General features: G+C 27.3%; 66 protein-coding genes and 7 tRNA genes (2 of these 73 only partly in view). 39 read left to right on the forward strand and 34 right to left on the reverse strand.

Annotated elements, in window-relative coordinates; genetic code table 11:
- From KO488_RS06700 to KO488_RS06740, 9 genes are all read right to left on the reverse strand, one after another.
- On the reverse strand, positions 1-81 hold the beginning of the coding sequence (locus tag KO488_RS06700; RefSeq protein ID WP_216058021.1) for an ATP-binding protein. 1,296 nt of this gene lie to the left of the window's left edge; the window shows 81 of its 1,377 coding nt (coding positions 1-81); the start codon lies at positions 79-81; its stop codon lies off the left edge, out of view.
- The gene (locus tag KO488_RS06705; protein ID WP_216058022.1) at positions 75-749 is read right to left on the reverse strand and encodes a response regulator transcription factor; all 675 of its coding nucleotides are present in this window, start codon (positions 747-749) and stop codon (positions 75-77) included. Before KO488_RS06705 ends, KO488_RS06700 begins: the two co-directional genes overlap by 7 nt.
- Positions 739-1,191 (reverse strand): phosphate-starvation-inducible PsiE family protein, encoded by a 453-nt coding sequence (locus tag KO488_RS06710; protein ID WP_216058023.1) that lies wholly within the window; start codon positions 1,189-1,191, stop codon positions 739-741. The genes KO488_RS06705 and KO488_RS06710 overlap by 11 nt, the downstream gene beginning before the upstream one ends.
- Before the next feature lie 20 nt (positions 1,192-1,211).
- Entirely contained in the window at positions 1,212-1,880 is a 669-nt protein-coding gene (locus KO488_RS06715; protein ID WP_216058024.1) for a phosphate signaling complex PhoU family protein, read from the reverse strand.
- On the reverse strand, positions 1,880-2,650 hold the full coding sequence (gene pstB, locus KO488_RS06720; RefSeq protein WP_216058025.1) for a phosphate ABC transporter ATP-binding protein PstB: 771 nt from the start codon (positions 2,648-2,650) through the stop codon (positions 1,880-1,882). Before pstB ends, KO488_RS06715 begins: the two co-directional genes overlap by 1 nt.
- A 14-nt stretch (positions 2,651-2,664) precedes the next feature.
- Positions 2,665-3,843 (reverse strand): phosphate ABC transporter permease PstA, encoded by a 1,179-nt coding sequence (pstA, locus tag KO488_RS06725; RefSeq protein ID WP_216058026.1) that lies wholly within the window; start codon positions 3,841-3,843, stop codon positions 2,665-2,667.
- Positions 3,840-4,721: a phosphate ABC transporter permease subunit PstC gene (pstC, locus tag KO488_RS06730; protein ID WP_216058211.1), complete on the reverse strand. Its 882-nt coding sequence runs from the start codon at positions 4,719-4,721 to the stop codon at positions 3,840-3,842. Before pstC ends, pstA begins: the two co-directional genes overlap by 4 nt.
- A 113-nt stretch (positions 4,722-4,834) precedes the next feature.
- Positions 4,835-6,574 carry an EAL domain-containing protein gene (locus KO488_RS06735; protein WP_216058027.1) on the reverse strand — a complete coding sequence of 580 codons (1,740 nt, stop codon included), beginning with the start codon at positions 6,572-6,574 and terminating at the stop codon, positions 4,835-4,837.
- A 92-nt stretch (positions 6,575-6,666) separates the two neighbouring features.
- The gene (locus KO488_RS06740; protein WP_216058028.1) at positions 6,667-7,725 is read right to left on the reverse strand and encodes a PstS family phosphate ABC transporter substrate-binding protein; all 1,059 of its coding nucleotides are present in this window, start codon (positions 7,723-7,725) and stop codon (positions 6,667-6,669) included.
- 127 nt (positions 7,726-7,852) lie between these two features.
- Between KO488_RS06740 and KO488_RS06745 the strand changes: the two genes are divergently transcribed.
- Positions 7,853-8,407, forward strand: coding sequence for an outer membrane protein (locus KO488_RS06745; protein ID WP_216058029.1), 555 nt, complete (start codon positions 7,853-7,855; stop codon positions 8,405-8,407).
- A gap of 18 nt (positions 8,408-8,425) precedes the next feature.
- On the opposite strand, the gene KO488_RS06750 is transcribed toward KO488_RS06745, so the two are convergent.
- From KO488_RS06750 to rpsT, 3 genes are read right to left on the reverse strand one after another with little or no spacing between them, the layout of a single operon-like run.
- Positions 8,426-8,611 carry a DUF1653 domain-containing protein gene (locus KO488_RS06750; protein WP_216058030.1) on the reverse strand — a complete coding sequence of 62 codons (186 nt, stop codon included), beginning with the start codon at positions 8,609-8,611 and terminating at the stop codon, positions 8,426-8,428.
- A gap of 33 nt (positions 8,612-8,644) precedes the next feature.
- Positions 8,645-9,712 (reverse strand): peptide chain release factor 1, encoded by a 1,068-nt coding sequence (gene prfA, locus KO488_RS06755; RefSeq protein WP_216058031.1) that lies wholly within the window; start codon positions 9,710-9,712, stop codon positions 8,645-8,647.
- A gap of 15 nt (positions 9,713-9,727) precedes the next feature.
- Positions 9,728-9,988 (reverse strand): 30S ribosomal protein S20, encoded by a 261-nt coding sequence (gene rpsT, locus KO488_RS06760; protein WP_216058032.1) that lies wholly within the window; start codon positions 9,986-9,988, stop codon positions 9,728-9,730.
- Between the two features lie 83 nt (positions 9,989-10,071).
- Here rpsT and glmM point away from each other — a divergent pair, with 83 nt between their 5' ends.
- The 5 genes from glmM (at position 10,072) to KO488_RS06785 (ending at position 15,386) form a co-directional block, all read left to right on the forward strand.
- Positions 10,072-11,406 carry a phosphoglucosamine mutase gene (glmM, locus tag KO488_RS06765; protein ID WP_216058033.1) on the forward strand — a complete coding sequence of 445 codons (1,335 nt, stop codon included), beginning with the start codon at positions 10,072-10,074 and terminating at the stop codon, positions 11,404-11,406.
- The gene (gene lspA / locus KO488_RS06770; protein WP_216058034.1) at positions 11,403-11,870 is read left to right on the forward strand and encodes a signal peptidase II; all 468 of its coding nucleotides are present in this window, start codon (positions 11,403-11,405) and stop codon (positions 11,868-11,870) included. The genes glmM and lspA overlap by 4 nt, the downstream gene beginning before the upstream one ends.
- Before the next feature lie 75 nt (positions 11,871-11,945).
- On the forward strand, positions 11,946-13,226 hold the full coding sequence (locus tag KO488_RS06775; RefSeq protein ID WP_216058035.1) for a 3-isopropylmalate dehydratase large subunit: 1,281 nt from the start codon (positions 11,946-11,948) through the stop codon (positions 13,224-13,226).
- On the forward strand, positions 13,226-13,828 hold the full coding sequence (gene mobA / locus KO488_RS06780; RefSeq protein ID WP_216058036.1) for a molybdenum cofactor guanylyltransferase MobA: 603 nt from the start codon (positions 13,226-13,228) through the stop codon (positions 13,826-13,828). The genes KO488_RS06775 and mobA overlap by 1 nt, the downstream gene beginning before the upstream one ends.
- An 88-nt stretch (positions 13,829-13,916) precedes the next feature.
- Positions 13,917-15,386, forward strand: a complete 1,470-nt coding sequence (locus KO488_RS06785; RefSeq protein ID WP_216058037.1) for an NAD(P)/FAD-dependent oxidoreductase — start codon at positions 13,917-13,919, stop codon at positions 15,384-15,386.
- 83 nt (positions 15,387-15,469) lie between these two features.
- On the opposite strand, the gene rplT is transcribed toward KO488_RS06785, so the two are convergent.
- The 4 genes from rplT to thrS form a co-directional block, all read right to left on the reverse strand.
- Positions 15,470-15,826: a 50S ribosomal protein L20 gene (gene rplT / locus KO488_RS06790; protein ID WP_216058038.1), complete on the reverse strand. Its 357-nt coding sequence runs from the start codon at positions 15,824-15,826 to the stop codon at positions 15,470-15,472.
- Between the two features lie 106 nt (positions 15,827-15,932).
- Positions 15,933-16,130, reverse strand: a complete 198-nt coding sequence (rpmI, locus tag KO488_RS06795) for a 50S ribosomal protein L35 (RefSeq protein WP_121627594.1) — start codon at positions 16,128-16,130, stop codon at positions 15,933-15,935.
- Between the two features lie 132 nt (positions 16,131-16,262).
- Entirely contained in the window at positions 16,263-16,799 is a 537-nt protein-coding gene (gene infC, locus KO488_RS06800) for a translation initiation factor IF-3 (protein ID WP_216058039.1), read from the reverse strand.
- Positions 16,796-18,604 (reverse strand): threonine--tRNA ligase, encoded by a 1,809-nt coding sequence (gene thrS / locus KO488_RS06805; RefSeq protein WP_216058040.1) that lies wholly within the window; start codon positions 18,602-18,604, stop codon positions 16,796-16,798. The genes infC and thrS overlap by 4 nt, the downstream gene beginning before the upstream one ends.
- Positions 18,605-18,716: 112 nt before the next feature.
- Between thrS and KO488_RS06810 the strand changes: the two genes are divergently transcribed.
- Positions 18,717-19,232 (forward strand): hypothetical protein, encoded by a 516-nt coding sequence (locus KO488_RS06810; protein WP_216058041.1) that lies wholly within the window; start codon positions 18,717-18,719, stop codon positions 19,230-19,232.
- Positions 19,233-19,260: 28 nt separating this feature from the next.
- Here KO488_RS06810 and KO488_RS06815 read toward each other — a convergent pair whose 3' ends face one another.
- The gene (locus KO488_RS06815; protein ID WP_216058042.1) at positions 19,261-20,835 is read right to left on the reverse strand and encodes a DUF3373 family protein; all 1,575 of its coding nucleotides are present in this window, start codon (positions 20,833-20,835) and stop codon (positions 19,261-19,263) included.
- 163 nt (positions 20,836-20,998) lie between these two features.
- Complete coding sequence (locus KO488_RS06820; RefSeq protein WP_216058043.1) at positions 20,999-21,319, reverse strand: cytochrome C; 321 nt, start codon at positions 21,317-21,319, stop codon at positions 20,999-21,001.
- Positions 21,320-21,450: 131 nt separating this feature from the next.
- Between KO488_RS06820 and KO488_RS15335 the strand changes: the two genes are divergently transcribed.
- The 6 genes from KO488_RS15335 to KO488_RS06850 are packed head-to-tail and all read left to right on the forward strand — an operon-like array spanning position 21,451 to position 26,667.
- Entirely contained in the window at positions 21,451-22,740 is a 1,290-nt protein-coding gene (locus KO488_RS15335; RefSeq protein WP_303572118.1) for an NFACT RNA binding domain-containing protein, read from the forward strand.
- Between the two features lie 59 nt (positions 22,741-22,799).
- On the forward strand, positions 22,800-23,195 hold the full coding sequence (locus KO488_RS06830; RefSeq protein ID WP_216058045.1) for a hypothetical protein: 396 nt from the start codon (positions 22,800-22,802) through the stop codon (positions 23,193-23,195).
- 12 nt (positions 23,196-23,207) lie between these two features.
- Positions 23,208-24,155, forward strand: coding sequence for a dialkylrecorsinol condensing enzyme (locus KO488_RS06835; protein WP_216058046.1), 948 nt, complete (start codon positions 23,208-23,210; stop codon positions 24,153-24,155).
- The gene (locus KO488_RS06840; RefSeq protein WP_216058047.1) at positions 24,148-25,287 is read left to right on the forward strand and encodes a beta-ketoacyl-ACP synthase III; all 1,140 of its coding nucleotides are present in this window, start codon (positions 24,148-24,150) and stop codon (positions 25,285-25,287) included. Before KO488_RS06835 ends, KO488_RS06840 begins: the two co-directional genes overlap by 8 nt.
- A complete protein-coding gene (locus tag KO488_RS06845) occupies positions 25,287-25,688 on the forward strand; it encodes a hypothetical protein (protein ID WP_216058048.1) in 402 nt (133 codons plus the stop codon). The genes KO488_RS06840 and KO488_RS06845 overlap by 1 nt, the downstream gene beginning before the upstream one ends.
- A complete protein-coding gene (locus KO488_RS06850) occupies positions 25,678-26,667 on the forward strand; it encodes a BtrH N-terminal domain-containing protein (protein WP_216058049.1) in 990 nt (329 codons plus the stop codon). Before KO488_RS06845 ends, KO488_RS06850 begins: the two co-directional genes overlap by 11 nt.
- 3 nt (positions 26,668-26,670) lie before the next feature.
- On the opposite strand, the gene KO488_RS06855 is transcribed toward KO488_RS06850, so the two are convergent.
- From KO488_RS06855 to KO488_RS06920, 14 genes are read right to left on the reverse strand one after another with little or no spacing between them, the layout of a single operon-like run.
- Entirely contained in the window at positions 26,671-27,489 is an 819-nt protein-coding gene (locus KO488_RS06855) for a hypothetical protein (protein WP_216058050.1), read from the reverse strand.
- Positions 27,476-28,639 carry a beta-ketoacyl synthase N-terminal-like domain-containing protein gene (locus KO488_RS06860; protein WP_216058051.1) on the reverse strand — a complete coding sequence of 388 codons (1,164 nt, stop codon included), beginning with the start codon at positions 28,637-28,639 and terminating at the stop codon, positions 27,476-27,478. The genes KO488_RS06855 and KO488_RS06860 overlap by 14 nt, the downstream gene beginning before the upstream one ends.
- A 2-nt stretch (positions 28,640-28,641) precedes the next feature.
- Positions 28,642-28,908 (reverse strand): phosphopantetheine-binding protein, encoded by a 267-nt coding sequence (locus KO488_RS06865; RefSeq protein WP_216058052.1) that lies wholly within the window; start codon positions 28,906-28,908, stop codon positions 28,642-28,644.
- The gene (locus KO488_RS06870) at positions 28,905-30,065 is read right to left on the reverse strand and encodes an ABC transporter permease (protein WP_216058053.1); all 1,161 of its coding nucleotides are present in this window, start codon (positions 30,063-30,065) and stop codon (positions 28,905-28,907) included. Before KO488_RS06870 ends, KO488_RS06865 begins: the two co-directional genes overlap by 4 nt.
- Entirely contained in the window at positions 30,065-30,925 is an 861-nt protein-coding gene (locus tag KO488_RS06875) for an ABC transporter ATP-binding protein (RefSeq protein ID WP_216058054.1), read from the reverse strand. Before KO488_RS06875 ends, KO488_RS06870 begins: the two co-directional genes overlap by 1 nt.
- The gene (locus KO488_RS06880) at positions 30,925-32,142 is read right to left on the reverse strand and encodes an AMP-binding protein (protein WP_216058055.1); all 1,218 of its coding nucleotides are present in this window, start codon (positions 32,140-32,142) and stop codon (positions 30,925-30,927) included. The genes KO488_RS06875 and KO488_RS06880 overlap by 1 nt, the downstream gene beginning before the upstream one ends.
- Positions 32,123-34,225 (reverse strand): hypothetical protein, encoded by a 2,103-nt coding sequence (locus KO488_RS06885; RefSeq protein WP_216058056.1) that lies wholly within the window; start codon positions 34,223-34,225, stop codon positions 32,123-32,125. Before KO488_RS06885 ends, KO488_RS06880 begins: the two co-directional genes overlap by 20 nt.
- Positions 34,218-34,697, reverse strand: coding sequence for a hypothetical protein (locus tag KO488_RS06890; protein ID WP_216058057.1), 480 nt, complete (start codon positions 34,695-34,697; stop codon positions 34,218-34,220). Before KO488_RS06890 ends, KO488_RS06885 begins: the two co-directional genes overlap by 8 nt.
- Positions 34,690-35,229, reverse strand: coding sequence for a hypothetical protein (locus KO488_RS06895; protein ID WP_216058058.1), 540 nt, complete (start codon positions 35,227-35,229; stop codon positions 34,690-34,692). The genes KO488_RS06890 and KO488_RS06895 overlap by 8 nt, the downstream gene beginning before the upstream one ends.
- A gap of 3 nt (positions 35,230-35,232) precedes the next feature.
- The gene (locus tag KO488_RS06900; RefSeq protein WP_216058059.1) at positions 35,233-35,946 is read right to left on the reverse strand and encodes an SDR family NAD(P)-dependent oxidoreductase; all 714 of its coding nucleotides are present in this window, start codon (positions 35,944-35,946) and stop codon (positions 35,233-35,235) included.
- A gap of 9 nt (positions 35,947-35,955) precedes the next feature.
- Positions 35,956-37,476, reverse strand: coding sequence for an HAL/PAL/TAL family ammonia-lyase (locus KO488_RS06905; RefSeq protein ID WP_216058060.1), 1,521 nt, complete (start codon positions 37,474-37,476; stop codon positions 35,956-35,958).
- Entirely contained in the window at positions 37,476-38,333 is an 858-nt protein-coding gene (locus KO488_RS06910; protein ID WP_216058061.1) for a lipid A biosynthesis acyltransferase, read from the reverse strand. The genes KO488_RS06905 and KO488_RS06910 overlap by 1 nt, the downstream gene beginning before the upstream one ends.
- Entirely contained in the window at positions 38,334-39,038 is a 705-nt protein-coding gene (locus KO488_RS06915; protein ID WP_216058062.1) for a glycosyltransferase family 2 protein, read from the reverse strand.
- Complete coding sequence (locus KO488_RS06920; RefSeq protein ID WP_216058063.1) at positions 39,025-39,345, reverse strand: hypothetical protein; 321 nt, start codon at positions 39,343-39,345, stop codon at positions 39,025-39,027. Before KO488_RS06920 ends, KO488_RS06915 begins: the two co-directional genes overlap by 14 nt.
- 133 nt (positions 39,346-39,478) lie before the next feature.
- Here KO488_RS06920 and KO488_RS06925 point away from each other — a divergent pair, with 133 nt between their 5' ends.
- The 25 genes from KO488_RS06925 to KO488_RS07045 all read left to right on the forward strand — a co-directional run bounded on the left by KO488_RS06925 (position 39,479) and on the right by KO488_RS07045 (position 55,817).
- On the forward strand, positions 39,479-39,730 hold the full coding sequence (locus KO488_RS06925; RefSeq protein ID WP_216058064.1) for a phosphopantetheine-binding protein: 252 nt from the start codon (positions 39,479-39,481) through the stop codon (positions 39,728-39,730).
- Positions 39,717-40,832: a beta-ketoacyl-[acyl-carrier-protein] synthase family protein gene (locus KO488_RS06930; RefSeq protein ID WP_216058065.1), complete on the forward strand. Its 1,116-nt coding sequence runs from the start codon at positions 39,717-39,719 to the stop codon at positions 40,830-40,832. Before KO488_RS06925 ends, KO488_RS06930 begins: the two co-directional genes overlap by 14 nt.
- A complete protein-coding gene (locus tag KO488_RS06935; RefSeq protein WP_216058066.1) occupies positions 40,829-41,473 on the forward strand; it encodes a beta-ketoacyl synthase chain length factor in 645 nt (214 codons plus the stop codon). Before KO488_RS06930 ends, KO488_RS06935 begins: the two co-directional genes overlap by 4 nt.
- Entirely contained in the window at positions 41,473-41,835 is a 363-nt protein-coding gene (locus tag KO488_RS06940; protein WP_216058067.1) for a hypothetical protein, read from the forward strand. The genes KO488_RS06935 and KO488_RS06940 overlap by 1 nt, the downstream gene beginning before the upstream one ends.
- Positions 41,819-43,165 carry an alpha/beta hydrolase gene (locus KO488_RS06945; protein WP_216058068.1) on the forward strand — a complete coding sequence of 449 codons (1,347 nt, stop codon included), beginning with the start codon at positions 41,819-41,821 and terminating at the stop codon, positions 43,163-43,165. Before KO488_RS06940 ends, KO488_RS06945 begins: the two co-directional genes overlap by 17 nt.
- A 9-nt stretch (positions 43,166-43,174) precedes the next feature.
- Positions 43,175-44,239: a class I SAM-dependent methyltransferase gene (locus KO488_RS06950; protein ID WP_216058069.1), complete on the forward strand. Its 1,065-nt coding sequence runs from the start codon at positions 43,175-43,177 to the stop codon at positions 44,237-44,239.
- Complete coding sequence (locus tag KO488_RS06955) at positions 44,239-45,009, forward strand: MipA/OmpV family protein (protein ID WP_216058070.1); 771 nt, start codon at positions 44,239-44,241, stop codon at positions 45,007-45,009. The genes KO488_RS06950 and KO488_RS06955 overlap by 1 nt, the downstream gene beginning before the upstream one ends.
- 79 nt (positions 45,010-45,088) lie before the next feature.
- Positions 45,089-45,850, forward strand: a complete 762-nt coding sequence (locus KO488_RS06960; protein ID WP_216058071.1) for a phosphatidate cytidylyltransferase — start codon at positions 45,089-45,091, stop codon at positions 45,848-45,850.
- Positions 45,847-46,914 carry a 1-deoxy-D-xylulose-5-phosphate reductoisomerase gene (gene dxr, locus KO488_RS06965; RefSeq protein WP_216058072.1) on the forward strand — a complete coding sequence of 356 codons (1,068 nt, stop codon included), beginning with the start codon at positions 45,847-45,849 and terminating at the stop codon, positions 46,912-46,914. The genes KO488_RS06960 and dxr overlap by 4 nt, the downstream gene beginning before the upstream one ends.
- Positions 46,904-47,191, forward strand: coding sequence for a hypothetical protein (locus tag KO488_RS06970; protein WP_216058073.1), 288 nt, complete (start codon positions 46,904-46,906; stop codon positions 47,189-47,191). The genes dxr and KO488_RS06970 overlap by 11 nt, the downstream gene beginning before the upstream one ends.
- Positions 47,191-47,613 (forward strand): DUF1566 domain-containing protein, encoded by a 423-nt coding sequence (locus tag KO488_RS06975; RefSeq protein ID WP_216058074.1) that lies wholly within the window; start codon positions 47,191-47,193, stop codon positions 47,611-47,613. The genes KO488_RS06970 and KO488_RS06975 overlap by 1 nt, the downstream gene beginning before the upstream one ends.
- Before the next feature lie 14 nt (positions 47,614-47,627).
- Positions 47,628-48,158, forward strand: a complete 531-nt coding sequence (locus KO488_RS06980; RefSeq protein ID WP_216058075.1) for an RBBP9/YdeN family alpha/beta hydrolase — start codon at positions 47,628-47,630, stop codon at positions 48,156-48,158.
- Positions 48,155-49,156 carry a tRNA (adenosine(37)-N6)-threonylcarbamoyltransferase complex transferase subunit TsaD gene (gene tsaD / locus KO488_RS06985; RefSeq protein ID WP_216058076.1) on the forward strand — a complete coding sequence of 334 codons (1,002 nt, stop codon included), beginning with the start codon at positions 48,155-48,157 and terminating at the stop codon, positions 49,154-49,156. The genes KO488_RS06980 and tsaD overlap by 4 nt, the downstream gene beginning before the upstream one ends.
- Positions 49,157-49,537, forward strand: a complete 381-nt coding sequence (locus KO488_RS06990; protein ID WP_216058077.1) for a translation initiation factor — start codon at positions 49,157-49,159, stop codon at positions 49,535-49,537.
- A 15-nt stretch (positions 49,538-49,552) separates the two neighbouring features.
- The gene (locus KO488_RS06995) at positions 49,553-50,938 is read left to right on the forward strand and encodes an NAD(P)H-hydrate dehydratase (RefSeq protein WP_216058078.1); all 1,386 of its coding nucleotides are present in this window, start codon (positions 49,553-49,555) and stop codon (positions 50,936-50,938) included.
- A complete protein-coding gene (gene cutA, locus KO488_RS07000; RefSeq protein ID WP_216058079.1) occupies positions 50,935-51,246 on the forward strand; it encodes a divalent-cation tolerance protein CutA in 312 nt (103 codons plus the stop codon). Before KO488_RS06995 ends, cutA begins: the two co-directional genes overlap by 4 nt.
- 100 nt (positions 51,247-51,346) lie before the next feature.
- Positions 51,347-51,423, forward strand: a tRNA-Pro gene (locus tag KO488_RS07005).
- Between the two features lie 9 nt (positions 51,424-51,432).
- Positions 51,433-51,509: transfer RNA gene (locus tag KO488_RS07010), tRNA-His, on the forward strand.
- Between the two features lie 11 nt (positions 51,510-51,520).
- A tRNA-Arg gene (locus KO488_RS07015) sits at positions 51,521-51,597 on the forward strand.
- Positions 51,598-51,626: 29 nt separating this feature from the next.
- Positions 51,627-51,711 (forward strand) — tRNA-Leu (locus KO488_RS07020).
- Between the two features lie 42 nt (positions 51,712-51,753).
- Positions 51,754-51,830 (forward strand) — tRNA-Gly (locus tag KO488_RS07025).
- A 72-nt stretch (positions 51,831-51,902) separates the two neighbouring features.
- A tRNA-Arg gene (locus tag KO488_RS07030) sits at positions 51,903-51,979 on the forward strand.
- A gap of 42 nt (positions 51,980-52,021) precedes the next feature.
- Positions 52,022-52,098: transfer RNA gene (locus KO488_RS07035), tRNA-Met, on the forward strand.
- Between the two features lie 147 nt (positions 52,099-52,245).
- Complete coding sequence (locus KO488_RS07040) at positions 52,246-55,185, forward strand: EAL domain-containing protein (protein WP_216058080.1); 2,940 nt, start codon at positions 52,246-52,248, stop codon at positions 55,183-55,185.
- Positions 55,186-55,256: 71 nt separating this feature from the next.
- Entirely contained in the window at positions 55,257-55,817 is a 561-nt protein-coding gene (locus KO488_RS07045; protein WP_216058081.1) for a TetR/AcrR family transcriptional regulator, read from the forward strand.
- Positions 55,818-55,824: 7 nt separating this feature from the next.
- Here KO488_RS07045 and KO488_RS07050 read toward each other — a convergent pair whose 3' ends face one another.
- The gene (locus KO488_RS07050) at positions 55,825-56,172 is read right to left on the reverse strand and encodes a DCC1-like thiol-disulfide oxidoreductase family protein (RefSeq protein WP_216058082.1); all 348 of its coding nucleotides are present in this window, start codon (positions 56,170-56,172) and stop codon (positions 55,825-55,827) included.
- An 18-nt stretch (positions 56,173-56,190) separates the two neighbouring features.
- Entirely contained in the window at positions 56,191-56,907 is a 717-nt protein-coding gene (locus tag KO488_RS07055; protein ID WP_216058083.1) for a hypothetical protein, read from the reverse strand.
- A 74-nt stretch (positions 56,908-56,981) separates the two neighbouring features.
- Here KO488_RS07055 and KO488_RS07060 point away from each other — a divergent pair, with 74 nt between their 5' ends.
- On the forward strand, positions 56,982-57,036 hold the 5' portion of the coding sequence (locus tag KO488_RS07060) for a DEAD/DEAH box helicase (RefSeq protein WP_216058084.1). Its footprint extends 2,747 nt past the window's final position; only the first 55 of its 2,802 coding nucleotides appear in the window; its start codon is at positions 56,982-56,984; its stop codon lies off the right edge, out of view.

The raw sequence follows: 57,036 nt of genomic DNA on the forward strand, positions 1-57,036 counted from the left end.
TGTAATAACTGTCAGGGAAAAAAGTATTCCTATGAATACTAATACAAAAGTTCTAAGAAAAAGTTGATGTATTTTTAGCAAAATATGTAACCTTCTCCTCTTACTGATTTAATATAATTTTTTGTTGAATCTGGATCAATTTTAGCTTTTAGTCTTTTAATTGCAACATTTACAGTCTTAACTTTTTTATCAAAAGAATCCTCCCATACAGTTTCTAGCAAGTGCTCTCTTGACATTAAAATATCTTTATTTTTTATGAATTCTAAAAATAAATCATGTTCTAAATGTGTTAATTCTATTTCTTTTTCTTCTATGTAAAACTTTTTATTACTTGCTTTATATATGATGTCTCTTATTTTTAAAATATTAACTTCTTTCGATGTTCTTTTAATAACAGCTTTTACCCGTGCAGTTAATTCTTTTAAATTAAAAGGTTTAGTAATATAATCATCTGCATGGGAGTCAAAACCTTCTAATATATCTTCATCTTTATCTTTTGCCGTTACATAAATTACAGGATTATTATATCCCTCTTTTTTAATTTGATTAATAAAAGTAGTTCCTTCACTTCCAGGAAGGTTTCTATCCATTAAAATAAGACTTATATCTTCTTCCTCTAAAACTTTTTTTAGAGTTTTATCAATATTTAAAAAACCAATTGTTTCAAAGCCTTCTTTTTGTAAATTATATTCTAGAAGTTCTAAGATATCTTCTTCATCTTCTACTATTAAAATAAGTTTATTTTTCATTTTTCATTAGCTTCTTTTCGTCTTTAACTTTTTTATCTTCTCTATCATCTTCGTATTCAATAATAGTATCTTTTGATACTTTAATAACACCTGGAGAAAATTTAATAGAAAGAATTCTAAATATAAAAAATATAAATATAACTACTAATAAAAAAGATATATCAAAGTAGTCTTTATGGAGATTTGTCGTTAATATTATTACATCTCTAATTAAAAAGATAATAAAAATATCTATTACAAATCTTAGTCTTAGTTTCTGTTTTTTTATAAAATCAGAAATCATTTTTACAACTTCCATAATAACAATAAATTCTAACATGAGAATTATTGCTTTATAAAAATCTAAGCCTGTAGCAATAATGATTATAAATATAATTGCTGCTGCTAGTACTTCAAAATTTGAAGAAAAATATGTTTTTATTTTGTGTATGGCTTTTTTCATATAGTAATTATATCATAAAATTATGATCTAATTATATCTCCTCCAACTTGTGCAAATATTGCTAGATTCGCAATTGATGATGCTCTATCTGCTGTTCTATCTAGTTTTCTAAGACTACTTAAGATATCAAAATACTCTTTTGAAAGTTCAAGGTTTTTAGAAATTAATTTTAAAATGTTTTTTTCAACCATTGCATATAAATCATCTGACTTAGTCTCTTCAACTATAATTCTATGATACTTATCTTCCATATCTGAATCATTTATGTCATCAAGCATTGCAATAGATGATCTTAATGCTAATAGTGCAGATTTATGTAATGGAATTGCATATTCTAAAATTGTTGCAGTATTTAATTCATCTGAATATGCTTTTCTAAATATTTTAATAAAACCTTTTACATTTGATACTGCTCTAATCAATTCATTTGTAATTTTTAAATAAGAAACCATTTCTCTTAAATCTTTTGCTTCAGGAGAATACAGTGCAAGTGTCGTAACTATTAAATTATCAATTTCATTAGATTTATTAGATAGTTTTTTAACTGATAAATCAATCTCTTTTAATGATGAAACATCATCATTCTTTATTTTTTTTAAAGATACTTCTAAAGCATCAACAACTGTATTTCCAATAGATAAAATCTCTTCTTTAATACTATCTCTTTTTTCTATATATGTTTTTAACATTACCCAAATCTCCCCGTAATATAATCTTCTGTTCTCTTGTTTGAAGGATTAACAAAAATTGTTTCTGTTTCATCGTATTCAACTAATTCACCTAAATGGAAAAATGCAGTGTAATCTGCTACACGTGCAGCTTGTTGCATATTATGTGTTACTGTAATAATTGTATAGTCTTTTTTTAACTCTAGCATTAGTGCTTCAATCTTTTCTGTAGATATTGGGTCAAGCGCTGATGTTGGTTCATCCATTAGAATTACTTCTGGTTTGACTGCAATTGTTCTAGCAATACATAATCTTTGTTGTTGCCCCCCTGACAGTGATGTTCCTGGATCATTTAATTTATCTTTAACTTCATCCCATAAACCAGACTTTTTTAATGATGATTCTACTAACTCATCACATTCTTTTCCTTTTGTAACAATTCCATGTTTAATAGGAGCATAGGCAACATTGTCATAGATTGATTTTGGAAAAGGGTTTGGTTGTTGAAATACCATTCCAATTCTTTTTCTTACACTAACTTCATCAATATCTTTATCATAAATATTTCTTTTATCAATTACAACTGAACCTTCAATATTTACAATTGGAATTAAATCATTCATTCTATTTAAACATCTTAAAAATGTTGATTTACCACATCCCGAAGGTCCAATTAATGCAGTGATTTTATTCTCATAAATATCTACACTTATCTCATGTAAGGCATGGTTATCACCATACCAAAGGTTTAGTTTTTCTACTTTTACTTTTGTTTTATTATCTTTTGACATATTAATTTTCCCTTCTACCATTTAACTTCGAATTTTTTACGTAAATATATTGCAATTGCATTAAGTGAAATTAAGACACTTAATAAAACCATAATTCCAGCAGCTGTTTTTTCTATATACATTCTTTCTGGCATTCCTGCCCATGTAAATAATTGTGCTGGCATAACTGTTGATGCTTCTAGAATACTTCCTGGTGCATCTGGAATAAATGCAATCATACCAATGATAATTAAAGGAGCTGTTTCACCCATTGCTTGTGCTAGTCCAATAATTGAACCAGTTAAAACACCTGGGAAAGCTAAGGGTAAAACATGATCTTTTGTTACTTGAATTTTTGTTAATCCTAAACCATATCCTGCTTGTCTAATACTATCTGGAACTGCTCTTAATGCTGCTCGTGAACTTACAATTATAATAGGTAAGGTCATAAGTGCAAGAGTTAAACCACCAACTAGTGGTGAAGATCTTGGAACACCAAATAAATTGATATAAACGGCAAGTCCTAAAAGTCCAAATAAAATTGATGGAATTGCTGCCAGGTTATTGATATTAACTTCAATAAATCTTGTAAATTGATTATCTTCTGCAAACTCTTCTAAGTATATTGCTGTTAACACACCTAATGGAAAAGCAACAATCATTGTAATTAATAGCGTTAAAATTGAACCAACCATTGCTGAAAATAATCCTGCATTTTCAGGAATTTTTGAATCACCATTTGTAAAGAATATTGTGTTGAATTTTTTTTCAATTTTATCAGCTTCATTCATCTCATCAACAAGAGCTTTATCTTTTCTTTTTAACTTATAGTGGTGACCTTTTAAATATTGATCAACTTGATCATCTGCTAAAACCCAAAGAGTCTGTTCTGTATTCATTAAACTTGGGTTTTCTTCTACGTGTCTTGGTAAATCTCTAAGCCAAGATCTTGAAACAATTTTTCTATACTTTTTCTCAACAGCAAATCTTGAATCAGCTACTGTCTTTTCGTTGTATGTAACATTTACTTCTAAATAAGCAACATTGAATGCAGGTATTCCTTTTCCAATAATATCAAATAAGAAGAAAGCTAAAAATGCAATTGAAAACACCAAAGATGTTAAAGTAAATGTCTTAAATCTTTTTGCACTTGCATGTCTTTTATTTAATGCTGGATCATAAAAGGGATTATCTAAATTTTTATTTTTAATCATAATGTATTCACTTTATATTTTTCTTTGAATTTTCTAATTAGAGCTAATGAAATAATATTTAAAACAAGAGTAACAATAAAAAGTATAAGACCAAGAGCAAATGCTGAAAGTGTTTCAGGTGAATTAAATTCAAAATCTCCTACAAGTGAACTTACGATTGTTACTGTAACTGTTGTCATATCTTCTAACGGGTTCCATGAAAGATTAGGTCTTAGCCCTGCTGCCATTACAACAATCATTGTTTCGCCTAAGGCCTTTGATAAACCAAGAAGTGAAGCTGAAATAATTCCTGGAAGTGCTGAAGGAATAACAATATCTCTAATTGTTTCACCTTGCGTAAGTCCAAGTCCTAATGCTGCTTTCCGTTGACTATCTGGAACTGATCTAATTACATCATCTGAAAGTGATGAAATTACTGGAATAATCATAATCCCCATCACAACGCCAGATGCAAGGGCTGAGTTAAATGTGGCTTCTAAGCCAATAGCATCAGCTGCTTGTACAATTAGTGGTGCTACTGTAATTGCTGCAAAGAATCCATATACAACTGTAGGGATTCCTGCTAATACTTCAAGAAGAGGTTTTAAATAATCTCTTGTAGTTGAGCTTGCGTATTCACTCATATAAATTGCACTTCCTAAACCTACTGGAATTGCAATTGCTAGTGCAATTATTGTAATTACAAATGTTCCTGAAAAAATAGGAACTGCACCAAATTTACTTCCTTCAACACCTGGAGACCATTCTGTACCAGTTATAAAGTACCAGAAACTTCTCATTTTGAAGAATTCAATTGACTCAAAAAGAATTGAGAAAAGAATACCAAATGTTGTTAGTATTGAAATACCAGAAGCGATGATTAACGCTAGTTTAATCATTTTTTCTGTTAATTCCCTTTGTTTATTTCTTGTTTCAAATGTGCTCAAAACGACATACCTTGTTAATAGTTTATTTGTATTATAATGAAGAATAGTTACATAATGATTACAATTTAGATTGCTGCAGATAAGGGACTTGTTTGCCTTTTTGAGTTCTTTTTTAAGATATTTAATGTGTAGTCAAAGTTTTCTTGTTTTGAATTATTTGATATTTCAAGTAAAGCACAAGATACAGATAGGAGTTTAAATTTTCTTTGAATATTAAATCTATCTTTTGTAAATATATATTTATTGTCTTTATCTTTTTGATCATAGAGATTTTTTACTGATTCTTCAAATTCTAACATTACTTTTGAAGTTAGTGTATAAACTTCTTCATATTTTGTATTTTTTATACCAACAAAGAAATCATCTCCTCCAACATGAGCAATAAAGTGAGTATTAGAATACTTTTTTTGTAGTAAATCCGAAAAAATTAATATTGCTCTATCTCCTAGTCTAAAACCATAATGATCATTAAATGGTTTAAAATCATTAAAATCAAAATACAGCATATGTGTAGTCTCATCTGTTCTATTTATATTATTTAATGTTGTGGAAATAAATTGTTCGATTTGTTTATTCCCTGGAAGTGAGGTAAGAGGATTTTGATTCATTGCAATATCTAGATTTCTATTGTATGAAATTGTGAGTAAGGAATTAAGATTGATAAAACCTTTGTATTCTCCTTGCGTTGTAATAAAAATACCTGTTGACTCTTCTTGATTATGATTAAAAGTCTCTAAAGTTTTATCAATACCCCATGTAGATTCAATAGATAAGATAGGCTTTATATATTTTTTTAAAGTTGAAGCATAGGCTTTATTTCTTGATAAAGATAATCCATATTGTGAATATGATATCTTTTTTATATCCATTTCATAAATAATCCCTAATAAAATATTATTATCATTAACAACGGGAACAAAATTATATTTTTGGGAATCTTTAAAGTATAAAAAAAGTGATGAAAGACTTTCATTGTGATTTATAGGAATAATATTTTCTATATATTTTTTATTTATTTTCACCACTGCATCCTTTCTTTTGTCTTTTTCTAGGACACCAATAATATTGTCATAAATAGGTTTTATATTTGTAATATCAATAGTTGGTTTTTGAACTAAATAGCCTTGTATATAATCAGCTCCAATATCTTTGCATGTATAAAATTCATTTATTTCTTCTACACCTTCTGCTACAACTTTAATACCCATTGTATGTGCCATTTCAATAATTGAAATACAAAATAGTTTCTTTTTTGAATCCTTATGGATGTTTGATATGAAAAATCTATCAAGTTTGATAATATTTGCTTCTGCAAAGTACAAAAGTTTTAACCCAGATACTCCTACTCCAAAATCATCAATTGCAATTGTATAGTCCTTACTCTTGTATTCACAAATAAGTTTTGATAAGGAATCTTTTTCAATTGTCTTTCCTCTCTCACTTAATTCAAAACAGAAAACGTCTTTAGTTAAATTATATTTTTCTAAAATTAAGTCATTATTATCACTTATTGATTTACATTCATAAATTATTCTATTATCTAAATTATAAAATAGTTTTAAATTCTCAATTTTAATTTGTGAAAATTTATTTATGGCTTTTTCTCTTAATAATTGATCTAATTCAAATAACATATTTTCTTCATATGCTAAGTCAAATAAATCATGAATATTTTTAAAGTAATCAAACTTATCAGTATTTCGAATTAGAGCTTCAACAGCATAAATTTTTCCTGTATGTGAATAAACAATTGGTTGAAAAGCATAATCTAGAGTATTAAATATCGTTAACCATTTTTTTGTCATTTAGGTAAGATCTTTTGAATTAATTTTATTAATAATTACAACTAATAATTAAAAAAATTAAAAGAAATAAGGAGAGTATTCTCTCCTTATTTTTATTTGTGTTTTAAATCAGCTAATGTTAATTTATTTTTATTTTTTACGCTTGTTGCAATTTTATGTGCCATATCAGCTGGTAAAGGAATTAAACCGATTTCAGTTAAGATACCTTCTTGACCAATCATTTTATCTGACATGAATAAGTCTACATATTTATTCATAGCTGGAACTTCTTTTGCATGAGAATTTTTGATATAGAAAAATAATGATCTAGATACTGGGTATTTAGATGATGAAATATTATCAGGAGTTGGATGTACACCATTAATAGTTGCACCTTGAACTTTATCGTCATTTTCTTCTAAGAAAGAGAATCCAAATACACCAAATGCATTTTTATTTTTTTCTAATTTTTGAACGATTAAGTTATCATTTTCACCAGCTTCAACATAAACACCATCAGTTCTTAAAATTGAATATTTTTTATATTTTTTGTTTGCTTTTTTATCTGCTTTATAAAGATCTGTATATACAGCCATTTTTTTGAAAGTATTTTGTAATACTAATTCTTCAAATGCATCTCTTGTACCAGATGATTTTGGTGGTCCATAAACAATAATCTCTCTATTTGGTAATGAAGCATCAATATCAGACCATTTTTTGTATGGGTTAGCGATTAATGATTTACCATCTTTTGAAGGTACTTCTTTTGCAACTGCTAATGCTAAGTTAGTTTTAGAAATATCGAATGCTTTATTTGAAATAGACTGTGCAAATGCAATTCCATCGTAACCAATTACTGCTTCTGTAATATCAGTAACTCCATTTTTTTCACACATTTGAAATTCAGTTGATTTCATTCTTCTTGATGCATTTGTAATATCTGGTGTATTTAAATCATTACCAGCACAAAATAATTTCATACCACCACCTGAACCAGTTGATTCAACTACAGGAGTAGGGAACTTTGTAGTTGCACCAAATTCTTCAGCTACTGAAGATGAAAAAGGATATACTGTTGATGATCCTACGATTTTAATTTGATCTCTTGCACTTAAACTTACTGTTAATGCTGCACTTGCTAATAACGCTAATGATGTTTTTCTGATTGACATATTTTTCTCCGTATTAATTTTTATGAGTGAAGTTTAATATGAGTTGATTACAATTTGGTTACATTGGAGATTATGTTAAATTTAAACTAAACGTAGTAAAATACATAAAACAATTTGAGGATAAGTAATGAAAAAATTAGGGTTAAGTATACTTACAAGTATTTGTTTATTTACAAGTTTAAATGCTTATGACAATTATGCAAGATATTCGATTTTATATTCTGTTCCAAGTGATTTGGAAGTAAAATCGGGGAGTGATAAAAGTGAAATAGGATTGAGTACTGCGTATTCTTTTGAAGTAGGATTAGGATTTGGACTTTCAGATAATTTTACATTAGAAACACAATATACATATAATACTGCAAAAATGGAAGAAGGAAAAGGAGATATGGATATTCATTCTTTATTTATAAATGGTATCTATAATATAAAACTTGATACAAGTTTAATTCATCCATATTTAGGTATTGGAGTTGGTCCTGCTTCTTATTCACTTAAAAGTGATAACGATGTTGTTTTAGGATATCAAGGATTTTTTGGGACAGCTTTTGATTTTGAACCTAATATACAGACATATATTGAATATAAATATAAAAAGTTTAATGATGTTCAATTAGATAATATTTCTTATGAAAATACAAATATTCATGCTATTGGAGTAGGTGTTAAAACTAAGTTTTAGAAGTTCTCTTCTAAGACTTTAATTTTTTAAATTAAACTTTTCTTCAAATTCTTTATATTCTCTTACAAATAATTCATCGCAATCAGCTGGTTTATAAATTACTGCTTTTACCCAAATATCATTTTCTTGGATTTTACAAAAATTTATTGTGATATATGATTCTTTATTTTTATAATGGATATATGTTTGATTTAATTGTACCATTGTTTAAGTAGTTAAAAAAAGAACTAATGGATTTTATAATCCATTAGCCTCAATTAGTTTAGATTGATGATCAGCAATAAGAGGATCAATTACTTCATCAAATAAACCGTCATTCATAATATAGTCTAAACGATACAGAGTTAAATTGATTCTGTGATCACTTATTCTATTTTGCGGATAATTATATGTTCTAATTCTTCCACTTCTATCTCCGGTACCGACTTGTTCTTTTCTGTCAGCACCTTCTTTTTGCATTTTTTCTTGCATCTCTAAGTCATAAAGTCTAGCTTTTAAAACTTTCATAGCTTTATCTCTATTTTTATGCTGAGACTTTTGATCTTGGTTTGTTACTACAAGACCAGATGGAAGATGTGTGATTCTAACCGCTGAATCTGTAGTATTTACAGATTGACCACCATTTCCACTTGCTCTCATAACATCAATCTTAAGATCACCTGGATCAATGTCAATTTCAATATCATCAACTTCAGGCATTACTGCAACTGTAATTGCTGATGTATGAACTCTTCCTTGTGATTCAGTAGCTGGAACTCTTTGAACTCTATGTGTACCACCCTCAAATTTTAATTTTGAGAATACATGGTCACCTTTAATTAGAATTACAACTTCTTTATATCCACCAGATTCACTATCATTAGTGCTCATGATTTCAACTTTCCAACCATTATTTTCTGCATATCTTAAGTACCCTCTAAAAAGGTCACCTACGAATATTGCAGCTTCATCACCACCAGCACCAGCTCTAAGTTCTAAATAGATATTTTTATCGTCATTAGGATCTTTAGGAATCATTAGAAATTTAATATCTTCTTCTAATTCTGGTTTTTTAGGCTCCAAGTCTCTCAGCTCTTCTTTTGCAAGATCACCCAATTCATCATCGTCAAGAAGCATCTTATTCTCTTCTATATCTTCTAATAATTGAATGTATTCTTTAGCTTTATTAACAATAGGAGCGATACTTGCCTGCTCTTTAGAAAGAGCAGTCATTCTCTTTATATCACTAGTTATTTCTGAAGAACTTAACAATTCGTTAATTTCTTCAGCTCTATTAATAAAAGGCTGTAGTTTATCTTGTAGCATATGTACTAAAAGCTATTATATAGCGTTTACTGCAAGTTGTAATCTAGATACTTTTCTTGCTGCAGTTCCTTTTTTAAGGATACCTTTAGATACACAATGGTGTAAATATTTGTTTGCTGTTTTAACTGCTGTTGTTGCAGCTTCTTTATCAGCAGCTTCGATTGCAGCGATTGCTGTCTTAGTTATGTTCTTGATTCTTGTTTTGTAGAATCTATTTCTTTCAGTCTTAACGATTGTTTGTCTAGCTCTTTTTTCTGCAGATTTATGATTTGCCATTTTATTTAACCTCTTTGTAAAATTTTTAAGGGTAGAATGTTACCCAAAGCAACTTAAAGCAAGTTTAATTTTAGGAAGATTTAATGAAACTATTCGGAACAGATGGAGTTAGAGGGGAAGCTGGTACTTTTTTAGATGCAATGACTGTATTAAAATTAGCAAAAGCAGCTGGTATTTATTTTAGGAAACATTCAACAACGAAGAGAATTCTTGTTGGGAAAGATACTAGAAGAAGTGGATATATGATTGAGAATGCATTAGTTAGTGGTCTTACAGCTGTGGGATATGATGTAATTCAAATAGGACCAATGCCAACACCTGCTATTGCATATTTAACAGAAAGTATGAGATGTGATGCTGGGATTATGATTTCTGCTTCTCACAATCCTTATGAAGATAATGGAATTAAATTTTTTGATAACAAAGGTGATAAACTTGGAGTTGAGTGCGAAAAAAAAATAGAAAAAATTTTTAATGATAATGAAGCGATGATATCAGAGCAAGTTACGGGTAGAAATATTGGTGCTGCAAAAAGAATTAATGATGTTATTGGAAGATATATTGTTTCAATTAAAAGCTCATTTCCAAAAGATTTAAGTCTTCATGGGTTAAGAATTGTTCTTGATTGTGCAAATGGTGCAGCATATAAAGTTGGTCCTACAATTTTAGAAGAATTGGGTGCTGATGTTATTACTATAAATCATAAACCAGACGGTTTTAATATTAATGAAAATTGTGGTGCAATGCATCCTGAAGGTGTTGCAAAACTAGTTCGTGAATATAGAGCAGATATTGGACTTGCACTTGATGGTGATGCTGATAGATTAGTTGTAGTTGATGAAAAAGGTGAAGTTGTTGATGGTGATAAATTAATAGGGGCACTTTGTGTTTATTTAAATGATGAAAAACTATTACAAGGTAAAGGTTGTGTTACAACTGTAATGTCAAACCAAGCTTTAGAAGATTTTTTAGCAAAAGATAATATAAAATTGTATAGATCAAACGTTGGTGATAAACATGTTCTTGAAGTAATGAAAAAAGAAAGTATTAACTTTGGTGGAGAACAAAGTGGACATGTAATTTTCTCTGATGTTGCAAAAACAGGAGATGGATTAGCCTCTGCTTTACAAGTATTAGCATTGATTTTAAGATCTGGTAAGAAAGCTAGTGAAGTATTAAATCCATTTGAGTTATATCCTCAAATTTTACATAATATGAAAGTTAGTGAAAAACCACCTTTAGAAGAAATTGCAGGTTTAGATGAAATAGTAAAACCTTTAAGAGATAAAGGGATGAGAGACTTAATAAGATATTCAGGAACTGAAAATAAAATTAGACTTCTTTTAGAAGGTAAAAATAAAAAAGATGTAGTTGATGGAATGGAAACATTAAAGGCATTTTTCAAAAAAGCTTTATGAATAAAAAGTTAATTCTAACAATAATAATATTTGTAGTTTTATTTATAATTGACCAATTATTAAAATATGGATTTGCAAATTTTGATTGGAATGTAAAAGGACCATATATGTCTTTGCATCTAGCATATAATTATGGTGTCGCTTTTTCAATGTTTTCTTTTCTTGCTGAATATTTAAAGTATATACAATTAACAATGGTAATAGCAGGATTTATTTATTTACTTAAAAATAAAGAAATATTTGATGAATACTATTTGCCAATATCCTTACTTTTTGCGGGAGGATTATCTAATATTCTAGATAGATTTACTTATGGTGGAGTGGTTGATTACCTTTATTGGCATTATGGTTTTGAGTTTGCGATTTTTAATTTAGCAGATATTATTATAAATTGTGCAGTTGCAATAATCATTTTTATGCAAATAAAACAATGGCAACAAGAAAGAAAAGAAAAAAAGAATTAGTCCTAGATTTGGGAGCTTAAATTAAAGTTAGCTATAATGGCAAAAATATAATAAATTTTACGAAAAGAGATAAATATGGGTCAAACAATAACAGAAAAAATTTTTAGTGAACATGTAGGAAGAGAAGTATCTGCAGGTGAAATTGTAAGAAGTCCAATTGATATGGTAATTGGAAATGATATTACTACTCCAATTTCTATTAAAGCCTTTGAAGACGGTGGTTTTGAAAAGTTAGCAAATCCAGATGGTTTTGCGATTGTACTTGATCACTTTATTCCTGCAAAAGATATTGCATCAGCAAATCAAGCAAAAATCTCTAGAGATTTTGCTTATAAACATGATTTAAAACATTTCTTTGATGAAAAAGATATGGGAATTGAACATGCTTTATTACCTGAAAAAGGATTAGTATTACCAGGTGATGTTATTATTGGGGCAGATTCACATACATGTACACATGGTGGACTTGGTGCATTTTCAACAGGTATGGGATCAACTGATATTTCATTTGGAATGATTACTGGTGGTAACTGGTTTAAGGTTCCTGAATCAATTAAAGTTGTTTTCAATGGTAAACCAGCAGAACATGTAACTGGAAAAGATTTAATCCTTGAAATTATTAGAATTTTAGGTGTTGATGGAGCTTTATATAAAGCTTTAGAATTTACAGGTGATGCAATTAAATATTTATCAATGGATGATAGATTCTCATTATGTAATATGGCAATTGAAGCAGGTGCCAAAAATGGTATTGTTGCATATGATGAAGTTACAGCAGAATTTTTAGCTCAAACAGCAGAATTAAATGGTGGATTAAGAGCTGAACCAAAAATTCATTATTCAGATGAGGATGCAGTTTACTGTAGAGAAATTGTAATTGATACTTCTAAATTAGAACCAGTTATTGCTTATCCTTTTTTACCTTCAAATGGTCATAGTGTTTCACAAGCAGTTGAAGATAAAATTAAAGTAGACCAAATATTTATTGGTTCTTGTACAAATGGTAGATTATCTGATTTCAAAGTAGCAGCTGAAATTCTTGAAGGGAAAAAAGTTGCACGTCATGCTAGACTTATTTTAACACCAGGAACTCAAAAGATTCTACGAGATGCAACAAAAGCGGGATATATTGATATTCTTGTTGATGCAGGTGGTGTTGTATCTAATCCTACATGTGGAGCATGTTTAGGTGGATATATGGGAATTTTAGGTGATGATGAAGTATGTGTATCTACTACTAACAGAAACTTTGTAGGAAGAATGGGTTCAAGAAGTTCAAAAATTTATCTTGCTAACTCAGCAGTTGCAGCAGCATCTGCTATTTCAGGATACATTACAGACCCAAGAGGTCTTTAATGTCTAAAGTTTCTATTTCTTCAAAAATCCCTTGTGTGATTTTATGTGGGGGTAGAAGCTCAAGAATGGGAGAAGATAAATCTCTTCTTCCTTTTTCTACATACTCCTCACTAACTGAATATCAATATAATAAGCTTAAAAACAATTTTGAAGACGTGTATATCTCTTCAAAAGTAGATAAATTTGGTTTTCTTTCTGAAAAAGAAAAATATTTAATCCTTGATAAAGGTGAAATATTCTCTCCAATTGTTGCTTTGGAAACTATTTTACAAACAATAAAAACTTCAAAAGTATTTATAATTACTGTTGATACTCCTTTAGTATCTCTTGATTCAATAAATGAATTACTCAGCAAATCAAAAGAATATGATATATGTGTTGCAAGAACACAAAGAACCCATAATCTATGTGGTGTATTCTCTACAAGTTTAGTTAAATTTATAAATAAAATGTTAATAGAAGATATTCATAAAGTTAATTATTTACTTAGAAATAATAATACTAACTATATAGATTTTCCTAATGATGATGAGTTTATTAATTTAAATAATAAAGATGAATATATACGAGCTCTAAATATTATAAGTAAATCTAATAACTAATCTTGTGTAAAACAAGCTAGATAAAAGTTCCTTATTATTTACTTTTTGGTATCCTAAAACAATAGAATAATTATGTAAAAGGATATTTATGTCAAAAAATGAATTAGATAAAGCATTAGAATTAGTTGATGCAGAAGCAAAAAAAATTGGAATTTCAAGAAGAGAAGCTTTTAAATTAGCTGGTCTTGGTTCTGCTGCATATTTAATGGGTGGAACTAGTGAATCACAAGCTGCTACTGTTGCTCAAGCTAGTGAAGCAAAAGGTAAAATCTTAATCATTGGTGGTGGTTTAGCTGGAATGTCAACTGCAGCAAGATTAGCTACTACTTTAACAAGCCCTGATATCACTGTGATTGAACCTCTTAGTAAATCAGTTTCATATCAAGCTGGAACTACATTAGTTGCTGGTGGAATATATGAAAAGTCTGATATCCTTTATAATACAAAAGATTTTTTACCTGCAGGTGTAAAACTAATTAAAGATAGTGCAGTTGAATTTAACCCTGATGCTAATAAAGTAGTTTTAGGTTCAGGTGAAACATTAAGTTATGATTTTTTAGTTATTGCTGCTGGAATTACTCTTGATTTTGGAAAAATTAAGGGATTAGAAGAAGTTGGAGATGCTTATACTGCTGGAGATTCTTCGAAAATATTAAAAGCATTTGGAGATTCTGGAATTACCTCTATATATAATACAGATACAGCAGAAGCTACATGGATTCAGATGCAAAAGTTTATTCAAAAAGCAAAAAATGGAGAGAAAGTAAAAGGTATTTTTACTCATCCTAGTACTGCGATTAAGTGTGGTGGAGCTCCAAAAAAAATAATGAATTTAACTCATTCTAGATTAGTAGAAGCTGGTGCACGAGATAATGCTGAATTAAGATATTATGTAAATGGTAGCAATATGTTTGGTGTTAAAGAATATCATGATGCTATTTTAAAACAATTTGAAGTAAGAAATCTTAAATGGAATTACAAGCATAATTTAACAGCTGTTGATATTAAAAATAAAACGGCATTTTTTGACAAAAGATGGGATGAAAAAGGTCCTTATGATGAAGATTTAGAAGAATACTCAACTATTACAAAACATCAAGAAGTAGAAGTACCTTTTGATTTTATGCATATTACTCCACCAATGAAAGCACCAGATGTGATTGCTAAATCAGCAGTTGGTTCAGGAAAAGGTTGGGTTCCTGTAAATAAAGAAACATTACAACATGTTAAATACAAAAATATATTTTCATTAGGTGATATTGCAGCTGTTCCTATGGGGAAAACAGGTGGAAGCGTTAGAAAACAGTATAAAGTATTAGTTGATAATTTAATTTCTGCTATGGAAGGAAAAGAATTAACTGCTAAATATGGAGGATATACAGTTTGCCCTTTAATTACAGATATTGGAAAAGTGATGTTAGCTGAGTTTGATTGGACTAAAAAACCAACTCCTTCTTTCCCTCTAGATCCTACAGAAGAAAGATATATTTGGTGGTTATTAAAAGTTTATATGCTAAAACCAATGACACAATATGGAATGTTATCAGGTAAAGCATAGTTTTTATCTGATTTATATATTTTAGATATAAAAAAAGGGATTGAAGAAAACTTCAATCCCTTTTTTAGTTTATGCAAATTTAATTATTTTAATGCATCTTTTGCAGAATTAACTAATGATATAAATGATGTATAATCATTCATAGCCATATCAGCTAAGATTTTTCTATCTAAAGTAATTCCAGCTATTTTTAATCCGTTCATGAATCTAGAATAGTTGATATCATTTAATCTACAAGCAGCATTGATTCTTACAATCCAAAGCTTTCTAATATCTCTTTTTTTCTGTCTTCTATCTCTGTATGCATATACCATTGAGTGTTCTAATTGCTCTTTGGCCTTTCTAAAATGCTTACTTCTACCACTATAAAAACCTCTAGCAGCTTTTAATACTTTCTTATGTCTTCTTCTTCTAACTACACCAGTTTTAACTCTAGGCATGTATATTTCCTTTCTTTACCATTATTTTAAAAAATAATAAGGTGTCAACAATATTGTTGAACTTTTCCACAATATGTGGAGGGACTAAAAAATCATTTAAAAATGATTACGCTTTGTTTAACATTCTTTTAACTCTTGTTGAATCCACAGCTGCAACAGTTTGTGGTCCTCTAAGATTTCTTTTTCTCTTTTGAGACATTTTTGTTAAGATGTGACTTCTAAAAGCTGATCCTCTTTTAATAGAACCATTTTTCTTTATTTTAAATCTCTTTAAAGCGCCACTGTTAGTTTTCATCTTTGGCATTGAAAAATCCTTTTTTAAATTTGCAATTTCATTTAGAAATGAAAAAGTCTAGGATTATACTTAAATTTTTATTAAATTATGTTTAAATAGGATTTGATAGTGAAAGAAGAGAGAGTAGGTTCTCTTCTTTTTTTATTTGTGATTTTCGTCTTTTTTAGGAAGAGCCATCATATTTACGTATCTTCCTTCAAGTTTAGGTTCTTTATCCATTACAGCTAAATCTTCAACCATTGGCCATACTCTTTTAAGTACATCAATACCTGCTTGTGGATTTGCCATTTCTCTACCTCTTAAAAACACTCTAAACTTTACATGATGTCCAGCTTCTAAGAATTCTCTAGAGTGTTTAACTTTATAATTAATATCATTATCAGCAATTTTAACAGAAAGTTTAATTTCTTTTACAACAATTACTTTTTGATTTTTTCTAGCTTCTTTTTTCTTCTTTTCTTGTTGGTATTTAAATTTACCATAATCCATGATTTTTGCAACAGGCGGTTTACCATCTGGAGCAATAAGAACTAAATCTAATCCTAATTCATCTGCATGTGCTAATGCTTCTTTTGTAGGGATAATCCCATAATTAGAACCATTATCTGCTGTACATCTAACTTCTGTGGCTCTAATATCTTCATTCATAATTACATTGTTTTTTTTGTCTCTACTCAAATTCTACTTCCTTTTTTAATTTCATTTAACATAGTAATAAATTCATCTTTACTCATGTTAGACTGTTCTCTTGTTCTTCTATTTCTTAGTGCAATTGTTTGATTTTCTACTTCTTCATCTCCAACTACAACAATCATAGGAACTCTTTGTTTTTCTGCCATTCTAATTCTTTTATTCAAACTTTCATTCATGTCAAAGATTTTAGAATCCATCTCATCTTCTAATAGTTCTTTTTGTAACTGTTTTGCATACTCAACATGAGTATCTGCAATTGGTACAAAAATAACTTGCGTTGGAGCAATTACAAATGGAAACTCTCCCGCACAGTGTTCAGTTAAAATTCCAATGAATCTTTCAAAAGATCCAAGGATTGCTCTGTGAATCATAACTGGTTGCTCTTTATGTCCTTCATCATTAATGAATTCTACATTAAATCGCTCTGGTAAGTTCATATCTACTTGTATTGTACCACATTGCCACTTTCTTCCAATAGCATCTGTAATTTTAATATCAATTTTTGGTCCGTAGAATGCTCCACCACCTTCATCAATACCATAAGGTAAATTTTCACTATCAAGTGCTTCCATAATACCTTTTGTTGTAGTTTCCCAGAATGCATCATCACCAATAGCTTTTTTAGGTTTTGTTGATACTTCCATTTCATATTTAAAATCAAATGTTTTCATTAATGACTCAACAAATTCTAATACATCAATAATTACATCTTTAACTTGTGCTTGAGTACAGAAAATATGTGCATCATCTTGTGTAAATTCTCTTACACGAAATAAACCATGCATTGCTCCACTCATTTCATGTCTATGAACAACACCATATTCAAAAAGTTTTTTAGGTAAGTCTTTATATGAAACTAAATCATTTTTAAAGATTTGAATATGACCTACACAGTTCATAGGTTTCATTCCATATTTTTGTCCGTCAATTTCTGTATAGTACATGTTTTGACCATAATTTGCATTATGACCTGAAACATCCCACATGTCAGACTTTAGTATCTCTGGACCACGAACTGGTTCGTAACCTCTAACTCTATGAGCTTTATATAAAAGATGTTCTAGTTTTGATCTTAATCTTGAACCATTTGGTAACCATAATGGTAACCCAGCTCCTACATCTTCATTAAATGTAAATAGCTCTAATTCTGTTCCTAATTTTCTATGATCTCTTTTTTTAGCTTCTTCTAGCATTCTTACATAATCGTTTAGTTCTTTTTTATCAAAGAAAGCAATACCATAGATTCTTGTAATCATTTCATTTTCTTCATCACCACCAAGATATGCACCAGCTACTCTTGTAAGTTTAAAAGCTCTAATCATACCTGTTGTTGGTACGTGAGGACCACGACATAAATCTTCAAAATCACCTTGCTTGTACATAGTTAAGGTATCGTCAGTAATGTTCTTTAAAACAGCTTGTTTTAATTCATCATCAGCAAATTTTGCAATAATTTCTTCCCGTGTTGCTTCATATCTTTCGATTTTTAGTTTTCTGTTTGCTATTTCTTTCATTTTCTTTTCAATAGTTGTTAAATCATCATCAGATATTTTAGCATCTACTTTAAAGTCATAATAAAAACCTTCAGTTACGACAGGTCCTACAAAGAATTTTGCATCAGGGTAAAGCTCTTTAATAGCTTGAGCCATCATATGAGCACATGAGTGTCTAAGAATCTCTAAAGATTCAGCGGAGTTATCTTGCTTTATAACATCACCTTCGATATTTAAAGCTTCAGCAGTTTGAAGGTCATAAATTTGACCGTCTTTTAATATACCTATTGGTTCCAATAGTTTCCTTTATTTGTTAATTATATTATTAAATTTAGCTTATTTTATCGCAAAGAGACTTAAACTAAATTACTTATTTTATAAATTTAATAAATTTTCGTTACAATTGAGTATGATTTTAAACTTATCGAAAATAAAAACTGAAAGCTTATTACTATTTTGCAGAGATTTAATTCTTTCTTATAAAGATAAAGAAGATATTTATATAAATGGAGTAGATAAAGAACTAATTGTAAAATTCAATAAAATTAGTGATGAAATGCTTACTCAAATAAATTATGTAACACATTCAAGTGATTATTATATAAAAAATAGAAAACACTATAAAATAAAAGCAGTACTTGATGGATATAATTTTATAAACAAAGAAATATCAAAGGCTTTAGAAAATAAAAAAACTTTTAACCCTTCTATGCTTTATTTTTCATTACTTGCTCTTTGGTTCAAAGAATTAAATAAAGAATCTCGTTCAAAAGAATATATATTTTTTACTATTTATACATATGGTAAGGTATATGATGAATTATTAGTAAAGATAAAAAGTGAAGATTTTAAAAAATTGAATATTTCAATGCTTGAAGTTGCCGAAGAAGTTGTTTATAATTTGGATGCCTATTCTTTTAAATAAAAAGAGATAAATCTCTTTTTATTATTTTTTAAAATTTATATCTCATATATGCTCTTACGTCTTGAGCGGAAACTACGTCTAATGTTGAATTAGGATTACCATCTTCACCAAAGAATGAATTACTTCCTGCATAGTCATAATCAATATAAACGTAACTTACCCCAAAACTTAATGCATCAGTTAATTTTTGATTTCTATAAACTTCCCAAGCTTGACCTCTTACTGCAATTTTACTTCCAGCATAAGTATCTTCAGCATAAGTCATAGATCTCCAGTATTTGCTACCTTTATTCCATTCAAATCCAATTCTTGAATCATCAGGACTAATTGGACAAGCGGCATTTACACCTAGCCAAACAGATGTGCCTGTTTCAGACTCTTTAGAACCTAACATTCCTAATGAATTTGGTCTAGTTTTTGACATTGCAAATGAAGCAAATACAGTAGTATCATCTAAATAATCTGATATTCCATCTCCAATGCCTTCTGTTTTAAATAATATTGTTGCAAAATCTATATCGCCAACATCCTTAAAGGAAGGTGCAGCAATATTCATTGCAAAGGCCGAATCATTTAACAATCCTAAATTATTTGAAGTTGGTGTTTGTTGATATGTTTGAGATGCATTTTGGTAGTTTCCATAAGCACCATAAAATTGATTAATAGATTTACCATCATAACCAATTAGGTTCCAGGCTCTAGCATAATTAAAATGTACTGAATATTGTCCATCATCATAAGGTACCGCAATTATTCCTAACATATCTACATCTATATTTTTTGTGTTATCTGTAGAATATGCAGGGGAGAACATATCGAATCTTGGAGTTGCATTTGTTAATCCTCTTCCTCCACAAATTTTTAGCCATGAGCCCGTCCATCCTGTTGTTTCTTCCGTATCAAATTTAACAGAAAAACCATCAAATTCCACATCAACTACATGTGATAAGGGTGAATTAGCTTTTTGATTATTTCTTATATTTATAGGTAAACCATCTGTTGATGGTCTTCTACCAATTGAAACAGTCCATGGAATATCTGCATCAAATAAAGTGTCATTACTATATAGCCAGTAAGCTTCTTTTATTTTTACAGTATTATCTGTAGCATTTTCATTTGTAACCCAATCAAAATTTGCATAACCTGGATTAGTATTTGATTGTGAATGATCAGCCGTATCACCAAATGCTTTGTTATAAGCTAATTTTGCAAAAAAAGATGAATTTTCATCAGCTTGATATTTTGCACCTAATAGTAATCTATTAGTTAAAAGGGCATTGTTTTTTGATTTTGAACCATCAGCATGCTTATATTGAATATTATCAACTTGTGTTCTAAAGTCAACATCCCATTTAATATTATCAGCAGCACTTTGAATTTTTGCAGCAGTAGCAGTTTTTGAAACTCTTGTAAGTTTTTTTTCAATTTTTGTAATTCTTTTTTCTTCAACTTTTGAATTTTGTTCATTCATCTTAGCTTCAAGTTCAGCTACTTGTTTCTTCAGTAATTGAAGTTGTTCATACATTTGTTTGTTAACATCTTCTGCAAAACTAGCAGTTGTAAAAGCAGCAATTGTTGAGAGTAAAATTATACTTTTTTTCATAGGTTTTCCTTATAATAACTTATAAGAGAATTATATGATTTAAAAAGTTAATGGATGATTAATAATACATAAGTAAAACTTATACTTATAATAAGAAAAAAGAGCCTAGTAAAAAAGGCTAATATTAATTTAATATTAGCCTTTAGTTTTTTTTAAAGTTATATTAACAAGAAGGAACATTTCCTGAATCATTAGCAAATTTATATGAAAAATCATAAAGATGTTGGATATATTTATCTTTTACATCTGCTTCTTTTACTTTTGGACAAATTTTAAGTAATTCTTCTTTAAATTTACCAGCTTCCATTATCTCTTCCCATTCATCTTGAGAATGCTTAGCTGCAAATTTATCTCCTGCAAAACCACAATCATTCTTATATTTTTTAACAAATAATTTTTGACCTTTTGTAGCATCTGCTAATAATGTAGTTGCACTAAAACTTAAGATTAACGAACCTGCTAAAGCAATTTTTAATAACTTCATATTTATCTCCTAATGATAATTTTGGTATAATCATATCTAATATATCTATAAATAAATCTTAGATAATAATATAAGTATAAAGTGGAGTAATTGTGAAGTATTTTTTATTAAAACATTTAATTGAGTATTTAGTGAAGAATACCCAAAGTATCAAGCTAGTGAAGCGTATTGACAATAATACTATTATAATAGAATTTAATAATAATAATATTATATATTTTGATATGTCAAAAGGCTCTAGTACTGTCTTTAAATCAAAGAATTTATTGAAATCTAAGAAAGATTTTAACGCTCCTTTTGATGTAGCTTTACAAAAAAGATTTTATAATTCAAAAATTGAAAATATAGAAATGTATAACGATGATAAGATTATAAATATAAAAGTAAATTCTTCATCTTCATATAAAGAATTGACAACTATTCTTCAACTAGAGTTTACAGGAAAACACACAAATATAATAATTCTAGATGAAAATAGAGTGATAATTGAAGCATTAAGACATGTAGATGAATTCTCTTCAAGTAGGGTTGTTAAAGTTGGAATTAAGCTAGATGAAATTCCAAAACAAACATTTATTCCAAAAATGGAAGAAGTTGATGATATTGAAAGTTACTTATATAAAATTCATGAAGAAAAAGAAAATCAGAATCTAGAGAATTTAAAAAAAGTAAAAATTAGCCAAATTCAAAAGAAAATAAAAAAATTAGATAAGACAATCAAATCATTACCAAAGAAAGAAGAGCTTGAAGAGGAATCAAAAAATCTTTATGAAAAAGCAAATTTGATACTATCAAATCTCCATACTTTAAAGCCATATCAAGACTCTTTTAAAGCATATAACTATGAAGGAATAGAAGTTGAAGTCTTTTTAGATAAAGCATCTTCAGCTTCAAAATATTCAAATGACTTATTTAAAAAAGCTAAAAAAGCAAAACAAAAAGCACTTCATATATCTATAGAAAAAGATAATTTAGATGAAAAATTAGAATTTTTACATAGAATGGTAAATAGTCTAAAAATTGCAAATACAATTGAAGAGTGTGAATTTTTATATCCAAAAAAAGAGAAAAACCAAAAACGTACAAAAAAAGCACAACCTTATGAAAGTTTCTTTTTTGAAGGCTTTAAAATTATGTTGGGAACTAGTGAACGTGAAAACGTATACTTGTTAAAAAACTCTAAAGCAAGTGACTTTTGGTTTCATCTAAAAGATAGACCTTCTTCACATGTAATAGTTCAAAATACAAAGAAGACAATACCAGATTCTGTAATTGAACAAGCAGCAGTTTTATGTGCAAAATTTTCAGTAGATTTTCCAGGTGACTACGTAGTTGATTTTACTCAAAGAAGAAATGTTAAAGTGCAATCAGGTTCTAATGTTTTATATAATCCGTATACTAGTATTGGAATTAAGATATAGGTTAAAATTATTATAATTTGTTTTTGGATATAATGAATTAATTTAATTCTGGAGGAAATATGAAAAAGTTTGTAAAATATGGGGTAATTGCCTTATTGAGTTTATTTGTTTTAACAGGTTGTAGAACTGCGGCGGTATACAATGTGAATAACAGTTCTATCGGATCTAACACATCAAGTTCGAATGTTTACAAAGCAATTAAGAATGCAGGAGTTAGTAAAGGATGGATTATTACTCAATCTAGACCAGGTTTAGCAATTGGGACAATTAATATTAGAAAACACAGAGCAGTTGTTGAAATTCCTTATACAAGTAATTCTTTTTCAATTAATTATAAAGATAGTATGAATTTAAAATATGATTCAACTACAAATCAAATTCATAATAATTATAATGGATGGGTTCAAAATTTAGAGAATGCTATCAATGTTGAATTATCAAGATATAGTAAATAGAATATAAAATAATTGAAAAAAGTACTTATTGTAAGTTACTCTCAATCTGGACAACTTAGTGAATTAGTTACTTCACTAAGTTCTCCTATTAGATGTGATGAAATAGAAATAAATCACAAAATAATCAAGCCAAAAAAAGACTACCCTTTCCCTTGGAGTTTTTTTGATTTTATGGATTGCTTTCCTGAATCTATATATATGGATCCATGTGAAATTGAGGAAGTTGAAGATTCTAATGATTATGATTTAGTAATTATCTTTTATCAAGTATGGTTCTTATCTCCTTCAATTCCTGTAACATCATTTTTAAAATCAAAATTTGCACAAGATAAATTAAAAAACAAACCAGTTATAACTGTTATAGGTTGTAGAAATATGTGGGTTATGGCACAAGAAAAAATGAAAAATTTATTGAAAGATCTTGATGCAAAACTTATTGATAATATAGTCTTAATTGATCAAGGAAATTCTATAGCTACTTTCTTTACAACTCCTAGATGGATGTTAACAGGAAGAAAGAACTCTTTTTGGAAAATTTTTCCAGAAGCTGGAATTGATAAACAAAAGATTAAAAATAGTTCACGTTTTGGGTTTGCTATAAAAGAAGCTATAACAAATAATTTAGAAAAAGAAAATAAAAGTATTTGTTATGGGTTAAATGCAGTAAGCGTTGATGAAAAACTTATAAAAAGTGAACAAATCGGGACTAAAAGCTTTATGATTTGGGGTAAATTAATTAGAAAAATTGGAAAGCCAGGGGATATAAAAAGAAAACCTTTTCTTGCTTTGTATACAGCTTTCTTAATTTTGATGATTATAGTTGTCGTTCCAATTAATATGATAGTTCAAACAATTATTAGAAGGATAAATAAAAAGAAAATACTAAAAGAAAAAGCTTTTTATGAAATGCCATCAGGTAGTGAAGATTTTAGAATGAAGGATTTTAGTAAATATGAATAATGTATATATAAATAATATTCAAAAGTTTATGCCAAACGAACCAGTTTTTAATGAAGAAATAGAAGATTACTTAGGATGTATTGGCGGTAAGAAGTCAAAAGCTAGAAAAATTGTTCTTAGAAGTAATGGTATAAAAAGAAGATTTTATGTTTTAGAAAAAGGAACACAAAAAGCACTTTTTTCAAATGCTAGTTTAACTGCAAATGCTATTAGAAAGTTAGAGAATGATAATTTTAAATTAGATGAATTAGAATGTTTATCTTGTGGTACTACATCACCAGATCAATTTATGCCAAATCATGCATTAATGGTTCATGGTGAATTAAAACTTCATCCACTTGAAGTATTAAGTGCTTCTGGTATTTGTTTAAGTGGAGTGAATGCTTTGAAATATGTTTATTATGCTCTTAAGTGTGGAGAGATTAAATCAGGTATTTCTACAGGCTCTGAAGCGGCTTCTTTAATATTAAGTGCAAAGAATTTTGAGGAAGAATCAAAAAACCTTATTGAATTAGAACAAAATCCTCAGCTTGCTTTTGAAAAAGATTTTTTAAGATGGATGTTGTCTGATGGTGCAGGAGCTATGCTTTTACAAGATAAACCAAATGAAAATAGTATTTCATTAAGAATTGATTGGATTGATACCTTATCTTATGCAGGTGAGATGCCAGTTTGTATGTATAGTGGAGGAGAAGTTAAAGATAACACTTTCATTGGATGGAAAAATTATTCTCAAGATGAGATAATGGAAAAATCTTTATTAAGTGTTGCTCAGGATGTTAAGCTTTTAAATGAAAACATTGTTGAGTATACAGTAGTAAAACCTTTACGTAAAATTCTTAAAAAAAGAGATATTAAAGTAGATCAGATTGATTATTTTCTTCCTCATTATTCTTCAGAATTTTTCAAAGATAAATTATATGCTGGATTAAAAGAAGTCGGTTTTGAAATTCCTTTTGAAAAATGGTTTACAAATTTAACACAATTTGGAAATACAGGTTCAGCCTCAATTTATATTATTTTAGAAGAACTTTTTAGTTCAGGTAAACTTAAAAAAGGTGAAAAATTACTTTGTTATATCCCTGAAAGTGGAAGATTTTCTACGGCATTTATGTTATTAGAAGTTGTTTAATGAAAGAAATAGAAGTTCCTAAAGAAGAAAATGTAACTTTAAACGGTATGCAAAAAGTTATGTATACAAAAGATTCAAGTGGAGATTTTATTAGAGAAAATTATGGAAGTAATATAGAAGAATTTGCAACAAGAACTGCTGTAGATGAATATGAACTTTTAGAAAAAGAATCACTTGATAATATATCAAAAGGTATATCTTCTCCAATAAGTTTTTTTATGTACAAAAATAGAATGGACTTACCAACACTTTCAAGTATGGTTGGTATGTTTCAATTTAGAGTTAAAAGACATTTACAAATGAAGCATTTTAAAAAACTAAATGAAAAAGTTCTTTCTAGATATGCTGAAGTTTTTAGTATTAAGATAGAAGAATTGAGGGATTTTAGAGATGGAAAATAATTTTAAACATTCACAATTTGCTCATTGTGAAAGTGGTGTAATCTCAACACTTATTTCATCTTATGGATTAAAAATATCTGAACCTATGGCTTTTGGAATTACAAGTAGTCTTGCTTTTGTTTTTATTCCAATAGTAAAAATAAATGGATTACCATTAATTGCTTATAGAGAATTACCTAAGAATATTGTGAAAAAAATATCTAAAGTTTTAGGTATTAAAATGAATAAGAAAAACTATTCAAATAAAGAAGAAGCAAATACTGAGTTAACATCATTAGTCCAAAGTGGTAAACTTGTTGGCCTTCAGAGTTCAGTTTATTATTTACCATATTTTCCTAAAGATATGAGATTTCATTTTAATGCACATAATTTAATCGTATATGGAAAAGAAAAGGATGAGTATCTTATTTCTGATCCTGTATTTGAAACTGAAGTTAAATGTAATGAAAATGATTTAAATAAAGCAAGATTTGCAAAAGGAGCATTCGCTCCAAAAGGATTTATTTATTATCCAGAAAATATTCCTAAAGATATTGACTTTACAAATATTGTGAAAAAAGCAATAAGAAAAAATGCAAAATCAATGCTTACTCCTTTTCCCTTTGCAGGAATTAAAGGAATGAACAAGTTAGCAAAGAAAATATCTAATTTAAAACGTGATAATAATGATAGGTTTTTAAAAAACTATTTAACTCATATTGTAAGGATGCAAGAAGAAATTGGAACTGGTGGTGGAGGTTTTAGATTTTTATATGCAGCTTTTTTAACTGAATCAAAAGAATATAATATAGATGAAGAGATTTTAGATGAAGCTTCTTCTTTACTAATTAAATCTGGGAATACATTAAGAGAGTTTGCTTTATATTGTGTTGAATCTAGTAAAAATTTAGATAAATTTGATCCTGAAAAGATTTCTAAGAAGCTAGTAGAATCAGCTTCTCTTGAAAAAGAAGCTTTTACTTTATTAAAAAAAATATAAAGATTATTTACTAAATCTTAATAAATAGCCTTTTTTATTTTTATCCATTGATAGATAAATAAAACTCTTTTTATTTGTATTAAGCATAGATATTATATTTGTACATCCATGTATATTATCATGTGAGAAAATTAAATCTTTGTTTATTTTAAGTTCATTTATTTCTTCTTTAGCATATTGATTTAAGGTAATTAAATCATAAATCACATCTTTAAGTATGTCTTTTAGTTCAGAAAGATTAGAAAAACTCAAAAACTCTTCTATTTTTGCTATTGAGTTTTCCTTTTCTTTATTTAGATAAATCCATGAACTAGTATCTTTTGATGGATTATTTTGTTTATTAAAAATATACTTATTAAAATCATTTATATCATCAAGTGATTCATCTATATTTCCTATTAAAGCATCATTTACTTCATTTATTTCTAAATCAAATAAGGCAAATTCTAAGGCCTTTTCAAAAGATAAATCATGTGAAGTTAATACCATATTTTTCCCATTTGAAACTAAGGCTTGTGAGACATAGAAGCTTACATTATTACTATTAATATTTAGAAAATCAAAAGGCATGACTATACTATTTTGGCTAACATCTTCTACAACTTTCTTAACACTAGTAATTGAACCATATTCACTAGCTATGTATATTCCCATATTATTATACTTTGTATTATCCATGCATCTTAAAGCGCCTAGTATGGCTAAGATATTAAACTTACTTGATCTTCGTAAGTTTATTTTTGAAATCTCTTTTAATTCACTCTTATATAGTTTAATACTTTTATTTTCATTATTTAATGAATATGTTTTATGAATATACATTTTCACTCTTATTACTTAATATTATTGAACTATTATTTCCACCAAAAGCTACAAAATTAAATAATACAGTTGTTTTTTGTATATTATTTTTATGTTTTAAAAGAGGTGTAAATTCTAGTTTTTCTTCTGATTTTTCAAAACCTAATGTTGCAGGGAAAAAGCCTTTTTCTATACAATAAAGTATAAGTACAATTTCATTTGTACCACAAGCTCCAAGAGTATGCCCTATATATGGTTTTACAGCGGTAATATTTGTAGTAGATTGATAGTTATTAAATAAGTCATTAATTGCTTTAGCTTCAGAAGAGTTGTTATTTTCACTTCCTGTAGCATGAGCTTTAATTAAATCAATATTTTTAAGAGTCATACCAGCATTTTGGATTGAACTATTCATGCAATTTAAAATAGGTTCCCCTGATGGGTTACTTGTTGTTTCTGAGTAATTATCACAAATATTAGAAGATGAGATATATTTAAAATCACTATCTTTATTTTTCACAGAATCTAAAATAACGGCAGAACAAGCTTCTCCTAATATAATTCCATCACTTTTTTCATCAAATGGTCTATAAACTTTATTTTGAGATAAAAGCATAAGTGAAGAAAAACCATCAAAAGTACTTCTATTAAATAATTCAATTCCAATTATAATAGCTTTTTTAATTTTATTATTTTGAATTAACTTTGAAGCATAAGCAATAGCATTTGTACTTGAAGTACATGCAGTTGAGAATATAATAGATTTATATTTACTTTTTATATATTCTTCTACAAATGTTCCAATATATCCATATCCAATATGTGATAACTCATCTATGTTTTTATTATTATGAAACTCTTGATTTGCTTCTTCTTCAATAGATATTCCCATTGAGGTTGAACCTATAAATATATGAAGGTTTTCTTTATCTTTTATTTGAGATTCATTTATTGATTGATCAATTACTTCTTTCAGAATTTTAAAGAATTTTTCTTTTTCTGAATCAAATCTTTCTTCAATTTTATAAAAAGCTTTTTCTTTAAATTTATTTTCTAGAAAAGATAGATAATTATCTTGTGATAGTTTATAAATTTCTTCTGTAATTTTTTCTTTAGTATTACCTAAGCTTGTGTATAAAGCTTTTCCAATTATATAAGATTCTTTTTTCAATGTTATTTGGGTTGGATATAGTCAGCTAAAGTATTAATAGAAACCATAATCTTTCTAAGTTTTTTACTGTCGTTTGCTTGAATCCCATACTCTTTTTGCAAAGCCATTGAAATTTGTAAGGCATCCATGGAATCAAGTTCTAATGCACATTCTTCACTAAATAAAATATCATCATCATTTATATCTGATGCTTCTATATCTTTATCACATTCTTCAATTATAAGCTCTTTTAATTTCTTTTTGAAGTCATCATCTTTTGAACCAATCATTTACTACCTTTTTTTATTAATAATACATATGAAATTATAAAACATATTATAGCAAAAAGAGTTAATTTAAAAATATACTCTTTTATATCTATAAAAGTCCCACCATTTACAAATAGTTCTAAAAAACTATCTAGTGCCCAAGACATTGGAGAGAGTTCTGAAATCTCTTGCATACTTTGTGGCATTATAAATTTGGGTACCATAATACCACCAAGTGCTGCTAAAATAATATTTGATATTCCACCAATTGTAGTAGCATCTTCACTCTTTTTTGCAATATTTGCTATAACTAAAGCAAAGGATATTGCAGCTAGTGATACTACAGATGAAAGTAGAAATATAAGGAGGATATTTCCTTTAATTTGAAGACTGTCTGCTCCTAATATTGGCATTAGATAAATACCTATTAAAATCATAAATAGTACTTGAAATAAATTTATAAGATAATAAGGAATAATCTTTCCAAAAAGAATTGGCAACATTGATACATTGATACTTTTTATTCTACTTAATGTCCCAAAATTCTTTTCATTTATAAAAGTATTTGATATTGGGATTAAAATAAAAAACATAGAAAATATAAGCCATGCAGGTACACTTTGCTGAACTGAAGTTATTTTAAAACTATTTTCTTTTGATATATAATGATGTTTAATACTATTGTTAAAATCTTTAGTTTCTTGCGTATTTACATCAAGTTGTATAAGTAAGTTTTTTATTAGTTGTTTACTAATATTTGAGCTAAGTAAACTTTTTAATAGATTTATATTTTGAATTGATAAATCAGGACTTGAATAAATATTTACATTTATATCTTTATTCTTTTGAATATCCTTTAAATATGTACTTGGCATCTGTATTAAAAAATCATAGTTTTTTGAGTATAAAATATCTTTTTTATTTGATACTTCTTTTGAATAAGTAATATTAAAAAAATTGTTGTCTTTTAGTTTTTTTAATAAATCTTGAATATCTTTATTTTTATTTTCTGATGTTAATAATACTTCAAATTTTATATCAATACTATTTGAATAAGTATTCTTCAAAGCTAATGACATAATTATGATAAAAACACTAGGCATTACAAATAAAACAAGTAAAGCATGAATATTTCTAAAGATTAGTAAGAACTCTTTTTTTAATATATATTTAAGCATTAATCTCTTAAATCCTGTTTTGTGATTTTTAAAAACATCTCTTCTAAACTTTTATTTCCATAGTTGATTGAGCTTATTCTTTTTTTATCTTTTTTTATCTTTTCAAATACATCTAATAATTCATCATATCCATTTTGTGTATTTATACTTATCTGTTCATCTTGACAATTAATTACAACATTACTATTTTCATTTATAAGATTTAGTTTTGAGTCTTTTTTAACTATATGACCCTTATCTAATATAGCTATTTCATGACATAAGTATTCAATCTCATCCATATAATGTGAAGTATAAATAATAGTTGTTTTCTTCTCTTTATTTATATTTTGTATAATATCTAGGATATATTTTCTTGACTGAGGATCAATACCAACTGTAGGTTCATCTAAGTATAATATTTTAGGATCATTTAACAAGCCAATTGCAATATTCAATCTTCTTTTTAAGCCACCAGAAAATGTCTTTGCTTGCTTGTTTTTATAGTTTTCTAAAGCAGTCATTTTAATACATGAGTTGATTTTTTCTTGCATTAAAGAGCTGTTTATTTTGTATAGTGCTGCAAAAAACTCTAAGTTTTCATAAGCTGTTAAATCAGGATAGAATGCATAAGATTGAGGAACATAGCTACTTATACTTTGAATATAGTTTTTGTTTTCTTCATAAGATTTACCAAAGATTTTAATTTCACCGGAATCTTTTTTTTCTAAATAATTTAAGATAGAAACTAAGGTAGTTTTTCCAGCACCATTTGGTCCTAATAAACCAAATATCTCACCTTCTTTTATATGGAGATTTAAGTTCTTTAATACTTCATATTTATCATAGGTTTTATCTAATGATTTTATTTTAATTGCCATTAAATATTTATCCTAAGTTTTTTTCCAACACTAGATGTTGGAATCTTGTCCACACATTTTAAATCCATTGAAAATTTTAAATTGGAAAGATTATTTTGCAAGATCTTTTTTATTTCTAAGGGCTTGAAAATCTTTTGCGTTTCTAGTGTAATATCTAATATTTCACCTCTTAAAGTTTCTCTATCATTTTTTACGTAAACTAAAGCCTTTTGGATATGTTCTTGTTTTTCTAAAATATTTTCTATTTGAATAGTTGAGTATCTTTTTCCTGCAATTTTTAGTATTTGTGAACTTCTTCCAATTAACTTGAACTTTTCTTCATCTTTTTCAACAAAATCAAAAGTTTGTATCTCTCCATTTGTATTTGAAAATTCTTTTCCCAATAATACTTTTGAAACAAAAGGTGATTTTACTTTTAATTCATTTTTCTTATTTGTGTGAATCTCTACATTTTCTAAAGGAGTCCATAATATATCATCATTAAATTTATAGGCAATACCGCCTGTTTCTGTTGAACCAAATAATTGCATTACAGGACATGAAAACTTTTCATTGAAGTGTTTAGCCTCTTTTGCATCAAGTGGCGCGGTTGAGCTTAAAAATATAGATTTAGATAGGTCTTTTGTGCTTGATATTTTATTTAAGGCTTTTATATAAAGTGGAGTTGTAACAACTAAAGAATTATCAGTACATATATCTAATAAGTCATTTGGTAGAAAGTGCTCTTTTAAAATAATATCAATATCATTAAAATATGGATAGAAAAGTCCAGTTAAAGAACCATAAATATGTATAAAAGGAACAGTTACAATTACTCTTTTTATATTATATTTTTTAAATAGAGTACTTAATGCTTTTATTTCACTTTCAATATTTTTTTTTGTTTTTAGTGCAGCCGTACTTTCTCCTGTACTTCCACTAGTGAAATAAACAAAAGAAAATTCTTTTTCATCAAAAATAGTAGATATATTATTAAAAGATTTAAAAGAGGGTATATTTAAATCTTCTAATCTTTTAACTAAAAGTTTATTTGTATCATCAAATAAAATTGATTTTGCATTTGAAAAATATGATTTGAATATATTTAAAGCATTAATTTCTTTTGATGAGCTTGAAATATAAGATACTCTATTTTCATATTTATTATTTATAAATTCATCTTTATTAATATGATGCGTAGTTATAGAGCCATTATCATTATAAACTTTTAGATGCATTACTTACCTTTTGAAATAAAATTAAAATTAGAATTGCTAATATTCCTAATGTTGCTACACTTCCAATAGAAAATAGTGAATTAATATTTGAAAATATTAAAACACCAAAGCCTGCAAAAGAACTAATAACAGAGAAAATGATAGCTTTCTTTGTTTCTTTAGAGTTATCTTTACTAGAATAAATTGCATAATCTATACTAATTGCAAGAATAATAAAAAACATAAATATATGTAAAATATTAACAGCTATAAAACATAAATATATAAATATTAAAGCACTTGGAAATAGTAAAAAATTAAGTGCTGGTATAATTTTCTTTTTTGTTATAAATGTTAGTATGATTATAATAAAAAGAAGACTTGAAGTACCTAAAATAATTATCTTTTCTAAATCATTTTCTAAATCTTTTTCAAAAAGATTTTTTAAACTTACTGAATAAATAAACTCTTTTCCTAGAACTTCTTTATATTTATCTTCAGAAATATTTATATATGAAATATATTCATTTTTATATTTTTTGATTGCTATTCCATATTCAAGTAGATTTTGATATGAATATCTTGGTACTTGAACCTTATAATTATAGGCATCTTTAAATGAATCTTTTTTAAAAGAAGAGTTAATAATATATTTATTCAAGTTTTCTTTTATTTTATTAAGTTTAGTATTATTTAGATGATGAAATATCTCTTTGAATTTTTCTTTACTAATTAATTTATCTAATGATGAAGTCGAGTTATTATCAATTTTTTTTATTTGCTCATTGTAAAAAATTAGTTCATTAATACTAGAAGCTTTAATCAATACGGTTTGGCTATTTGCTTTATTTAATTTTGATTTAAAAAAAATCTCTTTTTGTTTTAATTCTTTATTATTATAATCTAAAGATTTTATGTCAAAATCATAATTTAAATTTTGTAAAGATACGCCAAGAATTATGAGTGAGAATACAAAGAAATAAATACTTTTTATTGATATGAAATTTTGTGTATATAAATTAATTTTTTTTTGTTTAAATGTAATTTTTGGATAAATAAATGAAAATATTAAATATGAAACCAATAAAGAAATCATTGCGAATCTTGTAATTTGTTCAATCAATAGAAAGTCACAAAAACTTAAAATAAAAAATGCAATAAAAGTAGTAAAAAATCCTAAAAAAACTTCTTTATTAAAAATACTTTTTGTTTCATAACTCTTATGAAAATAATGATGAAACATATAATCAATTGCAATGGTACTAATAGATAAGCCGAAAACTAGTACAAATAAAGAGATCTCTTCATAAAATAAAGTTAGAGTTATAATTGCAACTAAAGCAGAAGTTCCAAGTGTTAAAAGTGTATTGATTAATAAACTGATATTTCTTAATATAAAGAAGTATAAAAAAATCAATAATGCACTTGCAAATAATATGATTTTATTGGTATCATTTTTTATATATCTTGAGTTCTCAACAAAATAATAAATTGAAGAAAAGCTTGTAATATTATTAGTTTCTATTTCTTTTATTTCATCATAAATTTTTTCATAATCATTTAAAGAATTAATTGTATTCTTTATATTAAATATTGATAAGTAGCCATAATTTTCAATAAATAATCTTCCATTTTTTATATTAAATTTTATAGCTTCTTTTTTTACTAGTTCAAAAGGATCTTGTTTATTTATATTAACTGTAATAAATGAGTTAACAATAGAATCATATAATTTTGTCAATGATTCCTCTACCTTTATTTCATTTATTTTTTTAGTATTTAATTCATTTAGATAAAAATAGTATTGCTTTTGATATTCTTTAAAATTTGTATTTATTGAAAGTTTATTTTCCTCTATTCCCTTTATTCTTAAGATATTTTTCTCAAATGTTTTTATTTCTTCTAAGGCATCTTTATTATCGCCCCGAACTAAAACTAATATTTTCTTATTTGATTTAAATGCAAGAAACTCTTTTAATAGTTCTTTATTTTGTGAATTTGGTAATAAGGTCTGGATATTAGTTGATATCTTTTTATTTATATTAAAAGTAAAAAATATTGTAATTAGAATACTAAATAAAATATAATTAAAATATTTAATCATTCAACTCTCTAATAGTTGTAATATTTCCTGATGTCATTTTTATAGTTATAAAATCAAGTTTTTTGTCTTTTTTAAATTCTACATTTTCAATATAATTACTTAAAGAATCTTTTGGATTTAGATTTGTTATTTTATTCTTTGTACTTACTTCAAAGTATTCTTGAAGTGCTTTTAAATTATTGTTATTAATAGATTCAATTAATAAGAAAATCATTTTTAATGTAACTTGCTTATTTAAATCTATACTTTGTGTATCATCTCCATCGTTTATAATAAGAGAATCGTTTTCATATATTAGAATTCTATTTGAGTTATTATATTTTAAAGAGATTTTCTTATCTATAAATTCAAGTGTACCTTTTTTGTAAACCGTATTATCAATAACTTCAATATATTTTTCTTCTTGAAAATTAATAATTGAGGCATTTAGATTTAAAAATAAAAAACAAACTATAGAAATAAATTTAGTCATGTAAAACCTTTAAGAAAATAAATCTACGATGTAAATATTGTATTATACCTGCAAATATAAATAAAAAATACCAACCAAAAGAACTATAAACAATCCAAAAGTTTATATTTTGATTTTGAAATATTTGTAAATGAATAAAAATATTTATACAAGATACTAATATCCAAAAAAGTGTAGATTTGTGAATATATTTTTCTTCCTTTTGAGATATTTCTTTTTTTGAAAACTTCTTTGTAAAATATAAGATTATAGATTTTTTATTTAAATACGAAATAAAAATTATAATTGTAAATATTGAAGAAATTACTAAAGGCATAGCTTTTAAAACTAAAAAATCTTTAAAAAAATAAGTAAAAATAGAGAGTAAAATATATAAAACTGGATACAAAGACTCTTTATATGATTTTCTTATTGTAAAAGTAAACCATATACAAGAGCTAATAAATAAAAATATACTTACAAGCTCTATATCAAAATATCTAAGTGATAAAAACACCAAAGGTGCATATATTAAAGATATTATGATATTCATAATCTAACGAACCATTGCACCACTAATATTTAGTACTTCTCCACTAACATAAGTAGCTTCATGACCTATAAAATAAGCACATTTAGCAACTTCTTCCGTTTTACCAAATCTACCTAAAGGAATTGCTTTTTTCATTTGTTTTACATTTGGAATATCTTCAATCATTTCTGATTCAATTATTCCAGGTGCAAGAGCATTTACTCTAATATTATAACGACCTAATTCAATTGACAATGTTTTTGTAAGTGCAATCATTCCACCTTTTGACGCTGAATAATTAGCTTGTCCCGAGTTTCCAACAAGTCCAGAAATTGAAGCTACATTTACAATACTTCCACTTTTTTGCATCATCATATTTTTTACAACAGCTTTTATAATTTGATAAGGTCCCGAAAGGTTAGTTTCTATTACATCTTCCCACTCATCATCGTTCATAAAGAAAAATAGATTATCTTTAATAATACCTGCATTATTAATCAAGACATCAATTTTAATATCTTCTAGTTTTTCTCTGATATCTTCTTTATTTTGCATATCAAAAGTGATTAGTTCAGCATATTCTATTTGCTCTAAAATACTTTGCGCTTTTTCTTGATTTGAATTGTAATGCACATATACAAAGTAACCATTTTTCGCATACTCTTTTACTATCGCTTCACCAATGGAACCCGTTGCACCTGTTACTAATACTTTTTTTCTATGTATTTCTTTATCCATGTTAATTCTTTATATAAATTTCCCATCAATTAATAATGTTTTTAAATTCTTAATATCAATATCCATTCTTCTATCTTCGTATAAAGGTTTAACAATAGCTCTAATTTCATCATGAATATTTTTTAAATATGGTGAGACTTCACTATTCCCTCTTATATCAACAGCTTGTGCCATTCCAATAAATGCAATTGAAAGCATATTATGTAAATCAGGCATCATTTTTGCAAAGTCGTTCGCAGCTGTTGTTCCCATAGATACTTTATCTTGATTTAATGATTCTGTTGGTCTTGAGTGAATTGAAGCTGCTGTTGTATTTTTGATAACATCAGCACTTAATGAACTTAATGAAATTTGCATTGCTTTAAATCCATGGAAGAAAGGTTCTTTTGAGAGTTTTAAGTTTTCTCCTAAGCCACGGTTGAATTTATGGTCAACTAATAGTGCAAATTCTTTATCTAAAAGGTCAGCTAAATTAGCAGCACAAATTTTTAGTGTATCCATGGCATGTGCTACATATCCACCATAAAAGTTACCAGAAGTATATATTTTTTGATTTTCACCATCAATTAATGGATTATCATTTACAGAATTTATTTCTGTTTCAACCCAGTTTTTAGAAATTTCTAAATTGTCTCTAATTACTCCTAGAACTTGTGGTGCACATCTCATTGAGTATGTATCTTGAATATTCAGGTTATTATCAGCAAAGAACTTATCATATCTTCCATCTCTACCATGAGTTAATTTTGAACCTGATATTTTTCTTTGAATATTTTTTGCAGATTTAATTTGACCAGAAAAAGGTTTTGAATCATGTACAAAATCAGCAACTGGAGTGTCATCCCCTAATAAAACTTCAAACATACCAGAAACATAAGATTCCATAGAATCTAAAATTATCTCAAACTCTTCAATAGCTTTAAGTGCAATTGCGCTCATGATAGTAGTACCGTTCATAATAGCTAGTGCTTCTTTTGGTTCAAATATATAAGGAGTAATATTTAGTTCATTATAAACTTCCATTACATCTTTAATTTCACCTTTATAATATACTTCTCTTTCACCTGCAACGACAGCCGCAATATAAGATAAGGGTGTTAAATCTCCACTAGCACCTACTGATCCTTGTGATGGAATTACAGGAATAATATCTTTTTGGATTAACATCTCTAATCTATGTAAAAGATTTAATGAAACCCCAGAACGTGCTTTACTTAAAGAAATAGTTCTACAGATTACGGCATATTTACATACTTCATAACTTAAGTTTACCCCAATCCCACAACCATGGAACCTAAAAAGATTTGTTTGTAGTTTTGCTGCATCATCATAGTTTACATAATTTCTTCCTGCATCTCCATAACCAGTAGTAATACCATAAATTGGTTTACCTTGCTTAATTGTATCCATCATAAAATCATGTGTATGATTAATAAATGTTGTGAATTCTTCATTATTAGATATTTCTATTGATGATGCTTTTGAAATTTCTTCAAGTGTAATGTGGCGTTTATCTATATTTAATTTCATTATTTCTCCCAAAAATTGTAAAAATTGAACCATTGGTTTGGATATTTTATTAAAATACTCTCAAACTCTTTGGTATATTCGTTTATTGCTTTATCTAATGCCTCATTTTGATTAAGTGTAAAGTCTAAATTTATAGTTATAGTTTTAACTGTATATTCTTGTAATCCTGTAAGTATTGTGAAGCATGCTAACATTGGAGTTTTAGTTCTATATGCAATCTTAAATGGATTGATATTAAAATAAGCATCTTTATTAAAAAAGTTTATTTTATATTTATATTTTTTACTAGTTGGCCTATCTGTCATTATTGCAATTACTTCATTATTAGAAATTGCATTTGCAATTTCTATTGAGACAGAAAGTTGACCTTCTGATTGGTCAATGATATGTGTATTAGATACACTTTTTTCAATAGAATTCTCAATATCTTTTATACTATCTAGAATCACTTCTTGCATTACGATATTAACTTTATTTTTTGTTATTGGATTATTAGAACTTGCTGCCCAACCACCAAAATGAGAAAATAATAAGATAGTTTTTGTATCAAGTAAATTTTCTACTTTTTCTTTTTCATGGTAAATAAAATTGTATGAGGATGGATCATGTTTTGATATAAATCTGTCTACCATACAAATAGAGAACACTCTTAAATGATTAAAATAAATCCAATTATTAAAAGGTTTATTTAATTTAGAGTAATAATCTTTTAAAGCTTTTTTTACATTTGAAGCAAATAAAAAATAAAAAAAGCTAACAGGATACATTAGATAATAAGTAAATTTATATCCAAAGAGTTTGTACAAATTGAATACTAATTTTATACTCCAACCACTTCCTCTTTGTTTTACTTTCATTTATTTATATCTCTTTTTTAAAAAAGTCTTTAAAGGTAATAATCTTATATGTACCATTACAATAGCTGCTGTATCCCAAAACTTTTTAAAATGAGAAACTCTTTCTTCTGGTGTTGGGTAGTAGCAATCAACAATTACTTCTTTGATTGTTCTACCTTTCCATGAATGTTTAACTAAAACTTCCATTTCCCAATCAAATCTTGATGTTTTAATATCCAGATCTAAAATTGATGTAGGGTATAATCTAAAGCCCGATAATGAATCTTTTATTTCTTGTTCTGTATCCCAAGTAGCCCAAAAATTACTAAACCATCTCCCGAACTTTGAACCATTAGGAACATTTTCAATATCAAAATCTCTTGCTCCAATTATAATTTGATCTTTTTCATTACAATTAACGATAATTTTTTCAATTTCACTTGCTAGATGTTGACCATCTCCATCAATACTTACAAAATAATCATAACCTAGTTTTTTAGCTTCTCTTGCTCCACTTAAAATAGCTTCACCTTTACCTAAATTTATATCATGTCTAATAATTGTTAAATTATCATTAGGAGTTAGTATATTTTTTACGGGATTTGTATATCCATCATCTATTACAATAACCTTATAGTTGTGTTTTAATACATCATTAACAACTGCTTGAATTGTATTGTCATTGTTTAGTGTTGGAATTATTACTATTATCTCATTCTGTTTCATATATTATTTCACTAATCTTTTTTTCATGTTTTTTTATTATTATTTTAAATTTATTATCATCTAAGGCTTTAATATTGTAGTCAATAACATCCTGAGGTAAAATCAATGAAATAAATTTAGCCTTTTTAATTGAGATGATTCTATGATTAAATATTTGTGCAATAATATCTATTTGCAAAAAACCTGGAAGTATTTCATTATCAGGAAAATGTGCTTTAAATACTGGATGATCTTTAGAAGATAATTTAATACTACAATTAAAATTATCTTTATTTAATATCTTATACAGGTTATTTATTGATTTCACTATATTGGTCTCTATTTCTTTAAATAATTAATAAATATTATACAAAAATAATTATTAAGGAATCATTTATAAGATATATTCAAGATGAAAAATTGTAAAATAATTACTATTAAGAGAAAAGGTTAATATAATAATGATTACAAGTAATGAGTTTAAAGAAGTATTAATTGAAGGTTTAAACCTTGAAGATATTAGTGTTGATGACATTGAAGATAATAGCCCTTTATTTGGTGATGAAGGAATAGGCTTAGATTCTGTTGATTCTATAGAATTAGTTTTAATTATTGAAAAAGAGTATGGAGTAAAAATAAAAAATTCTGAAGAATATCATGATATCTTTAGCTCAGTAGATAATTTATTAAAATTTATAAATGCAAATAAATAAAAAAGTTTATATAAATAATTTTTCTTCTATTTCATGTGCTGGAAATAATAATACAGAATTATTTACAGCTATTTGTGAAAAAAAAGATTCTATTAGTATAGATAAAACTTATCTTGAAGATAAAGAAGTAGCAATTGGTAAAATTAAATCAGATAAAGAATTTTATGATAATTTATTAGATTGCTGCAATAATGTATTAAAAAACTCAAATTTAGAAAACTTTTCAAATACTTTTTTAATAGTTGGTTCTTCTGTGGGAGGAATGAGTCAAACTGAAGAAGTTTTTTTCAAAGATAAAAGTTACGAAAACATTGATTATAAAAAGCATGCAATTGATGCAATTTCTTACAAGTTAAAAGAAAACTTTAAATTTTTAGATGATGTCTCTTTTTCAACTGCATGTACATCTAGTGCGAATGCCTTAGGTTATGCAAAAGAAGTCATTTCAAAAAATATTTATAAAAATGTATTAGTTATAGGTATTGACTCATTATCTTATACTACTGTTTGTGGTTTTTCCTCTCTTAGTGTACTTTCATCAAAACCATGTACTCCTTTTGATAAAAATAGAGAAGGAATGAATGTCTCTGAGGCAATCGCCGTATTATTAATACAAGACGAAGTTCAAGATAATTCAATTGAACTTTGTGGCGTAGGATATAGTTCTGATGCACATCATATGACACAACCACACCCAAATGGAAATGGTGCAATAAAAGCAATGCAAAATGCAATTAAGGATGCTAGAATCTCAATTGAAAACATCTCTTATATTAATGCACACGGTACAGGAACTCAAGCAAATGATAGTGCAGAGTTAAATGCAATAACAAAGCTTTTTGGAAATACTAATGTAAAAGTAAGCTCTACAAAATCTGTTACTGGACATACATTAGGTGCTGCTGGTGCAATAGAAGGAATTATTTCATGTTTGGTTTTACAAAAACAATTAATTCCTCCCAATAAAAATATAAATAATTTAGAAGATACTAATATTTGTTTTCCAAGAGAAGTGATGTCTGAAGATATTTCATATGTTTTGAGTAATTCTTTTGCTTTTGGAGGAAATAATACTTCTTTAGTTTTTGGATTAACAAAATGAAAATAAATTTAGAAATAATCGATGCAAAATTTATTTTTGCAGAAAAAAGCATTGAAGACTTAAATACTAAAGTATTAGTTCCTAAAATGGTATTAAGAAGAAGATTAACAAGATCTTCAAAGCTTGTAATTGAATTATTGTCAAAAATTAATACAAATAAAGAAAGAATAATTTTTGGAACAGCATATGGTGAGTTATTATCAACTGCAAAAATATTAGATGCAATTAATGAAAAACTTCAAGTCTCTCCTACGGAGTTCCAAAATTCAGTTTATAATACTTCTATTTCATATGCATCTATTTTATCAGATAACATAAGTGAGATGTTAACTATCTCATCAGGAGATGAAACTTCATTAAAAACTCTAAAAGTTGGTGCTGTTAAATCTTTAGATGAAGATGAACTTATATTGATTTGTTCTGAAACATTAGATATCCCTAACATAGATCAAGTAAATAGATGTGTTAAATATTTAGAGTCAGCAGTTATTTTAAAAGTAAAAAATACAACACAAAAAGCAACAATTACCTTAAATGATATAGTAGCTGATAATGATTTTCCAAAATCAATACACCATATGCTGTATCTAGCAAAGCAGTTCCAAAAAGATAATTCATTAATTTTAGAAATGGAGATCTAATGAACCTTCCTCATCAAGAACCTATTCGATTTGCTCAAAATATTACAAAAAATGAAGAAGAATATAAAGTAGTTACTTGTACTTTTCCTTATATTCCTACTTTAGCAATGGTAAGTGAAGCAGCAGCACAAAGTAGTGCTTCTTTTGCACAAGATAATGATGAAGTAAAGGTGGGATTTTTAATCTCCTTAAAAAATATAATAAAAATTAAAGAATTAGAAGATTGTGATTATGAAATTAAAATTGAAAAGAGTTTTAGTTTTGGTTCTATGACTGAATTTTCATTTGAGTTAATTAAAAATAATCAAACTTTTGTTACTGGAAGTTTAACTGTAACTATTCCAGATGATGAAAATAAATAGATTATTTATAAGTATAATTTTAGTTTTTACATATATAAATGCAAAAACTTTTTATGTTGATGAACCTGTATTAAATACAAAAGTATTTGTTCAAACATATGGAGATAAAAATAAAGAAGTTATTGTACTAGTTCATGGTTTAGGGCATGAAGCTTCTTCCATATGGAAAAATACAATTGAAAGATTCAAAAATGACTACTATGTAATAACTTTTGATCTTCCTGGTTTTGGTAAATCATCAAGAGTTAATAGAGAGTTAACTCCCACAAATTATGCATTATTTATCAATTATATAAGTAATTTATATGTAAAAAAACCATTTTATTTAATAGGCCATTCAATGGGGGGAGCTATTAGTTTAAAATATACTTCGATGTTTCCTAAAGATGTAAAAAAATTATTATTAATTGATGCAGCTGGAATACTTCATCGTGATACATATAGTAATTTTCTTATTACTGCAGGAATTGATAACTTTTTTAAAATCAAAAGTATAGAACCTTTAAATAAAATCTCAAGTATCTTTTCTCAAATAACAACAGGGATACAAGATTATATACCAAGTGATTTATCACTAGTTATTAAAACAGAATATATAAGACAAATGCTTTTTAAAAATAATACAACAGCAATTGCAGCAATAGGCTTAGTAATGGAAGATTATTCAAATGTTGTGTATTCTATAAATACCCCTACTGAAATACTTTGGGGAGAAAATGATGATATTGCACCTGTACGAACTGGATACGCATTAAATAAAATTCTTAAAGATTCAAAAATAAATGTAATTCCAAACTCCGGCCATATACCAATTATAGATTCAAAAGATATATATTTAAAATATGTGGATAATTTTCTAAAAAACAAAAATATAAAACGTGCACAGAAAGATTCTTCTTTTAATACAAAATATTTATTAGTGAAAAATCAAAATAATGTAGTAATAAATGGAAAATATAAGAGTTTAAAAATAATAGATTCAAACAATATAAAAATAGATTCTTCAAATATAGAAGAATTAATAATCATAAACTCAGATGTTAAAATATTAAATTCGACGATTAAATCAAAGAATATAGCAATAGATGTTAAAAATTCTAATTTAGAAGTAACAGCATGTGATATTGATGGTTTTTATGCAATACAATCAGAAAATACGAGGCTTGATCTTGCTGGATCAACCTTAAACTCAATAGAAAATAGTATTAAGAATAAGAATATAAACAACAAAGACATATTAATTTTATCTTTAACAACAATAAATAGTAAGTTTTATAAAAATAGAGTTTTTCATGAGAAAATGGAAATAGATTCAAATAATAGAATATAAGGGATAAAATTGAAAAAAAAGTTTTTTAAATATGATAAAAAAATTAGTGCACTAGATGCTCAATATCAAGCACAAAAAATTGCATTTGCACCTATAGTTTTTCAAGTTGTAAGAGTAATGAGAGATTTGAAATTATTAGAATATTTAGCAAAAAACAAGAATGGCTTAACTTATGATGGCTTATCTAAACTTTCAAATTTAAATAAATATGCAGTTCAAGTATTATGTGAAACAGCTTTGAGTTCTGGTGTGATTTATGAAGAAGATGAAAAAATATTTTTATCAAAAATTGGTTTCTTTCTTAATAGTGATGAAATGACTATTGCAAATATGAATTATAATCATGATGTTAATTATCAAGGTTTATTTTATTTAGAAGAAGCAATTAAAAGTGGAAAAGCTGAAGGTCTAAAAGTATTTGGAGATTGGGAAACAATTTATCCTGCACTTTCTTCTTTGCCAAAAAAAACACAAGATTCGTGGTTTGAATTCGATCACTTATATTCAGATTCTGGATTTCCTAGGGCAATTGAAATTTTAAAAGGATTAAAGCCTAGAAATATATTAGATATAGGTGGAAATACTGGTAAGTTTGCAATGTTATTAGCTCAAGATGAACCTAATATTGATATCACGATTATGGACTTACCACAACAAGTTAAACTTGCAAAACAAAATATTTATGAGAAAAATATTAATAATATTACTACTTATGAAGCAAATATATTATTAGAAGAGACAAAGATTCCAAAGGGTTTTGATATTATTTGGATGAGTCAGTTTTTAGATTGTTTTAAGGAGGAACAAATTATCTCTATTCTTAAGAAAATAAAATCATCTATGTCAGGGAATAGTGAAATTTGTATAATGGAACCATTTTGGGATAGACAGATTAATGAAACAGCTGCTTATTGTGTTATAAATACTTCTCCTTATTTTACCGCTATGGCAAATGGATATAGCAAAATGTTTAAATATACTGATTTTGAAAAATATATAGAAAAATCAGGATTATGTGTAATTGAGATAAAAGATAATATTGGCCTTTGTCAAACAATAATAAGGTGTAAATAATGAATAAAATGCTTCTAGTACTTTTAAGTTTTTTTGTATCTGTAAATTTAGCTTTTTCAAAAGATAATTTAACATATGGTTTAGGACTTAGTGTCTTATCAACACCTTCTTATCTTGGATCAAAGAATCAAGAGTTAAGAGTTGTGCCTTTCCCATATATTGAATATAAAAGTAAATATATAAATATCGATAAAGATAAAATTTATAATGAATTTTACAATAAAGATAGGTTGAAAGTTGAAGTTAGTATAAGAGGAATGCTTCCTTCAAAAAGTGAGGAAAGCGCTAGAGTTGGAATGGAAGATTTAGATTTAATTATCGAAGTTGGACCAAAATTTATTTACGATATTTATTCAAAAAATGATATGAATATTGACTTTGAATTACCTTTCCGTGCAGCATTTTCTATTGGGAACTCTTTAGAACATCAAGGTTTTTTAGGAAGTTTTGATCTAAAATATAAAAATAAGTTATTAAATAATTATATTTTTAGTTTTACTACTGGTTTAGGTTTTGCAGATAAAAAATTCAACAACTATTATTATGAAGTAAATTCGCAAGATGTTACATCAATTAGAACAGAGTATCATTCAAAAAGTGGTTATAGTGGTTGGCATAATGCCTTAGCACTTACAAAAAGAGATGAGCATATGTGGTACGGTGGATTTATTAAACATTATTATTTAGATGGAGTAGTATTTAAAGATTCATCTTTATTAGAAACAAAAAACTCTCTATTTTATGGTCTTGCTTTTAGTTATCTATTTTAGATTTTAATTAATAAGATTTTACTTACACTTAACAAAGTCAAAAAATGTTAAAATATCCTAATTTAATTAAAGGTTATGTATGTCAAATCTTATAAAAGATAGTTCTACTAGAATTAAAACTGCTTTAGTTCTTTTTTTCGCATTTATTTTAGTATCTTATTTTGATACTTTATTTCTTGTTTGGGTATTTTTTGGTTTCTTTTTAATTGTAGGAATTTCAGAAGCTAAAAAGCTTTTTGAAATTGAGACTAATTACTCTATATATCAATATTCTGGTATTATTTGGGTTGTTGCATATTTTTATCCAAATCCAATGGAACTGGTGTTTGTCTCTTTAATTGTAACTGCTTCAATCATGGCATATACTAAGAAAACTAATCCAAAAATCATATTACCAATGCTTTATCCAATGGTTTCATTTTTATTCTTATTATCTTTATATACAGAGTATGGAATACAATCTTTATGGTGGATATTATTTATTGTTGCAAGTGCTGATACTGGTGCTTATTATGTTGGAAAAAGTATTGGGAAAACAAAATTTTGTGAAACGAGTCCTAAGAAAACACTAGAAGGTGTAATTGGTGGAGTTATCCTTGCTGGATTATTAGGACCCTTATTTGCAATAGATAATATTTCATATTTTGCAGCATTAATTATTTCTTTAATTGTAGCTGTTTCATCTGTTTTTGGAGATTTATTTGAATCTTATTTAAAAAGAGAAGCTGGAGTAAAAGATAGTGGAGATATTCTTCCTGGTCATGGGGGTGTTCTAGATAGAACTGATGGCTTCCTTTTTGCAGGTGTTATTATGCTTGTACTTCTTAGGATTGTAGCTTGATTCTATTAGGTTCTACTGGTTCAATTGGTGTAAATACTCTAAATATTGCACGTAAATTTAACTTAAATGTTGAAGTACTTGTAGCAGGTAGCAATATTGATGTATTAAATAAGCAAATTGAAGAGTTCAAACCTAAAAAGGTAGTGATTGCAAATAAAGAAGATATTTCAAAAGTAAATCATCCTGATGTTTTGGCAGGTGAAGATGAAATACTTAATGCGATTGAAAATAGTAAATCAGAAACTGTAGTAAATGCTCTTGTAGGTTTTCTAGGTTTAAATCCAACATTAAAAGCAATTGAATGCGGTAAAAAATTAGCTCTTGCAAATAAAGAATCACTTGTAGTTGCTGGAAAATTTATTGATTATACTAATTTAAGTCCAATTGATTCTGAACATTTTGGTTTATGGTATTTACTTCAAGATAAAGCAATTGATTCTATGACAGTAACTGCAAGTGGTGGTTCATTTAGAGATTATCCTCTTGCAGATTTAGCAAATGTTTCTATAAAAGAAGCCCTAAATCATCCAAATTGGTCTATGGGAAATAAAATCACAATAGATAGTGCTACCATGACAAATAAAATATTTGAACTTATGGAAGCTGCATGGTTATTTGATATTAGAAAACTAGATGCAATTATTGAGACAAAATCACTAATTCATGCAATGGTTAATTTTAAAGATGGAAGTACAACAGCACATATTGCAAATGCTTCTATGCAACTTCCTATTGCTTATGCAATTTTAGGAAAATGCGATGAGCAGATTTTAGAACCAGTTAATTTACTTGAAGTTGGTTCTTTAGAGTTTAAAAAGATCGAGACTTCTAGATATCCAATATGGGAAGCAAAAAATGATATTATAAATAATCTTGATTTAGGTGTTATTTTAAATGCAGCCAATGAAGTTGGAGTTGCAAAGTTTTTAGATTCAAAAATTGGATTTTTAGATGTTTCAAAGATTTCTTTAAATGCTTTAAATAAATTTAACAATGTCAAAATAAATACGCTTGATGATATTTTTGCAATTGATAAAGAAGTGAGGTCTTATTGTGAGTCTTGATATGCTTGTTCCCTTTGGAATATTATTAGCTTTAGTTGTTTATTTGATATTTACAAGATCGAAGTTTGAAAAAGATGTTATTAATGTATATGAAAAAAAGTTTGAAGAGTGGAAAGAGTTTAATACGACAACTACAAAAGAAGTTGAACCTACTAAAACTTTAGTTGGATTAGTTTATAAAACTGGATATAAAGTTAATATTGAACTTCTTGATGAGACTCCTAAGGCTCAACTTGAAAAAGGTAAATTTGAAATAAGTGATATAAAGGACAAGTAATGAAGTACTTAATTCTATTTCTTATTTTTGTATCTTTATTAGATGCACAAATATATAGAAAAAGTTCACAAGTTGTTGTAGATACAAAAGAAATGCTTATGTGGGCAGATGATATTTCTGTAATTAAAGTAATGAAAACACATGATGATGCAATTTCTTATTGCGAAGCACTTGTCTTCTCTGGTTATTCTGATTGGCGAATACCAAAAATAGAAGAGTTTAAAACAATTGTTGATAAAAAGAATTTCAAAAATTATATAAATAAAGCATTTAGATATAACGTTCCAGATGGATATTGGGCTGAAAGATCTCATTGGAGAACACTTTGGTTTTATGCTGATTATATGCATTTTGTAAGTGGAACAGCATATTTTGATAGTAGACATAAAAATAAATATGTTAGATGCGTAAGAAAAATATAAGGGAGGATAGAGTTTTGAGTAAAAGAGTTTTAATATTACATGGTTTAGGTGGTAGTGATTATCCTCACTGGCAAGCTTGTTTGGCAGCTGATTTAATAAAACAGCATTACACTGTATCTTTTCCTGTAATGCCAAATAGAGATAATCCAAAACTTGAAGAGTGGAAAGAGTGTTTAAAGAAAGAAATATCACATTTTAATCCAGATATTGTTATCTGCCACTCTTTAGCAAACGTATTATGGTTTCATACTTGTGATGAATTAAATGTTAGTTTAGAAAAACTTATGTTAGTAGCTCCTGTTAGTAGAGAAAGAGTAGTTGAGGCTGCGAGTACTTTTTATCCTTACCCAATCGCAAAAGATTTGAAAGCTAAAGACATTATTATGTTAGCATCAACAAATGATCCTTATATGACAGAAGATGAAGCCTTAGATTTAAAAGAAAAATTAAATATTGAAATAAATGTACTCAGAAATGCAGGACATATAAATGCAGACTCTGGTTTTGGTTCGCATGATTTTGCATTAGATTGGCTTACTAAATGATTTTAAGTATTGAAAGTTCATGTGACGATAGCTCAATTGCAATAACAAATAGTGAAACTTTAGAGTTAGTTTATCACAAGAAAATATCTCAAGAATTACAACACAGTATTTATGGTGGAGTAGTTCCTGAATTAGCTGCAAGATTACATATTGAAGCCTTACCCAAAATATTAGAAGAGTGCGTAGACTACTTTCCAAAATTAAAAGCAATAGCTGTTACATCAGCTCCTGGATTATCAGTTACTTTAATGGAAGGAGTTACTATGGCAAAAGCTTTAAGTATTTCGCTTGATCTTCCTCTAATCTCTGTTAATCACTTAAAAGGTCATATCTATTCTCTTTTTATAGAAAAAGAGGAAGTTCTTCCAATTACTATTTTATTAGTTTCAGGTGGACATACTCAAATAATAGAAGCAAATTCATTAAATGATATGAATTTAATAGCAAGTACCATGGATGATAGTTTTGGTGAGAGCTTTGATAAAGTATCAAAGATGTTAGGTCTTGGATATCCTGGTGGTCCAGTGGTTCAAGAGTATGCATTAAAAGGTGATGAAAATAGATTTGAATTACCAGTTCCTTTAAGACAAAGTCCAAATATTGAGTTTTCATATTCAGGTCTTAAAAATGCAGTGCGGCTTTTAATAGAAAAGTGTGTTAGCGAAGATGGAATAGTTAGTGACCAAGATAAATATGATATCTGTGCATCTTTTCAAAAAACAGCAATTGCACATATTATGCAAAAAACAAAGAAACTATTTAAACAAAAAGTTCCTAGAAACTTTGCAATAGTTGGTGGAGCAAGTGCTAATATTTACCTTCGAACGCAAATAGAAGAGTTATGTAAGAAAAATGGAACAATATTACATCTAAGTCAATTAAAATACTGTAGTGATAATGCTGCAATGATAGGTCGAGTAGCAGTTGAGCAGTACAAGCAAAAAGAATTTACAAAGCTTGATGACATAGATGTACAATCAAGACTAAAAGGATTTTAAATGATATTTGAAATGGGTGCAAAACTTGATGGAGATAATCATGATACATCAAAACATAATGAAAAACCAAAGAAATCAAAACCTAATAATAAAAATAGTAAGAACAATAAACCAACAGCTCCTAGTACTTTCAATAAAAATGAAATCTTGCCAAAGAATCAACATCAATTAGTATTTACTTATGAAAAAAGAAAAGGGAAACCAGTAACTTTAGTAGGTAGATTTTCTTTAAATGATGCAGATAAAAAAGAGATACTAAAACTTTTAAAGAAAAAGTTAGCTTGTGGTGGTGCTATTAAAGATGAATGGATAGAACTACAAGGTGATGTAAAAGAGAAGATTATCACAATTTTAAAAGCAGATGGATGGAAATTTAGATAAGAAAAAGGATTTTTAATGCAAAAAATATTTGATGAGGTAGGCTCTTTAGATAAAAGATGTTATGAAGAGTTTTCTTTAAATGAAGATATACTTATGGAACATGCTGCTAATAGTATGGCTTTATATATTGAAGAAAAATTTTATGATAAAAAATCTATTTTAATAGTATGTGGTTCTGGAAATAATGGCGCAGATGGTATTACACTTGCAAGATTATTACATACAAAATTTGACGTGTCTTTATATTTTTATAAAGAAGCAAAAACAAATATTGGAAAGATTCAATATAAAAGGGTAAAGAGTCTAGGTGTTCCTGTTGTTAGTGAACTTGAGAATACAGATATTATAGTTGATTGTATTTTTGGTTCAGGATTAAATAAACCACTTGATAATGAAGCTATTTCTTTAATTAAGAAAATAAATAATATGGAAGCTATTAAAATTGCATGTGATATTCCAAGTGGTATTTTTAATGATGGACAACTAGACTCAGTTGCTTTTTATGCTGATATTACTATTACAATGGGAGCTTTAAAAACTTCACTTTTCTCTGATACTGCAAAAGATTATGTAGGTAAGATTAAAGTGGCTGACCTAGGAATACAAAGAAAACTTTATGAAACAAATACAAATAAATATCTTCTTGAAAAGAAAGATTTAAAACTGCCATTTAGAAATATACAAAACTCACATAAAGGTTCATATGGTCACTTAAATGTGGTTGCCGGATGTAAAAAAGGGGCAGGGATAATAGCTGCAAAAGCTGCCTTTGGATTTGGTGCTGGGATTGTAAGTGTTGTATGTCATGAAAACCTTGATTTACCTTATCACATTATGCAAACTCATTTTATAAGTGAAAACTGTACTGCAATTGCAATTGGTATGGGGCTTGGAAAATATGAAACAGAAGAGATTAAAAAAATACTTTCTAAAGATGTAAAAAAAATAGTTGATGCAGATTTATTTTATGATGAATTATTACTTGAAGTTTTAGATGAAGATATTGTTTTAACTCCACATCCAAAAGAGTTTTGTTCGCTTTTAAAAATATGTGATATAGCTGATATTAAAATTGATGAGTTACAAAACAACCGCATTAAATATGTAGAAAAATTTTGTTTAAAATATCCAAAAGTAGTATTACTTTTAAAAGGAACAAATGTAATTATTTCACAAGGTGAGAATTTATATATAAATACTTTCGGAACTGCTGTATTAAGTAAAGGTGGAAGTGGTGATGTTTTAAGTGGATTAGTAGGTTCTCTACTTGCACAAGGATATGAACCCTTGGATGCAGCAATTAATGCAAGTTTAGCACATGCTTTAGCAGCTGCAAACTTTAAGAGAAATGACTATTCTCTAATTCCATCTGATTTAATAGAAGAGGTAAGAAGATTATGAAAATAGTTTTAGTTCAAACAACATGCGCTTCAAAAACTGAAGCAAAAAATATTGCGAAGATTTTAATTGATGCAAGACTTGCTGCTTGTGTGCAGTTAAGTGAATGTGAATCTCTTTATACTTGGAATAATGAGTTTTGTTGTGATAATGAAATACTAGTTAATATTAAAACTAGAAAAGAAAACTTTGAAAAAGTAAAGAATAAAATTAAAGAATATCATAGTTATGATGTTCCTGAAATTATAGAAATAGATATAACAAATTCAGGGAAAAAATATTTAAGATTTATTGAAGAAAATACAAATTAAATTAAATTTAGCTAAATTTCTCAATTTGTTAAATTTACTCTTGACAAAATAGTAAAAACATAATATAATTCCGTCCACTTTTCGTAAGAATTGTGATTGGCGGAGTGTAGCGCAGCCTGGTAGCGCACCTGGTTTGGGACCAGGGGGTCGAAGGTTCGAGTCCTTTCACTCCGACCATTATATGTGGTGGGTATAGCTCAGTTGGTTAGAGCATCGGTTTGTGGTACCGAGGGTCGCCGGTTCGAACCCGGTTACCCACCCCATTTTTTAAATTGCTTCCATAGCTCAGCTGGATAGAGCAACGCCCTTCTAAGGCGTAGGTCGCACGTTCGAATCGTGCTGGGAGTACCATTTTTAATCTTTTTAGAAAAAAAGATAATGCGGATGTGGTGAAATTGGTATACACGCTAGACTTAGGATCTAGTGCTTTACGGCGTGAAGGTTCAAGTCCTTTCATCCGCACCATTTATACTTAAAGTATCTTCAGTTTTCTGAATTTATACTTTTGCGGGAATAGCTCAGTTGGCTAGAGCCTCTGCCTTCCAAGCAGATTGTCGCGAGTTCGAGTCTCGTTTCCCGCTCCATTTAAAAAGCCTTGAATAAGAAGTTTTTAAAACTTTTGATTCAAGGCTTTTTATTTTTAAACTATATAGAATGCTTCCATAGCTCAGCTGGATAGAGCAACGCCCTTCTAAGGCGTAGGTCGCACGTTCGAATCGTGCTGGGAGTACCACTTTTTAATAATTTTAATTTCTAATAGGAATTAATATCAGGTCGCGGGATAGAGCAGCACGGTAGCTCGTCGGGCTCATAACCCGAAGGTCACAGGTTCAAATCCTGTTCCCGCAACCAATTACAAGCTTTTATCTATTTGAACTTAGGTTCTTTTAGATGAAAGCTTTTTTTTTGCTCAATTTTTATGTATAAAATTATTTCTTAATTATTAGCTTTAATATATTATACTGTCACTTCAGATAAACAATAATCATTGGAGCTTTAATGTCAAACTATATTGATTTTATGATACAAGCAGATGAATTAAATCAACTATTAGAAAGTAAGAAGAAAATAGTTATTATTGATGTTAGATTAAAAGAAGAGTATGATAATGGGCATATTGATACTGCTGTAAATTTCACTGAAGTTTTTACTTATTTGCCAAAGGGTATTACAACAAGAAAAGAGAAAGAATCTTTTATCAGCTTTTATGAAGAATTATTCTCAAAAGCTGGTGTTTGTAAAGATGAAATAGTTATATTCTATGAAGATAAATTTACACTAAAATCACCTCGTGGTTTAAGTATTCTAAAATATTTGGGGTATGATGAAGATAAGATAAAAGTACTAGATAGTGGTTTTCTTAATTGGAAAGAAAGTGGTTATAAAATAAGTAAAACTACTACTCATAATATAAAAAAGAAATTTATATCAAGAATAGATGAAAGCTTTTTTGTAGATTATAATGAAATGTTAGCATGCATAGATAATCCAAAAATTATTAAACTAGATGTTCGTGATAAAGATGAGTGGCTAGGTATTAGTTCTTCACCTTTTGGAATAGATTTTGCTCCTAAAAAAGGAAGATTGCCTAATGCTATTTGGATAGAGTGGTATAAATTTATTACTAGTAATATGTTAAGTGTGGAATCACTTGATAAAATACAAAAAGAGTTAAAACAAAAAAATATAAAGAAAAATGATGATATTATTTTATACTGTTTTAAAGGTGCAAGATTATCAAATACTTATATAGCACTTAGAAAACTAGGATATAATCATATTAGAGTATATTTCGCTGGATGGAACGAATGGTGTAGAAAAGAAAATGCACCAATAATTAATGAAGTTGAAAATGATAATAATCCACTTTTAAAAGAAAATATTGCATTAAAAAATATATTAGATTCTATTTATTCAAAAAATTCTAATTTAATTGATTTCCCAAAGTACAATAAAGAACCAGTATTTGCATTTAATAGAGAGGGTAATATTAGTTTTGAAAATAAAGCAAAGAAAGTAATACTTCCTAGTATTACAAAGATATCTGATATCTTTCCTAGCTTTGAAACTGAAAATATCTATAATATGATAGATAATCAAGAAAATAAGAGTATTACAATACAAGTAAAAGATAGATATTTTTTATTAAACTGTATAGGTTCTAGAGGTTCAAATAATATACTTATTTATGGTTTTGAAACTACAGAAATAGAAAATTTAAATAAAAGTTTATCTTCTCAATATAAACTAGTTCAAAATATCATAAATACAGTTCCCGTAAGAATATTTTGGAAAGATAGAAATTGTAGATATTTAGGTGCAAATAAATTATTTCTAAAAGATGCAGGAATTAAAAACATAAATGAAATTATTGGTAAAACAGATTTTGATATGCCTTGGAATAAAACAGAAGCTCAATATTATGTTGAGGATGATTTAAAAGTAATAAATACAGGAGTTGAGAAAATTAATTTTGAAGAATTTCAAACAAATGGAGATGGAAAAACAGCTGTTATATTAACTTCTAAAATACCACTTAGAGATGAAAATAATTATATTATTGGGACATTAAGTTCATATGCAGATATAACACATCAGCGTAAGATGGAATTAGAATTAAAAAAACAAAAAGATATTTTTATTCATCAAGCACATCATGATGCTTTAACTGGATTACCAAATAGAGTTCTTTTTCAAGATAGGTTAGAACAATCAATACAATCTTCAAAACGAAAGAGAACAAAAACAGCGCTATTATTTATAGACCTTGATCATTTTAAAGAGATTAATGATTCTTTTGGACATGATATTGGTGATGAAATCCTGAAAATTGTTAGTAATAGATTAAAAAAAGTTGTTAGAGAAGAAGATACTGTGTCAAGATTAGGTGGTGATGAATTTACAATAATCTTAGGAGAATTAACTGAAGCTCAAGACAGTTCAAAAATAGCTAAAAAAATATTAAAAGTTTTATCAAAACCTATGTATACTAGAAATAATACATTTTATATTTCAAGTAGTATTGGAATTAGTATATATCCCAATGATGGAGAATCAACTCAAAACCTTCTTAAATTTGCAGATTCTGCTATGTATAAAGCAAAAGACGAAGGTAGGAATAACTTCCAGTATTACAACTCTTCTATGACAGAACTTGCATTTGAAAGAGTTGTTATGGAGGCAAGTCTTAGGAGATCATTGAAAGAAGATCAATTTGTAGTTTATTATCAAGCACAAATAAATGGAATTACAGATGAAATAATAGGACTAGAAGCCTTAGTCAGATGGGAACACCCAACAATGGGGATTGTGCCACCAGATAAATTTATTTCTTTAGCTAAATCAACAGAATTAATTGTTGATCTAGATAGAATTGTTATGGAAAAAGCTATGAGTCAAGTCTCAAAGTGGTATAAAAAAGGTTTAAATCCAGGTATTTTAGCTATGAATCTTGCAGTAAAACAACTTTATGAAAAAGATTTTATAGAAATGTTTGAAGAACTTATGGTAAAGACAGAATGTAAAGAACGATGGATTGAGTTAGAAGTTACAGAAGATCAGATTATGACAAATCCAGAAAAAGCTATTAAAATTCTTAGTAAAATAAGTGATTTAGGTGTTGAATTGGCAGTTGATGATTTTGGAACAGGTTACTCTTCTTTAGCATATTTAAAAAGGTTACCAATTGATAAGCTTAAAATCGATCAAGCTTTTGTCAGAGATTTACCTGATGATGAAGAAGATGTTGGAATTACACAAGCAGTTATAGCTTTAGCAAAGAGTTTAAATTTAAAAGTTATTGCAGAAGGTGTTGAAACAAAAGAACAAAAAGATTTTTTAGTTAAAAGTGGTTGTATAAATATCCAAGGATATTTATATTCTAAACCTATACCTGCTGATAAATTTGAAATACTTCTTAAAAAAGGATTTAAAATTTAGAAAGAGTTTGAATTTTTATTTATTGACAATGTAGAACTATTGTTCTATAATATTACAAATGGAGTTTAAATATGGCAAGACCTGTAGAATATGATTTAAATAATGTACTTGATAATGCAATGGAGCTTTTTTGGCAAAAAGGATATGAAAATGTATCAATGGCTGAATTAGTTGAGCATACAAGTTTAAATAGAAGAACTATGTATTCTTTATTCAAAGATAAAGAAGGTATTTTCAAAGATTCACTTGATAATTACTATTTAAAAAGATCCTCAAAGATTATTACACTTTTAAAAGATAATCCAGGAAAAAAAGGTATAGAACTTTTTTTAACAAACTTCTCTTTTCATGATAAGTTTAAAGGATGTTTATTTAATAACTGCATGGGAAAAGGTGAGTTTATGAATGATGATGCTTTTGAAATCCCAAAAAGCTATTTTGAAAGTTTACGTTTACAAATAGAAAAAAACTTGGAAGCGGCAAAAGAAGATGGTGACTTTACTGGTGATGTTAAAACTATGGCACTTACAATTATGACTATTATTCATGGTTTTAATATTTATGGGAAATATAATCACTCTAAAGAAGAGGGCGAAAGTATTATGAGAAATATTTTAAATATGATTAAATAGCTTTAAATTATGATTTAATCCATAATGCAATTTTACGAAAGAATTTAAAACAATTATATACTATGTTACCAAGAAATTTATTTGTAAAAATGAATTTCTGTAAAGAATAAAAAACTCCATCATATTTACAAATACTTATAAGCATTTCAACTGCACTTACTCCTTGGTAGCATTTATTTTCAAAGATAAGTATTACTCCATCATCGAGAATTATGTCTTTTTTATATTTTTTCCAAGACAAATCAATTCTTGCATCATATATAGTTAAATCAAAACATTTTTTAAGTTTTAAAAAATCTGCATATCTATTGCAAAATGGACACTCTCCATCATAATATAAAAAAACTTTGTTCATTTTAACTCCCATTTAATTTTAAATAAATACCTTTGGTAACCATCGTTTTAAAAAATCATCTCTTGAGTATTTAATAGCACCTAAATCAAACTTATATTGCATATAAGGATGTCCTAAATTCCAAAAAACGTAGTTTTCTTTTTCTAAATACTTTGCTAAAAGAACTAGTTGTAATTTTCCATAATTATTGTATTTCTTTTCTTTTGAACTAAAACCTGTAAGAGAAGTATATGTATCATAAATCTTGTAGCCAATTTCTGCAGCTATTAATTCATCTGTTTGCTTATCTATAATTTCTACACTCATAATAGTAAAATCAGGAAGAGAGTCATCTTTTTGCCTAAGTTCAAGTAATAGTTTATGATAATCACCTATTAACCAATTTGGATTATGATACTGATCAATTTTCTCTAATACTTCATCAAATCTTGTATTGATTTGAAATTTATAATTATCTTTCTTTAGTAGTTTTTCTACTTTTTTACTTATATGCAAATTTTCAAAATCTAAAAGAGCATATTCAAACTGTAGTTCAGGAAGTAAGTAAAGTTTATCTTCATATATAGTTGTAGTTGAGATAAAACCACAGCGTGCAAGATGAATATAAAACTCTTTTGAGAAGTCATCACTAAAATAGTAATTTGTATTTTCATTAGAATAAATATCATTAAAAAGTATATCTGTATCTATTATATTTTCATATGTTAAATAGTAAATTGTATTATCAAGGCTCATAAAAAGGATTTTAGCATATATTACGTTTCATTTAATTATAATAATCAATAATTGCAATAAATGTAAGGCTTTTTTTGAACACACTAATTACAAATAATCAATCTACGAACTTTTATAATCATCTTGAAG

It is taken from the genome of Poseidonibacter lekithochrous (assembly GCF_018861145.1).
GTDB lineage: Bacteria > Campylobacterota > Campylobacteria > Campylobacterales > Arcobacteraceae > Poseidonibacter > Poseidonibacter lekithochrous_A.

What these genes read in the sequence shown, in the direction of transcription:
- KO488_RS06705 (WP_216058022.1), bottom strand. Translation starts at nt 749, where the DNA reads ATGAAAAATAAACTTATTTTAATAGTAGAAGATGAAGAAGATATCTTA.
- KO488_RS06710 (WP_216058023.1), bottom strand. Translation starts at nt 1,191, where the DNA reads ATGAAAAAAGCCATACACAAAATAAAAACATATTTTTCTTCAAATTTT.
- KO488_RS06715 (WP_216058024.1), bottom strand. Translation starts at nt 1,880, where the DNA reads ATGTTAAAAACATATATAGAAAAAAGAGATAGTATTAAAGAAGAGATT.
- pstB (WP_216058025.1), bottom strand. Translation starts at nt 2,650, where the DNA reads ATGTCAAAAGATAATAAAACAAAAGTAAAAGTAGAAAAACTAAACCTT.
- pstA (WP_216058026.1), bottom strand. Translation starts at nt 3,843, where the DNA reads ATGATTAAAAATAAAAATTTAGATAATCCCTTTTATGATCCAGCATTA.
- pstC (WP_216058211.1), bottom strand. Translation starts at nt 4,721, where the DNA reads ATGATTAAACTAGCGTTAATCATCGCTTCTGGTATTTCAATACTAACA.
- KO488_RS06735 (WP_216058027.1), bottom strand. Translation starts at nt 6,574, where the DNA reads ATGACAAAAAAATGGTTAACGATATTTAATACTCTAGATTATGCTTTT.
- KO488_RS06740 (WP_216058028.1), bottom strand. Translation starts at nt 7,725, where the DNA reads ATGTCAATCAGAAAAACATCATTAGCGTTATTAGCAAGTGCAGCATTA.
- KO488_RS06745 (WP_216058029.1), top strand. Translation starts at nt 7,853, where the DNA reads ATGAAAAAATTAGGGTTAAGTATACTTACAAGTATTTGTTTATTTACA.
- KO488_RS06750 (WP_216058030.1), bottom strand. Translation starts at nt 8,611, where the DNA reads ATGGTACAATTAAATCAAACATATATCCATTATAAAAATAAAGAATCA.
- prfA (WP_216058031.1), bottom strand. Translation starts at nt 9,712, where the DNA reads ATGCTACAAGATAAACTACAGCCTTTTATTAATAGAGCTGAAGAAATT.
- rpsT (WP_216058032.1), bottom strand. Translation starts at nt 9,988, where the DNA reads ATGGCAAATCATAAATCTGCAGAAAAAAGAGCTAGACAAACAATCGTT.
- glmM (WP_216058033.1), top strand. Translation starts at nt 10,072, where the DNA reads ATGAAACTATTCGGAACAGATGGAGTTAGAGGGGAAGCTGGTACTTTT.
- lspA (WP_216058034.1), top strand. Translation starts at nt 11,403, where the DNA reads ATGAATAAAAAGTTAATTCTAACAATAATAATATTTGTAGTTTTATTT.
- KO488_RS06775 (WP_216058035.1), top strand. Translation starts at nt 11,946, where the DNA reads ATGGGTCAAACAATAACAGAAAAAATTTTTAGTGAACATGTAGGAAGA.
- mobA (WP_216058036.1), top strand. Translation starts at nt 13,226, where the DNA reads ATGTCTAAAGTTTCTATTTCTTCAAAAATCCCTTGTGTGATTTTATGT.
- KO488_RS06785 (WP_216058037.1), top strand. Translation starts at nt 13,917, where the DNA reads ATGTCAAAAAATGAATTAGATAAAGCATTAGAATTAGTTGATGCAGAA.
- rplT (WP_216058038.1), bottom strand. Translation starts at nt 15,826, where the DNA reads ATGCCTAGAGTTAAAACTGGTGTAGTTAGAAGAAGAAGACATAAGAAA.
- rpmI (WP_121627594.1), bottom strand. Translation starts at nt 16,130, where the DNA reads ATGCCAAAGATGAAAACTAACAGTGGCGCTTTAAAGAGATTTAAAATA.
- KO488_RS06810 (WP_216058041.1), top strand. Translation starts at nt 18,717, where the DNA reads ATGATTTTAAACTTATCGAAAATAAAAACTGAAAGCTTATTACTATTT.
- KO488_RS06815 (WP_216058042.1), bottom strand. Translation starts at nt 20,835, where the DNA reads ATGAAAAAAAGTATAATTTTACTCTCAACAATTGCTGCTTTTACAACT.
- KO488_RS06820 (WP_216058043.1), bottom strand. Translation starts at nt 21,319, where the DNA reads ATGAAGTTATTAAAAATTGCTTTAGCAGGTTCGTTAATCTTAAGTTTT.
- KO488_RS06830 (WP_216058045.1), top strand. Translation starts at nt 22,800, where the DNA reads ATGAAAAAGTTTGTAAAATATGGGGTAATTGCCTTATTGAGTTTATTT.
- KO488_RS06840 (WP_216058047.1), top strand. Translation starts at nt 24,148, where the DNA reads ATGAATAATGTATATATAAATAATATTCAAAAGTTTATGCCAAACGAA.
- KO488_RS06845 (WP_216058048.1), top strand. Translation starts at nt 25,287, where the DNA reads ATGAAAGAAATAGAAGTTCCTAAAGAAGAAAATGTAACTTTAAACGGT.
- KO488_RS06850 (WP_216058049.1), top strand. Translation starts at nt 25,678, where the DNA reads ATGGAAAATAATTTTAAACATTCACAATTTGCTCATTGTGAAAGTGGT.
- KO488_RS06855 (WP_216058050.1), bottom strand. Translation starts at nt 27,489, where the DNA reads ATGTATATTCATAAAACATATTCATTAAATAATGAAAATAAAAGTATT.
- KO488_RS06865 (WP_216058052.1), bottom strand. Translation starts at nt 28,908, where the DNA reads ATGATTGGTTCAAAAGATGATGACTTCAAAAAGAAATTAAAAGAGCTT.
- KO488_RS06870 (WP_216058053.1), bottom strand. Translation starts at nt 30,065, where the DNA reads ATGCTTAAATATATATTAAAAAAAGAGTTCTTACTAATCTTTAGAAAT.
- KO488_RS06875 (WP_216058054.1), bottom strand. Translation starts at nt 30,925, where the DNA reads ATGGCAATTAAAATAAAATCATTAGATAAAACCTATGATAAATATGAA.
- KO488_RS06880 (WP_216058055.1), bottom strand. Translation starts at nt 32,142, where the DNA reads ATGCATCTAAAAGTTTATAATGATAATGGCTCTATAACTACGCATCAT.
- KO488_RS06885 (WP_216058056.1), bottom strand. Translation starts at nt 34,225, where the DNA reads ATGATTAAATATTTTAATTATATTTTATTTAGTATTCTAATTACAATA.
- KO488_RS06890 (WP_216058057.1), bottom strand. Translation starts at nt 34,697, where the DNA reads ATGACTAAATTTATTTCTATAGTTTGTTTTTTATTTTTAAATCTAAAT.
- KO488_RS06895 (WP_216058058.1), bottom strand. Translation starts at nt 35,229, where the DNA reads ATGAATATCATAATATCTTTAATATATGCACCTTTGGTGTTTTTATCA.
- KO488_RS06900 (WP_216058059.1), bottom strand. Translation starts at nt 35,946, where the DNA reads ATGGATAAAGAAATACATAGAAAAAAAGTATTAGTAACAGGTGCAACG.
- KO488_RS06905 (WP_216058060.1), bottom strand. Translation starts at nt 37,476, where the DNA reads ATGAAATTAAATATAGATAAACGCCACATTACACTTGAAGAAATTTCA.
- KO488_RS06910 (WP_216058061.1), bottom strand. Translation starts at nt 38,333, where the DNA reads ATGAAAGTAAAACAAAGAGGAAGTGGTTGGAGTATAAAATTAGTATTC.
- KO488_RS06915 (WP_216058062.1), bottom strand. Translation starts at nt 39,038, where the DNA reads ATGAAACAGAATGAGATAATAGTAATAATTCCAACACTAAACAATGAC.
- KO488_RS06925 (WP_216058064.1), top strand. Translation starts at nt 39,479, where the DNA reads ATGATTACAAGTAATGAGTTTAAAGAAGTATTAATTGAAGGTTTAAAC.
- KO488_RS06930 (WP_216058065.1), top strand. Translation starts at nt 39,717, where the DNA reads ATGCAAATAAATAAAAAAGTTTATATAAATAATTTTTCTTCTATTTCA.
- KO488_RS06935 (WP_216058066.1), top strand. Translation starts at nt 40,829, where the DNA reads ATGAAAATAAATTTAGAAATAATCGATGCAAAATTTATTTTTGCAGAA.
- KO488_RS06940 (WP_216058067.1), top strand. Translation starts at nt 41,473, where the DNA reads ATGAACCTTCCTCATCAAGAACCTATTCGATTTGCTCAAAATATTACA.
- KO488_RS06945 (WP_216058068.1), top strand. Translation starts at nt 41,819, where the DNA reads ATGATGAAAATAAATAGATTATTTATAAGTATAATTTTAGTTTTTACA.
- KO488_RS06955 (WP_216058070.1), top strand. Translation starts at nt 44,239, where the DNA reads ATGAATAAAATGCTTCTAGTACTTTTAAGTTTTTTTGTATCTGTAAAT.
- KO488_RS06960 (WP_216058071.1), top strand. Translation starts at nt 45,089, where the DNA reads ATGTCAAATCTTATAAAAGATAGTTCTACTAGAATTAAAACTGCTTTA.
- KO488_RS06975 (WP_216058074.1), top strand. Translation starts at nt 47,191, where the DNA reads ATGAAGTACTTAATTCTATTTCTTATTTTTGTATCTTTATTAGATGCA.
- tsaD (WP_216058076.1), top strand. Translation starts at nt 48,155, where the DNA reads ATGATTTTAAGTATTGAAAGTTCATGTGACGATAGCTCAATTGCAATA.
- KO488_RS06990 (WP_216058077.1), top strand. Translation starts at nt 49,157, where the DNA reads ATGATATTTGAAATGGGTGCAAAACTTGATGGAGATAATCATGATACA.
- KO488_RS06995 (WP_216058078.1), top strand. Translation starts at nt 49,553, where the DNA reads ATGCAAAAAATATTTGATGAGGTAGGCTCTTTAGATAAAAGATGTTAT.
- cutA (WP_216058079.1), top strand. Translation starts at nt 50,935, where the DNA reads ATGAAAATAGTTTTAGTTCAAACAACATGCGCTTCAAAAACTGAAGCA.
- KO488_RS07040 (WP_216058080.1), top strand. Translation starts at nt 52,246, where the DNA reads ATGTCAAACTATATTGATTTTATGATACAAGCAGATGAATTAAATCAA.
- KO488_RS07045 (WP_216058081.1), top strand. Translation starts at nt 55,257, where the DNA reads ATGGCAAGACCTGTAGAATATGATTTAAATAATGTACTTGATAATGCA.
- KO488_RS07050 (WP_216058082.1), bottom strand. Translation starts at nt 56,172, where the DNA reads ATGAACAAAGTTTTTTTATATTATGATGGAGAGTGTCCATTTTGCAAT.
- KO488_RS07055 (WP_216058083.1), bottom strand. Translation starts at nt 56,907, where the DNA reads ATGAGCCTTGATAATACAATTTACTATTTAACATATGAAAATATAATA.